At 58.3% G+C, this 45,438-nt stretch carries 48 protein-coding genes, 1 tRNA gene and 3 pseudogenes; 25 read left to right on the forward strand and 27 right to left on the reverse strand.

Features of this window, described 5'->3' with window-relative positions:
- The coding region (locus ACIOVB_RS11345) for a phosphoenolpyruvate carboxykinase (ATP) (RefSeq protein ID WP_401267668.1) at positions 1-428 on the forward strand (428 nt) is incomplete at its 5' end.
- A gap of 178 nt (positions 429-606) precedes the next feature.
- On the opposite strand, the gene ACIOVB_RS11350 is transcribed toward ACIOVB_RS11345, so the two are convergent.
- The 5 genes from ACIOVB_RS11350 to ACIOVB_RS11370 all read right to left on the reverse strand — a co-directional run bounded on the left by ACIOVB_RS11350 (position 607) and on the right by ACIOVB_RS11370 (position 2,676).
- A complete protein-coding gene (locus ACIOVB_RS11350; protein ID WP_123449450.1) occupies positions 607-879 on the reverse strand; it encodes a type II toxin-antitoxin system RelE/ParE family toxin in 273 nt (90 codons plus the stop codon).
- Positions 879-1,322, reverse strand: coding sequence for a hypothetical protein (locus ACIOVB_RS11355; protein ID WP_213028728.1), 444 nt, complete (start codon positions 1,320-1,322; stop codon positions 879-881). The genes ACIOVB_RS11350 and ACIOVB_RS11355 overlap by 1 nt, the downstream gene beginning before the upstream one ends.
- A 157-nt stretch (positions 1,323-1,479) precedes the next feature.
- Entirely contained in the window at positions 1,480-1,779 is a 300-nt protein-coding gene (locus ACIOVB_RS11360; RefSeq protein ID WP_401267671.1) for a hypothetical protein, read from the reverse strand.
- Positions 1,780-2,143: 364 nt separating this feature from the next.
- On the reverse strand, positions 2,144-2,314 hold the full coding sequence (locus tag ACIOVB_RS11365) for a hypothetical protein (RefSeq protein WP_401267673.1): 171 nt from the start codon (positions 2,312-2,314) through the stop codon (positions 2,144-2,146).
- Between the two features lie 65 nt (positions 2,315-2,379).
- Positions 2,380-2,676 carry a hypothetical protein gene (locus ACIOVB_RS11370; RefSeq protein ID WP_187679413.1) on the reverse strand — a complete coding sequence of 99 codons (297 nt, stop codon included), beginning with the start codon at positions 2,674-2,676 and terminating at the stop codon, positions 2,380-2,382.
- 292 nt (positions 2,677-2,968) lie between these two features.
- Between ACIOVB_RS11370 and ACIOVB_RS11375 the strand changes: the two genes are divergently transcribed.
- The 4 genes from ACIOVB_RS11375 (at position 2,969) to ACIOVB_RS11390 (ending at position 7,636) form a co-directional block, all read left to right on the forward strand.
- Positions 2,969-3,472: a polysaccharide deacetylase gene (locus tag ACIOVB_RS11375; RefSeq protein WP_401267675.1), complete on the forward strand. Its 504-nt coding sequence runs from the start codon at positions 2,969-2,971 to the stop codon at positions 3,470-3,472.
- A gap of 380 nt (positions 3,473-3,852) precedes the next feature.
- Positions 3,853-5,781: an ATP-dependent DNA helicase RecQ gene (locus ACIOVB_RS11380; RefSeq protein WP_401267677.1), complete on the forward strand. Its 1,929-nt coding sequence runs from the start codon at positions 3,853-3,855 to the stop codon at positions 5,779-5,781.
- Positions 5,782-5,888: 107 nt separating this feature from the next.
- Positions 5,889-7,112, forward strand: coding sequence for a 3-hydroxyacyl-CoA dehydrogenase NAD-binding domain-containing protein (locus ACIOVB_RS11385; protein ID WP_401267679.1), 1,224 nt, complete (start codon positions 5,889-5,891; stop codon positions 7,110-7,112).
- Positions 7,113-7,216: 104 nt separating this feature from the next.
- Entirely contained in the window at positions 7,217-7,636 is a 420-nt protein-coding gene (locus ACIOVB_RS11390) for a thioesterase family protein (RefSeq protein ID WP_231990980.1), read from the forward strand.
- Positions 7,637-7,704: 68 nt separating this feature from the next.
- Here ACIOVB_RS11390 and ACIOVB_RS11395 read toward each other — a convergent pair whose 3' ends face one another.
- The 4 genes from ACIOVB_RS11395 to ACIOVB_RS11410 all read right to left on the reverse strand — a co-directional run bounded on the left by ACIOVB_RS11395 (position 7,705) and on the right by ACIOVB_RS11410 (position 12,639).
- A complete protein-coding gene (locus ACIOVB_RS11395) occupies positions 7,705-8,181 on the reverse strand; it encodes a glycine zipper domain-containing protein (protein WP_095190584.1) in 477 nt (158 codons plus the stop codon).
- A 293-nt stretch (positions 8,182-8,474) separates the two neighbouring features.
- Positions 8,475-10,823 (reverse strand): FdhF/YdeP family oxidoreductase, encoded by a 2,349-nt coding sequence (locus ACIOVB_RS11400; protein ID WP_401267682.1) that lies wholly within the window; start codon positions 10,821-10,823, stop codon positions 8,475-8,477.
- Positions 10,820-11,659, reverse strand: a complete 840-nt coding sequence (fdhD, locus tag ACIOVB_RS11405; protein ID WP_187679419.1) for a formate dehydrogenase accessory sulfurtransferase FdhD — start codon at positions 11,657-11,659, stop codon at positions 10,820-10,822. The genes ACIOVB_RS11400 and fdhD overlap by 4 nt, the downstream gene beginning before the upstream one ends.
- Positions 11,660-11,751: 92 nt before the next feature.
- Positions 11,752-12,639, reverse strand: coding sequence for a LysR family transcriptional regulator (locus tag ACIOVB_RS11410; protein ID WP_187679420.1), 888 nt, complete (start codon positions 12,637-12,639; stop codon positions 11,752-11,754).
- A 140-nt stretch (positions 12,640-12,779) separates the two neighbouring features.
- On the opposite strand from ACIOVB_RS11410, the gene lysM reads away from it, so the two are divergent.
- Complete coding sequence (gene lysM, locus ACIOVB_RS11415) at positions 12,780-13,229, forward strand: peptidoglycan-binding protein LysM (protein WP_123529759.1); 450 nt, start codon at positions 12,780-12,782, stop codon at positions 13,227-13,229.
- Positions 13,230-13,344: 115 nt separating this feature from the next.
- On the opposite strand, the gene yrfG is transcribed toward lysM, so the two are convergent.
- Positions 13,345-14,007 carry a GMP/IMP nucleotidase gene (gene yrfG, locus ACIOVB_RS11420; RefSeq protein ID WP_401267686.1) on the reverse strand — a complete coding sequence of 221 codons (663 nt, stop codon included), beginning with the start codon at positions 14,005-14,007 and terminating at the stop codon, positions 13,345-13,347.
- 88 nt (positions 14,008-14,095) lie between these two features.
- Here yrfG and nudE point away from each other — a divergent pair, with 88 nt between their 5' ends.
- Both nudE and cysQ read left to right on the forward strand, forming a co-directional pair.
- Positions 14,096-14,665 carry an ADP compounds hydrolase NudE gene (nudE, locus tag ACIOVB_RS11425; RefSeq protein WP_095190590.1) on the forward strand — a complete coding sequence of 190 codons (570 nt, stop codon included), beginning with the start codon at positions 14,096-14,098 and terminating at the stop codon, positions 14,663-14,665.
- Between the two features lie 7 nt (positions 14,666-14,672).
- Positions 14,673-15,500 (forward strand): 3'(2'),5'-bisphosphate nucleotidase CysQ, encoded by an 828-nt coding sequence (gene cysQ, locus ACIOVB_RS11430; protein WP_401267811.1) that lies wholly within the window; start codon positions 14,673-14,675, stop codon positions 15,498-15,500.
- A gap of 73 nt (positions 15,501-15,573) precedes the next feature.
- Here the strand turns inward: cysQ and ACIOVB_RS11435 are convergent, their stop codons facing one another.
- Genes ACIOVB_RS11435 through rfbC form a run of 4 tightly spaced genes read right to left on the reverse strand, consistent with a single transcriptional unit; the run spans position 15,574 to position 19,804 of the window.
- Positions 15,574-16,029 carry a YiiD C-terminal domain-containing protein gene (locus tag ACIOVB_RS11435; protein WP_401267690.1) on the reverse strand — a complete coding sequence of 152 codons (456 nt, stop codon included), beginning with the start codon at positions 16,027-16,029 and terminating at the stop codon, positions 15,574-15,576.
- Positions 16,026-17,411, reverse strand: a complete 1,386-nt coding sequence (locus tag ACIOVB_RS11440) for a sigma-54-dependent transcriptional regulator (protein WP_401267692.1) — start codon at positions 17,409-17,411, stop codon at positions 16,026-16,028. The genes ACIOVB_RS11435 and ACIOVB_RS11440 overlap by 4 nt, the downstream gene beginning before the upstream one ends.
- Complete coding sequence (locus ACIOVB_RS11445; protein ID WP_187678917.1) at positions 17,408-19,216, reverse strand: ATP-binding protein; 1,809 nt, start codon at positions 19,214-19,216, stop codon at positions 17,408-17,410. Before ACIOVB_RS11445 ends, ACIOVB_RS11440 begins: the two co-directional genes overlap by 4 nt.
- Before the next feature lie 42 nt (positions 19,217-19,258).
- A complete protein-coding gene (rfbC, locus tag ACIOVB_RS11450) occupies positions 19,259-19,804 on the reverse strand; it encodes a dTDP-4-dehydrorhamnose 3,5-epimerase (RefSeq protein WP_047299314.1) in 546 nt (181 codons plus the stop codon).
- Between the two features lie 147 nt (positions 19,805-19,951).
- Between rfbC and ACIOVB_RS11455 the strand changes: the two genes are divergently transcribed.
- The 4 genes from ACIOVB_RS11455 to ACIOVB_RS11470 all read left to right on the forward strand — a co-directional run bounded on the left by ACIOVB_RS11455 (position 19,952) and on the right by ACIOVB_RS11470 (position 25,526).
- The gene (locus ACIOVB_RS11455; protein WP_401267696.1) at positions 19,952-22,864 is read left to right on the forward strand and encodes an aminotransferase; all 2,913 of its coding nucleotides are present in this window, start codon (positions 19,952-19,954) and stop codon (positions 22,862-22,864) included.
- Positions 22,865-23,077: 213 nt separating this feature from the next.
- Complete coding sequence (gene aguB, locus ACIOVB_RS11460; RefSeq protein WP_401267699.1) at positions 23,078-23,956, forward strand: N-carbamoylputrescine amidase; 879 nt, start codon at positions 23,078-23,080, stop codon at positions 23,954-23,956.
- 5 nt (positions 23,957-23,961) lie between these two features.
- Complete coding sequence (gene aguA, locus ACIOVB_RS11465; RefSeq protein WP_401267702.1) at positions 23,962-25,068, forward strand: agmatine deiminase; 1,107 nt, start codon at positions 23,962-23,964, stop codon at positions 25,066-25,068.
- A 245-nt stretch (positions 25,069-25,313) separates the two neighbouring features.
- Positions 25,314-25,526, forward strand: a complete 213-nt coding sequence (locus ACIOVB_RS11470) for a hypothetical protein (RefSeq protein WP_187678913.1) — start codon at positions 25,314-25,316, stop codon at positions 25,524-25,526.
- 186 nt (positions 25,527-25,712) lie between these two features.
- On the opposite strand, the gene ACIOVB_RS11475 is transcribed toward ACIOVB_RS11470, so the two are convergent.
- The gene (locus ACIOVB_RS11475) at positions 25,713-27,806 is read right to left on the reverse strand and encodes a TonB-dependent siderophore receptor (RefSeq protein WP_187678912.1); all 2,094 of its coding nucleotides are present in this window, start codon (positions 27,804-27,806) and stop codon (positions 25,713-25,715) included.
- Between the two features lie 256 nt (positions 27,807-28,062).
- Here ACIOVB_RS11475 and ACIOVB_RS11480 point away from each other — a divergent pair, with 256 nt between their 5' ends.
- The 6 genes from ACIOVB_RS11480 to ACIOVB_RS11505 all read left to right on the forward strand — a co-directional run bounded on the left by ACIOVB_RS11480 (position 28,063) and on the right by ACIOVB_RS11505 (position 32,777).
- Entirely contained in the window at positions 28,063-28,731 is a 669-nt protein-coding gene (locus tag ACIOVB_RS11480) for a DsbA family protein (RefSeq protein ID WP_401267706.1), read from the forward strand.
- Positions 28,732-29,028: 297 nt separating this feature from the next.
- Positions 29,029-30,333 (forward strand): OprD family porin, encoded by a 1,305-nt coding sequence (locus tag ACIOVB_RS11485; protein WP_401267709.1) that lies wholly within the window; start codon positions 29,029-29,031, stop codon positions 30,331-30,333.
- Between the two features lie 231 nt (positions 30,334-30,564).
- Positions 30,565-31,311 carry a 2OG-Fe dioxygenase family protein gene (locus ACIOVB_RS11490; protein ID WP_166218415.1) on the forward strand — a complete coding sequence of 249 codons (747 nt, stop codon included), beginning with the start codon at positions 30,565-30,567 and terminating at the stop codon, positions 31,309-31,311.
- Between the two features lie 79 nt (positions 31,312-31,390).
- Positions 31,391-31,768 (forward strand): GNAT family N-acetyltransferase, encoded by a 378-nt coding sequence (locus ACIOVB_RS11495; protein WP_016986309.1) that lies wholly within the window; start codon positions 31,391-31,393, stop codon positions 31,766-31,768.
- A complete protein-coding gene (locus ACIOVB_RS11500) occupies positions 31,765-32,481 on the forward strand; it encodes an AzlC family ABC transporter permease (RefSeq protein WP_123529786.1) in 717 nt (238 codons plus the stop codon). The genes ACIOVB_RS11495 and ACIOVB_RS11500 overlap by 4 nt, the downstream gene beginning before the upstream one ends.
- Positions 32,460-32,777: an AzlD domain-containing protein gene (locus ACIOVB_RS11505; protein ID WP_007909127.1), complete on the forward strand. Its 318-nt coding sequence runs from the start codon at positions 32,460-32,462 to the stop codon at positions 32,775-32,777. Before ACIOVB_RS11500 ends, ACIOVB_RS11505 begins: the two co-directional genes overlap by 22 nt.
- Here ACIOVB_RS11505 and ACIOVB_RS11510 read toward each other — a convergent pair.
- Positions 32,694-33,620 carry a LysR family transcriptional regulator gene (locus ACIOVB_RS11510; protein WP_187678908.1) on the reverse strand — a complete coding sequence of 309 codons (927 nt, stop codon included), beginning with the start codon at positions 33,618-33,620 and terminating at the stop codon, positions 32,694-32,696. The two genes, ACIOVB_RS11505 and ACIOVB_RS11510, sit on opposite strands and share 84 nt — an antisense overlap.
- 333 nt (positions 33,621-33,953) lie before the next feature.
- Between ACIOVB_RS11510 and ACIOVB_RS11515 the strand changes: the two genes are divergently transcribed.
- The 6 genes and pseudogenes from ACIOVB_RS11515 to ACIOVB_RS11540 form a co-directional block, all read left to right on the forward strand.
- Positions 33,954-34,364, forward strand: coding sequence for an MbcA/ParS/Xre antitoxin family protein (locus ACIOVB_RS11515; protein WP_187678907.1), 411 nt, complete (start codon positions 33,954-33,956; stop codon positions 34,362-34,364).
- Positions 34,361-35,041: an RES family NAD+ phosphorylase gene (locus tag ACIOVB_RS11520; protein WP_401267714.1), complete on the forward strand. Its 681-nt coding sequence runs from the start codon at positions 34,361-34,363 to the stop codon at positions 35,039-35,041. Before ACIOVB_RS11515 ends, ACIOVB_RS11520 begins: the two co-directional genes overlap by 4 nt.
- Positions 35,042-35,140: 99 nt before the next feature.
- Positions 35,141-35,221 (forward strand): annotated as a pseudogene (locus ACIOVB_RS11525) (mRNA interferase); the annotation flags it as partial.
- Between the two features lie 31 nt (positions 35,222-35,252).
- On the forward strand, positions 35,253-35,678 hold the full coding sequence (locus tag ACIOVB_RS11530) for a type II toxin-antitoxin system HicB family antitoxin (protein ID WP_401267716.1): 426 nt from the start codon (positions 35,253-35,255) through the stop codon (positions 35,676-35,678).
- Positions 35,679-36,003, forward strand: a pseudogene (locus tag ACIOVB_RS11535) (terminase); the annotation flags it as partial.
- Positions 35,999-36,552: pseudogene (locus tag ACIOVB_RS11540) on the forward strand (phage portal protein); the annotation flags it as partial. The pseudogenes ACIOVB_RS11535 and ACIOVB_RS11540, both read left to right, overlap by 5 nt.
- A gap of 22 nt (positions 36,553-36,574) precedes the next feature.
- Here ACIOVB_RS11540 and ACIOVB_RS11545 read toward each other — a convergent pair.
- The gene (locus ACIOVB_RS11545) at positions 36,575-36,895 is read right to left on the reverse strand and encodes a thioredoxin family protein (protein ID WP_401267719.1); all 321 of its coding nucleotides are present in this window, start codon (positions 36,893-36,895) and stop codon (positions 36,575-36,577) included.
- Positions 36,896-37,123: 228 nt separating this feature from the next.
- On the opposite strand from ACIOVB_RS11545, the gene ACIOVB_RS11550 reads away from it, so the two are divergent.
- Positions 37,124-37,378, forward strand: coding sequence for an ogr/Delta-like zinc finger family protein (locus ACIOVB_RS11550; protein WP_401267722.1), 255 nt, complete (start codon positions 37,124-37,126; stop codon positions 37,376-37,378).
- A 33-nt stretch (positions 37,379-37,411) separates the two neighbouring features.
- Here ACIOVB_RS11550 and ACIOVB_RS11555 read toward each other — a convergent pair whose 3' ends face one another.
- The 10 genes from ACIOVB_RS11555 to ACIOVB_RS11600 all read right to left on the reverse strand — a co-directional run.
- A complete protein-coding gene (locus tag ACIOVB_RS11555) occupies positions 37,412-37,795 on the reverse strand; it encodes a DUF6124 family protein (protein ID WP_401267724.1) in 384 nt (127 codons plus the stop codon).
- Positions 37,796-38,239: 444 nt separating this feature from the next.
- Positions 38,240-38,476 carry a hypothetical protein gene (locus tag ACIOVB_RS11560; protein WP_401267727.1) on the reverse strand — a complete coding sequence of 79 codons (237 nt, stop codon included), beginning with the start codon at positions 38,474-38,476 and terminating at the stop codon, positions 38,240-38,242.
- Positions 38,477-38,603: 127 nt separating this feature from the next.
- A complete protein-coding gene (locus ACIOVB_RS11565; RefSeq protein ID WP_401267730.1) occupies positions 38,604-39,761 on the reverse strand; it encodes an AAA family ATPase in 1,158 nt (385 codons plus the stop codon).
- A 237-nt stretch (positions 39,762-39,998) separates the two neighbouring features.
- Positions 39,999-40,074 (reverse strand) — tRNA-Thr (locus ACIOVB_RS11570).
- 76 nt (positions 40,075-40,150) lie between these two features.
- Positions 40,151-40,966 (reverse strand): FkbM family methyltransferase, encoded by an 816-nt coding sequence (locus ACIOVB_RS11575; RefSeq protein ID WP_401267733.1) that lies wholly within the window; start codon positions 40,964-40,966, stop codon positions 40,151-40,153.
- Positions 40,967-41,311: 345 nt separating this feature from the next.
- Positions 41,312-42,547: a methyltransferase gene (locus ACIOVB_RS11580; RefSeq protein ID WP_401267735.1), complete on the reverse strand. Its 1,236-nt coding sequence runs from the start codon at positions 42,545-42,547 to the stop codon at positions 41,312-41,314.
- The gene (locus tag ACIOVB_RS11585) at positions 42,528-43,217 is read right to left on the reverse strand and encodes an ABC transporter permease (protein WP_187678898.1); all 690 of its coding nucleotides are present in this window, start codon (positions 43,215-43,217) and stop codon (positions 42,528-42,530) included. Before ACIOVB_RS11585 ends, ACIOVB_RS11580 begins: the two co-directional genes overlap by 20 nt.
- A complete protein-coding gene (locus ACIOVB_RS11590; protein WP_187678897.1) occupies positions 43,214-43,909 on the reverse strand; it encodes an ABC transporter permease in 696 nt (231 codons plus the stop codon). The genes ACIOVB_RS11585 and ACIOVB_RS11590 overlap by 4 nt, the downstream gene beginning before the upstream one ends.
- Positions 43,910-43,987: 78 nt before the next feature.
- The gene (locus tag ACIOVB_RS11595) at positions 43,988-44,734 is read right to left on the reverse strand and encodes an ABC transporter substrate-binding protein (RefSeq protein WP_401267738.1); all 747 of its coding nucleotides are present in this window, start codon (positions 44,732-44,734) and stop codon (positions 43,988-43,990) included.
- Positions 44,735-44,747: 13 nt separating this feature from the next.
- Positions 44,748-45,438 (reverse strand): ABC transporter ATP-binding protein (locus tag ACIOVB_RS11600; RefSeq protein WP_401267741.1); only part of this gene is annotated, 691 nt, incomplete at its 5' end.

A 45,438-nucleotide genomic window follows, 5' to 3' on the forward strand; every position in this document is an offset into this window, starting at 1 on the left:
GCATCAAGTCGACCGTCGCCACCTGCGTCGGCGCACCGGTCTTCCCGCGTCCGGCTGGCGAATACGCAGAACTGCTGATCAAGCGCATCCGCGGCTTCGGCTCCAAGGTCTACCTGGTCAACACCGGCTGGACCGGCGGCGGCTACGGCGTCGGCAAACGCTTCAACATCCCGACCACCCGCGCAGTGATCGCAGCCATCCAGAGCGGCGCACTGATCGGTACCGCCACCGAGCACCTCGACACCATCAACCTCGACGTGCCACTGGCCGTACCGGGCGTTGAAACCAACCTGCTCAACCCACGCAACACCTGGGCTGACAAGGCTGCATACGACGAGGCTGCCAAGGCACTGGCCGGTCTGTTCATCGAGAACTTCAAGAAGTTCGAAGTGAGCGACGCGATCAAGGCTGCTGGGCCGAAGTTGTAAGACTTAGTTCTGGTGAGTGAAAAAGCCGCCTCTTGAGGGCGGCTTTTTTGTGGGTGATGGGTTGGGTGTCATTATCAGATCAACTGCCATTATTCCCGCAGCGTTCGCGTTAAACAGCCAGAATAATGCCACTTAAGTAGCCGCGAACTCTATACGCCGTTCTTCTTCTCTTCAGCCTTCATAGCCATTGCCGCCTGGTATGCAGTACTCGCAGCATCTCCACAGCATCAACTTTGATTGTGTAGATGATGTAGTAGTTTGGGGTGACAACCATTTCGCGGGTGCCTTGCGCGATACCTCTTTTGTATAAAGCTGGCTGCTGGCGGACGCTTTCTCCCTTCGATTCGAAAAGCTCATCGAGCTTAATCGCTGCAGCGGGATTTTCCTGGCCGATACGCTCCATGATGTTTTCTCGGTCATCCAGCGCCTCTTGGCGCCAGACCAACCTCATCAACGTACTCGCTGACGCAGAGCATCCCGCTTGGCGGCAAATATCCTGCGAGCGTCTTCATCGCTGACGCTGGGTCTTGGGTCATCAATGCTGATTTGTACCTGTTGCTTGACCCATTCTTCATATGCCGCAGCTTCATGAGCTTGTTTCATCGCTTCGGCGCGATCAGGGCGGGCATAGGTTTTTATCTGCAGAGGGTCATAGCTGGAGGCGTCCACATCGAAGTGATTGATACCTACTCCTTGCAGGTAGGTCACCAGTGTTTCGAACCGCTTGAACAGTCGCACCTGACCACTGCGTTGTGCTGCCAGTGAATATTCCTTGTTTCCTTGCTGAATCTGAATTGACCAGCCACCGGGTTTGGCGACGATATGTGCGCTACTGATCGAACCATTCTCAAACAATCGCGCGAGAGTACTGTGATCAATGGTTTCAGTGGTCATGAAGGCGAGCTCTTGGTTGAACAATGGCTCCCATCGTACGCAATCAATAATAGTTTGCAAAATTCAACTCCTGTGCTGGACGCCGGGTGTGCAGCATCCATGTTCTTTGGTCAGGCAGGCGCTAGTTATTTGAGCGCGCATCTGCCTGAGATTGTTTTCAGGCGGGTGCTTTCCAATTGAGCATCTGCTGCTGCGCGACTTGCAGCAGGTCACAGCCATCCTGCGTCAGCAGATAGAGGGCGTGGGTGATGTGGGGGATGTCTTCGACGTCGGCTTGTTTGAAGCTGAGGCAGTAGAGGGTTTTTAGCAGGTCGCTTGACGCGCGCAGGCGTTGGACGGCGCATTCGAGGATGTCTTGCGGGTTGGCCGCTGTGTCGATGATCAGGGGCTTGGTGTCGGTGAGGTTGGATTCGAGTGGGCGGTAGCGATCGGTGGTGAACTGGGTCCATTTTTTCATTTTTCTTCTCTCTATAGGCGTTCCAATAGCCGCCGCCATCATGACCAAACGATGGGAGGCGACTGTGTTCGGGTTGGTCAACCAGAGAGAGAGAACTCCGTGTACGCCGAAGCGTCCCAAACACAGCCGCCATAAAGCATGCCGCACAATAGATGGCGGCAAGCATACAAGGGCATGCGCAGTTTCTCTCTCTCAATTTCAGGTGACCAAACCCGAGTCGCTGATTTGGCAGCGACAGTCACGACTATAGATTTGACTTACCAAGCCGCGATAGACGGCAAGGGAGTCTGTGTTTGTAGGAACGGGACGAATACCGGATAGGGCATTGCTGTAGGTTTTTTCGCCGGCTCACCGATCCTCGCCATCAACGAACATGCCGACTCGTCGCCACATCCAGCACGGTGGTGTTCAGCCCGGTTGCGGGGGTGTAAATCGTGCCTTTCACCGCTGAGAACTGGACGTCTCTGCCGCCCAGGGACACACGGCGTTCGCCCTGGTCCATTTCGGTGAAGTAGGTGTACGAACACTCTTCCATGGCCCGGTACTGCTCCTGGGCGTTGACGATGGCATCGGCGAGTTGGTTGTTTCCAGGTTTGTTGTTTAAGGAGTCTGCTGGCGGTGTGCGGCTTTCAGTTTTGCAACTTCTAATAGTTCGCAGCCGTCTTGAGTCAATAAATAAAGCGCAGTGATGATGTTTGGAATGTCTTTAACGTCCGCTTGTTTGAAACACATGCAGTAAAGAGTCTCCAGTAGATTGCCGGCGGCGCACAGACGTTGTTGAGCCGCATCCAGCAAGTCCTCATGGCAGGCGTCGGTGTCGATAACCAGCACCGGATTTTCGCCGTAGCTGGTTTTCAAACGGCGGTAGCGGTTGCTGGGTGGGTGCAGTGAGGTCATGGATTAAGGCTGTCCTTTTAGAAGTCGCTACAGTGCGATTCAGTCGCGCCGGTCACTATAGGAGGGCGTCGCGCGGTGGAACAAGACAGCCGGGATGGACAGAGTTCGTAGGGGTTTTTCCTGGGTTCGGGCATTTGCCCTACGTGTTTTCATGGCGTTTTCAAGGCAAAACCCTTAGGCGGGAAGTTTCCTACGGGTTTGTCAGGCGCTTCCGACCAAACCTCTGTATCTTGCGCGCCAGAATCTGTGCGACGTTTCCAAACGTCCGATACGCGCTTAAAGGGAATTAGGTATGCAGTGGCTACGAATGGCCTCGATTGTATTGCTATGGGTCAGCGGTTGCCGTTTGACGATGGCCGCAGAACCCGGCAATTCGCTGGTGTTGAATTATCTGGATCGAACCGGTTGGCCGGAGGCGCTTAACAGCCAGGCGAATGTCGACACGGCTTCGCGCGCCGAAGTGCTGATGTTCGGCAAAGCCTTGCTCGCCAGTGAATCGCTCGACGAATCGGGTCTGAAGCAACGTTTGGGTGTGCCGCAAGTGCAGCTCAAATCGATCAGGCAGGTGCGCGATGGTCTGTGGGATCATTTGCTGAGCACTTATCGCAACGCCAGTCAGGACTGTGCCGAACAGCCGTTTTGTCCGCAGGTGCGCAGCGTCGCCGACCTGCGTCAGTTGGCGGCGGCGTTCACGGGCGATATCAGCCCGGCCCATGCGCTGTGGGCGAGCAAGAGCCTGAGCGTGCATGAGCAGGTATTGAACGAGCAGTTGCGCGTGGCGGTGCTGCTGCCCTGAGTGAAGGTCAGGTTTCGGTGAGGACTTGCGGTGTCGCTGAAATGGCGAACTGCGGAAGGTCTTCGGGTCCCCGCATGCATCCGCCCAACATCAGGGCGGTGAAGGTGAGGACGAGGGCTAACTTCAATCTGTAGTGCATGGTCACTCCTTTGAAATGTTTGCGCGCATCAGCCGTCCGGGCGTGATACGGAGGTGGAGCGGGCACGCTATCGCGATGTCGGCAAACACCGCGATAAACAAATCGTGGCGTTTGTTTCAGCCAGTGGCCAGGCCTCTGGGGCTGTATCATCTCGTATCGATTTGCCCCCCGACCTTTTCTCGACTCGCTGCGATCGCCCGCTAGGCTGTTGGCATGGCAGCGGTCAAAGGAGTGACAGCCAATGCACAACACCCTGGAACAGGTTTTTGGTTATCCACAGTTTCGCCCCGGACAAGAGACCGCGATCAGCGCGGTGCTGGCCGGGCGCTCGGCAGCGGCGATTTTCCCCACGGGTTCTGGCAAGTCTCTTTGCTATCAGTTACCGGCGCTGATGCTGCCGAATCTGACGCTGGTGGTCTCGCCGTTGCTCGCATTGATGCAGGATCAACTGGCGTTTCTGCAACGCCACGGCATTTCGGCGGGCAGCATCGATTCGGCGCAGAGCCGCGATGACGCCAATGACGTGATGGCCCGCGCCCGTTCGGGCGAATTGAAGATTCTGATGATCTCCGTGGAGCGCCTGAAAAACGAGCGCTTCCGCAACTTTTTGCAGCAGGTGCCGATCTCGTTGCTGGTGGTGGACGAGGCGCACTGCATCTCGGAGTGGGGGCACAATTTCCGCCCCGATTACCTCAAGCTGCCGGACTACCAAAAGCAGTTCAACATCCCGCAAACCCTGCTGTTGACGGCTACGGCAACGCCAAAAGTCATCGCCGACATGCAGGCCAAATTTGCCATTGCCGCCGAGGATGTGGTGACGACCGGTTTCTATCGGCCCAATCTCAATCTGCTGGTGGAACCGGTGCGCGGGCAGGACAAGCGGCGGCGTCTGGTGGACTGGATGGCCGAGCGTCCGGGCCAGCCAAGCATCGTCTATGTGACCTTGCAGAAAACCGCCGAGCACATCGCCGAACACCTTGAGCGCAACGGTATTCAGGCCGAGGCCTATCACGCCGGTTTGCCCCACGATAAACGCGAAGCCATCCAGAAACGCTTCATGGCCGGTCAGTCCAATTGCATCGTTGCAACCATCGCTTTTGGCATGGGCATCGACAAGAGCGACATACGCAATGTGGTGCATTTCGACCTACCCAAATCCATCGAAAACTACAGTCAGGAAATCGGCCGCGCCGGGCGTGACGGGCAGCCGTCGGACTGCCTGGTGCTGGCCAACCGTGACAGTCTCAATGTGCTGGAAAACTTCGTTTACGGCGACACCCCGGAGCGCGACGGCATTCGCTATGTGCTCGATGAACTGAAGGCCTCGGAACCGGAAGGGCAGTGGGAGTTTCTGCTCGGACCGCTGGCGGATCAGAGCAACATCCGCGCGTTGCCGCTGAAGACCTTGCTGGTGCAATTGGAACTGCGTGGCTTGATTGCCCCGCGCTACGCGTATTACGCCGAATACCGCTTCAAATACTTGCTCGAGCCTGAGGCGCTGCTTGAGCGTTTCGAGGGCGAACGTCGGGAGTTTGTCGCGGCGCTTATCCAGACGTCGACCCGTGCGCGTACCTGGGCCACGGTGAATTTCGAGGCGATGTATTCGCAGTATTCGGCTGAGCGTAATCGGGTGGTGAAGGCGCTGGATTATTTCCAGGAGAAGGGCTGGGTCGAGCTTGAGAGCAAGCAGATGACCGAGGTCTACAGCCTGCTGCAAAGCGATTTTGACAGCGACGTGTTGAGCGGTGAGTTACACGATTACTTCACCCGCCATGAGCAGACGGAAGTCGCGCGGATTCACGCGATACTCGATGTGTTCGCCACTGAACGCTGTTTGGGTTATCGGCTGGCGGAGTACTTCGGTGATCACGATGCGCCTGAGCGCTGCGGGCATTGTTCGGTGTGTCATGGGCATGTCGCTCGACTGCCAGCGCCATCGGAGTTGCCAGCGCTTGTGGATAAAAATTTTGCCGCGCTGTGCAGTGACTTTATCCACAGGCATGAGCAGCACACGGGCAATGCACCGACGTCGGAACGGCTGACGCGGTTTTTGTGCGGGATCAGTGTGCCGCTGTTTACCAAGCTCAAGGCGCGAGCGATTTCCGGTTATGCGGCGTTGGAGGAGTATCCGTATGCCGAAGTGCGGGGTTGGGTTCAAGCACATCTCTGAGGCTGCATCCATCCGCTGAATGTCGATCATCACGGTAATAAACTTCAAAAACCGTCGTTGGCTGACTATGGTGAGACCAGTCTTTGGATCGCCAACAAGAGAACAACATGAGCCAGACATTCGATATTCAGCAGGCGGCGGTGATCGGTGCGGGCACCATGGGGCGTGGCATTGTCATGTGCCTGGCCAATGCCGGCGTGACGGTGCAATGGGTGGATAACAATCCACAGATGCTTGAGCAGGCGCTCGCAACCGTTGCCGATACTTATGCACATAACGTGCGTCAGGGGCGGATCGATCAGGCCGAGGCTGATGCACGTCTCGCGCGGGTCAGCGCGGCGGCCGATTACGCGTCGATCCGCAATGTCGATCTGGTGATCGAGGCGGTCTACGAAAACCTTGAGCTCAAGCAGAAGATCTTTCGCGAACTGGATGGCTTGCTCAAGCCTGAGGCTCTATTGGCGAGTAATACGTCGGCGCTGGATATCGATGCGATTGCTGCCGCAACCAAACGACCTGAGCAAGTGCTGGGCCTGCATTTTTTCAGCCCGGCGCACATCATGAAGCTGCTGGAAATCGTTCGCGGCGCGCAGACTTCGCCCGTAGCACTGGAAGCTGCGTTGGCGCTGGGCAAGCGTATGGGCAAGGTCAGTGTGGTCTCCGGCAACTGTCACGGTTTTATCGGCAACCGCATGCTGCATCCGTATGTGCTGGAGGCGCGCAAGATGCTGCTTGAAGGCGCTTATCCACAGCAGGTTGATGCGGCGTTGCAGGGCTTCGGTTTTGCGATGGGACCGTTCCGCATGTACGACGTGGTCGGTATCGATCTGGAGTGGCGTGCGCGTGAGCTGGCCGGCAAAGGCCAGGACGCGCCTGAGGTTCAGGTGGATAACCGCTTGTGCGAGATGGGTCGGTTTGGGCAGAAGTCCGGCAATGGTTACTACCACTATGAGCCGGGCAGTCGTCAGGCTGAGCATGATCCTGAGGTTGATGCGCTGGTATTGCAGGTCAGCGAAAGTCTGGGCTTTCAGCGTCGTGAGATCGGCCCGGAAGAGATTCTTGAGCGTTGTCTGCTGGCGCTGGTCAACGAGGGCGCGAAGATTCTGCAGGAAGGCATTGCCGAGTCGGCCCATGACATCGATCTGGTGTATCTGAATGGCTATGGCTTCCCGGCGGACCAGGGCGGGCCGATGGCCTGGGCGGATCAGCAGGGGCTCGCGGATATTCATCAGCGCTTGTTGGCGCTGGAGACGCGGCAGGGCGATCAGTGGAAACCGACGCGGTTGATTGGTGAGTTGGCGGCGCATGGGAAGGGGTTTGCTGACCGGTGAATGATGTGGCGCCTGTGCCGGCGCCTTCGCGGGCAAGCCCGCTCCCACAGGTATAGTGGGCGTTCTCACGGTCAGCGTGAGAACGCCCAATACGAGAACTACGCATGAACCAACGCTCTGACTACCCGCATTTCCAGCCAATCACCACGCGCTGGCACGACAACGACGCCTACGGTCACGTCAACAACGTCACTTATTACAGCTTCTTCGACACGGCCGTTAATACCTACCTGATTCAGGTTGGAGGGCTGGATATCCATGACGGTGAGGTGGTGGGTTTTGTGGTCAGTTCGGCGTGCGATTACTTCGCCTCGATCGCTTTCCCTGATCTGATCGAGATCGGTTTGCGGGTCGGCAAGTTGGGCAACAGTTCGGTGCAGTATGAACTGGCGGTATTCAAGGTCGGCGAAAGCGAAGCGTGTGCCGCCGGGCGTTTCGTGCACGTGTTTGTCGATCGGGCGAGCAATCAGCCAGTGCCTATTCCTGCTGGGTTACGCGGGGCGCTGGAAAGATTGGTGGTGTGAAAAAAGTAAAAAAATCGCAGCCCTAGGGCTGCGATTTTTGCTTTACCGGCCAACGAGGTGTTTAGGCCTCAGTCGCGATACTTGTGATGTTTGCGGTGGCCATAAGCGTGGCCGCGGCCCGGGTGACGGTCGCGATAGTAGCGACGGTCATCGTGACGGCGATCATAGCGACGATCATCGTCATCGCTTTTGTTGCCCATGTAGTTACCCAGGGCGCCACCGGCGCCGCCACCTGCTGCGGAGCCGATCAGGCTGCCGGTGGTGCCGCCCATGCTGCGGCCAACCACGTTACCGCCGGCCGCGCCCAACGCACCGCCAATGGCGGCTTCGCCACGGCTGCGTTTGTCTGCGCCTACCGCACTACCACCCGCGCCGCCCAGGGCTGCGCCGATGGTGGAACCTGTATTGCCGCCTAACGACTGACCGACGACCGAGCCAAGAACCCCGCCCAATGCGCCGCCCACACCTGCTTCGGTGGTGCCGCCGGCGGAAGCAAAACCACTGACCAGGCCAAGGGACAACAAGAGAATCGAGGAGAACTTCATAGATGAGCCTCAAAGGGATGACGGCGCCGATCCTGAGGCTGTGTAACAAGCGTGACAATCGAAATCCGACGAATAGCACGACTTGTATACAAAAGCGTAAGTTACTGTTTTATGGGCGGAACTTAAGCGATTTTCGCCGGTCTTTAGCTACTTCGGACAGGCCGCTTTTGTGAAAAAGCGGCCTTTTTTGTGGGCGATGGAAACGCAAAAAACAAGCGTTGATCGTAACCATGCTCTGCGTGGTTACGCATCCCTGGACGCTCCGCGTTGCAAAAGAAAAAAGATCGCAGCCTTTAAGCGGACTTGGCCATGATCAACCCGGTCTCGCTCGCCGCTTCCAACCGGATCGCAATGAACTTGGATGTCGGCGTATGGCTACCATCCCCAGTGCTTTCCAGCGGCACCAGCGGGTTCACTTCCGGATAATAAGCAGCAGCTTGTCCAGCCGGAATATCAAACGCCAACAGCGTGAAGCCCTTCACCCGACGCTCGCGACCATCGTCCCAGATCGAAACGATGTCAGCCTTCTGCCCCGGCCGGAAGCCCAGGCGAATAATGTCGGCTTCGTTGACGAACAACACATCACGCTGACCCTTCACCCCGCGATAACGGTCGTCGAGGCCGTAGATCGTGGTGTTGTACTGATCGTGGGAGCGCATCGATTGCAGGATCAGATCCGGCAGTTGCCCGGTCGCGCGGGTGCGTTCGTGTACCAGATCCTTCGGCAAAAGGTTCGGGCGGAAATTGGCGCGGCCCGATGGCGTGTTCCACTTACGTGCGCCGGCGCTGTTGCCGAGGTAGAAGCCGCCCGGATTTTTGACCTTCTCGTTGAACTCCTTGAAGCCGGGAATGGTGTCGGCGATCAGCTCGCGGATACGCCCGTAATCGGCCACCAACCAGTTCCAGTCCACCGGTTTGCTGCCCAGGGTCGCGGCGGCGATGCCGGCGATGATCGACGGTTCCGAGCGCATCTGATTCGACAGCGGCTGCAACTGGCCGTTGGAGGCGTGGACCATGCTGAACGAGTCTTCCACGGTGACGGCTTGCGGGCCTTCAGTCTGGATGTCGATGTCGGTACGGCCGAGGCACGGCAGGATCAACGCGTCTTTACCGTGAGCCAGATGGCTGCGGTTGAGCTTGGTGCTGATCTGCACGGTCAGGTCGCAATTGCTCAGCGCCGCGAACGTGCGCGGGCTGTCTGGCGTGGCCTGGGCGAAGTTACCGCCCAGCCCGATGAAGACTTTGGCGCGGCCCTCGGCCATCGCATGGATTGCCTCGACCACGTTGTGGCCGTTTTCACGCGGCACCTTGAACTGGAAGCGACGCTCAAGCGAATCAAGAAACGCCACTGGCGGACGTTCATTGATGCCCATCGTGCGGTCGCCCTGCACGTTACTGTGGCCGCGCACCGGGCACAGGCCCGCACCCGGCTTGCCGATGTTGCCGCGCAGCAACATCAGGTTGGCGATTTCCTGAATGGTCGGCACCGAATGGCGATGCTGGGTGATGCCCATGGCCCAGCACATGATCACGTTCTTGCCTTTGGCGTACATGCGCGCCGCTTGCTCGATTTCCACCAGGGTCAGGCCGGATTGCTCGACGATCTGCTCCCATGACGTGTCGTCGACAACGCCGAGGTACTCCAGCACATTGGCGCTGTGGGCGTTGAGGAAGTCGTGGTCGAAAACGGCCGGGGCGCCAGCCTTTTGCGCATCGCGTTCCCATTGCAGCAGGAACTTGGCCATGCCGCGCAGCACTGCCATGTCGCCGCCCAGTGCCGGGCGGAAATACGCGGTGTTGGTCGGCTTGTCGCCGTTGGTGAGCATTTCGATCGGGTGTTGCGGGTGCTGGAAGCGTTCCAGACCGCGTTCTTTCAGCGGGTTGATGCACACCACCTGAGCGCCACGTTTCACTGCTTCGCGCAGCGGTTCGAGCATTCGCGGGTGGTTGGTGCCCGGGTTCTGGCCCCAGACGAAAATTGCGTCGGCGTGTTCGAAATCGTCGAAAGTCACGGTGCCTTTGCCGACGCCGACACTTTGCGCCAACGCCACACCGCTGGCTTCGTGGCACATGTTCGAGCAGTCAGGGAAATTGTTGGTGCCGAAGGCGCGCACGAACAGCTGATACAGATACGCCGCTTCGTTGCTGGCGCGACCCGAGGTGTAGAACTCGGCCAGATCCGGGCTCGGCAGATTTTGCAGATGTTTGGCGATCAGGGCGTACGCGTCGTCCCAAGCGATCGGTTTGTAACGATCGGTCTCGGCGTCGTAGACCATCGGCTCGGTCAGGCGGCCCTGATACTCAAGCCAGTAATCGCTCTGTTCCAGCAGCGAAGTCACGCTGTGTTTGGCGAAGAATTTGGCATCCACCCGGCGCTTGGTCGCTTCCCAGTTCACCGCTTTGGCGCCGTTCTCGCAGAATTTGACCATGCCGCTTTCCGGCGAATCGCCCCAGGCGCAACCCGGGCAATCGAAGCCGCCGTTCTGGTTGGTCTTGAGCATCATGCGCAGGTTTTTCAGCGCGTTGTCGCTGGTCAACCAGGCCTGGGCCACACTGATCAGGGCACCCCAGCCGCCGGCTGCACCTTTGTAAGGCTTGTAGCGCGGGACAGGTTTCTGGTCGGCTTGATGATGTTGGCTCACGCTTGATTCTCCATCGCGGGGCTATACACCCGCGGCGCACTTTTCTGCGGCAGGTGGATGAGATTGAGGTTGTGTCGACGGGCCCATTGCACGGCAAGGCCTGTGGGGGCGGACAGGCTGACCAGGGTCTGGATGCCGGCGCGCAAAACTTTCTGGATCAATTCGAGGCTGCAACGGCTGGTGACAATCGCCAGCCCGCCTTCTGTGGATATCTTCTGGCGGATCAGCCCGCCGATCAGCTTGTCGAGGGCGTTGTGCCGGCCGATGTCTTCGCGACCGAGCAGCAGTTCACCGCTGGCGTTCATAAACACCGCTGCGTGTACCGCACCGCAATGCTGACCGAGCGGCTGGAACGCACCGATGCGCTGGCGCAAACCGTCGAGCCATGCAAGCGGTGGCAACGGCGCGCCGGCCAACACTTTGAGATCGGGCAGCGCTTGTTCCACCGCTTCGACGCCGCACAAGCCGCAACCACTGGTGCCGGCCAACTGGCGACGTTGTTGTTTGAGGTTCCAGAAGGCACGGTTGGCGATGGTCACTTGCGCGTATTGCGCCGAGCCTGCGCCAGTCAGTTGCAGGTCATAGATATCGGTAGCGTCTTCGATGATGCCGCTGCCGAGGCTGAAGCCGACGATGAAGTCTTCAAGGTCGGTCGGCGTCACCAGCATGACCGCCTGGCTGATGCCGTTGTAGGCGATCGCCAACGCGACTTCCTCGGCCAGCGCGGTGCTGGCCGATTCCTCGAGGGGCAAATCGCTGTAACTGTAGGTCTGACTGGCGGCGGGCGCGGGCGTTTCAAGTGCAGGCGCCGCGCAGGCTGGGCGCTTGGCGTTCATGGCATCACCGACGGATTGATCAACGCTAAGACTAGGCGCGGCAAGATGTCGCGTCTAATCGCTAATGTCGATCTTCCGATAGATGCCGTCGATCAAGACTCGCCTGGTGATTTTTGATACAGCGCGAAACAGGCTTCGGCCAGCGCCGAACGCGGGGCACCACGGCGCATGATCAGGCCCAGCGACGCGAGGGTTTGAGCGTTTTCGATCGGTTGCAGGCGCAGGTGATCGGTAAGCTTTTCGAGGCCTCCGTCGAGCGGCATGATCGCGCAGCAAAAGCCGTTGTGTACGGCTTGTAACAATTGATGCACAGCGTCGGTTTGCAGCAACGGCTGCGGCGTCAGGTTACGGCTGTGGAAGTTGTGGTCGATGGACTGGCGAAAATGCATGCCGCTGGTCAGCATGCCCAACGGCAGTTCGATCAACGATTCCCAGCTTAACGGCGCCTCGCCAAAAGTGAACGAACGCTGGTCGTAGAGCAGGCCCATGCGGGTTTCGCTTAAAGCCAGGGCTTCGAAGCGTTCGTTATCCAGACGATCCAGATAAGACACGCCAAGGTCGATGCGATTGTTCGCCAGATGCTCGAGGATCTGCTCGGAACTGAGCGCCGACAGTTCGAAACGCAGATCCGGGTGCGCGGCGTGCAGGCGTTGCATCAGCGGCAACGGATCGAAGCTCGACAGCGGCACCACGCCCAAGCGCAGCGTGCCGATCAGGTTGCCGCGACACGCCGCCGCTTCCGCCTGCAAACCGTCATAAGCCGCCAACACCGTGCGCGCCCACGCCAGCACCCGTTCGCCCGGCGCGGTGAAGCCTTCGAAACGCTGGCCACGGTTGACCAGCGGCAGATCGAGCTCTTCTTCAAGGCTGCGCAGGCGCATCGACAGGGTCGGCTGGGTGATATGGCAGCGCGCGGCGGCTTGGCCGAAGTGGCGGGTTTCGTCGAGGGCGATGAGGAATTTCAGCTGCTTGATGTCCATCTTCGCTCCGAAGGGTGGCGGCGGGGGTGGGTGATTCTACCGCTTGGGGGGCGGCAGGGTCATTGGTCGGCTTGGAACCGGGTTTGTCCGCGGTGGTCTAGTCTTGGTCGACGACCCTTTTATTCCATGGAGTGAACACGATGAGCTTATTCAGTTTTATCAAAGAAGCCGGTGAGAAAATTCTCGATGCGCTGACGCCGGACAAGGCCGAGGCCAACGGTGATGCGCTGACCAAGCATGTGCAGGACGCGTTGTCGGGAATTGATACTTCCAAGATCCAGGTCAAAGTCGAGGGCGAGAAGGTGATCGCCACCGGTGAAGCTTCAAGTCAGGAAGAAAAGGAAAAGATTCTGTTGGCATTGGGTAACGTCGCCGGCGTCAGCGGTGTTGACGATCAGATCACGGTAACCGGGCCAGTGGTGGCTGCCGCCCGGTTTGTCGTGGTGAAAAAAGGCGACACCCTCAGCGCGATTTCTCTCGCGGTGTATGGCAACGCCAACCAGTACAACAAGATTTTCGAGGCCAACAAACCGCAGCTCAAACATCCGGACAAAATCTATCCGGGGCAGACACTGCGCATCCCTGAGTAATCTGCAAGATCCTGTGGTGAGGGGATTTATCCCCGACCGGCTGCGCAACAGGCGCAAAAAAACCAGGGCCGCTGCGCTGCCCATCGGGGATGAATCCCCTCGCCACAATGGATCTTCATAAACCGGAAATGAGGTCGCGGTAATCCTCGACCGCTGCAAACTCCGCAGTATCTTTCGGCCCTTTGCGGCTGTCCGGTTCTTTGACCGCCAACAAGTGCGCCACACCGAAATCCCGCGCACTGCGCAGAATCGGCAAGGTGTCGTCGATGAACAGACTGCGCGCCGGATCAAAACCGATATCCGTCTGCAAGGCATCCCAGAACTGCGGGTTCTCCTTGGGGTAACCGTAATCGTGCGAACTGATCAACCGCTCGAAGTACGGCGCCAGTTCAATCCGCTCCAGCTTCAACGACAGCGAATCACGGTGCGCGTTGGTGATCATGATCACCCGTTTGCCGGCCCGTTTTATTGCCGCCAGAAAGGTATCGGCATCCGGGCGCAGGGCGATCAGGTGCGCGGTTTCCTGCTTCAATTCACGCACTGACAACTTCAGCTCCGCGCTCCAGAAATCCAGGCAATACCACTGCAATTGACCGGCATGTCGCTCGAACAGCGGTTGCAATTCCATCTCGGCCATGGCCCGGCTGATCCCGTGGAGATCGGCGTAACGTTGGGGCAGATGTTCCAGCCAGAAATGGTTATCGAAGTGCAGATCCAGCAACGTGCCGTCCATGTCCAGCAGAACGGTATCGATGTCGGACCACGGTAATGAAGGCATGGCAACGTCTCGAACGGTGAAAAGATATCCGACGTAAACAATCGGGAAAGCCGCGTTATAGTAGCGCGTTCACGCCAAGGAGCTTTGCATGCGCCAGAAACCCACTGTACTTGCCCGCGAAATCGTCGCCACCAGCCGCCTGTTTTGCGTCGAAGAACTGAAGCTGCGTTTTTCCAACGGCGTGGAGCGCACTTACGAGCGGCTGGTCGGCAAGGGTGCGGGATACGGCGCGGTGATGATCGTGGCGATGCTCGATGCCGAGCATGCGGTGCTGGTCGAGGAATACTGCGGCGGCACTGACGAATACGAGTTGTCCTTGCCTAAAGGTTTGATCGAGCCGGGCGAAGATGTGTTGGCGGCGGCCGAGCGTGAACTCAAGGAAGAGGCGGGTTTCGGCGCGCGGCAACTGGAACATCTGACCGAGCTGTCGCTGTCGCCCGGTTACATGAGCCAGAAGATTCAGGTGGTGCTGGCCACCGATCTGTACGAGGAACGTCTGGAGGGCGATGAGCCCGAGCCGATGCGGGTCGACAAGGTCAATCTTCGGGAGTTGTCGGCGCTGGCGCTGAATCCGCAGTTTTCCGAAGGGCGCGCCTTGGCGGCGCTTTATTTGACCCGCGACCTGCTGAGCCAGCGCGGTGTTTTCAGTTATGAGTGAGCGTTTGATGAATTTCCCGCACCCGTTGATGGCGCCAGTGATCGAGCTGGCATTGCAGGCAGGCGAAGCGATTTTGCCGTTCTGGCGCGCAGGCGTTGAAGTCACGGCCAAGTCCGATGACTCGCCGGTGACCGCTGCGGACCTGGCCGCGCATCACCTGATCGTTGCGGGTCTGACGGCGCTGGATCCAAGCATTCCGGTGCTGTCCGAAGAGGATGCCGATATCCCGCAAAGCGTGCGCGCCGGCTGGCAGCGCTGGTGGCTGGTGGATCCGCTGGACGGTACCAAGGAGTTCATCAGTGGCAGTGAGGAGTTCACCGTCAACATCGCCCTGATCGAAAACGGCCGAGTGGTGTTTGGTGTGGTGTCGATGCCGACCAACGGTCGTTATTACGTCGGTGGTAACGGGTTGGGCGCGTGGCGCTGTGACAAGGGCGGCACACTGGTTTCGATTCAGGTGCGCGACGTACCGGCGCCGGGCGAAGCGTTCACCGTGGTTGCCAGTCGTCGGCATTCCAGCCCCGAGCAGGAGCGCTTGCTCGCAGGACTCAGCGCCAGTCTGGGTGAGCTGCAATTGGCCAATATCGGCAGTTCGTTGAAGTTCTGCCTGCTGGCCGAGGGTGCGGCGGATTGTTATCCGCGCCTGGCACCGACTTCGCAGTGGGACACGGCGGCGGCGCAGGGTGTGCTGGAAGGCGCGGGCGGTGAGGTGCTGGATTTGCGCGGTGACGCGTTCTGCTATCCGGCGCGGGAATCGTTGCTGAATGAGTTCTTTCTGGCACTGCCGGCGAAGGCGGCTTGGCGGGCGAGCTTGTTGGAGTTGGCCCGCGGTTAAGATCAAAAGATCGCAGCCTGCGGCAGCTACATGGATAAACCTGTAGGAACTGCCGCAGGCTGCGATCTTTGCTTTAACGATGCAAAACGTACTGCCCGCTAAACGTCACGGCGTCCTCATCATTCCCGGAATTGACGATCCGCGTATTCAACGTCAACCGCGCCCGTCCATAACGCTGATACATCGCCAGAAACTTCTTCCACACCGCCGCCTCCGGCGCCGGGCAAATCGCCGTGGCATCCCCCGTCACCGGCAGGGGATAACTGATCTGCCCCTCCTGAATCACGATGTGCCCGTCCTCGATCCCTTCTTCCTTCAGGCGCAAATGCAGCCAGCCCCAACCGGCCAGCACTGCCCCGCAGTAGAGACTGCCGCCGAACATGGTGCTTTTGTGGTTGACGTTGGCATCCAGCGGCAAGTGCAGACTCAGCTGCTGCGCCTGCCAGTCGAGCACTTTGAGGCCCATCGCCTGAGTCAGGGGAATGTCGTGATGCAGGACCGATTCCAGATAGCGACTGTCGCTGTTCATTCGGCTTCATCTCCGTGGGCGCCGCTGTCGGCAAAGCTCAAGCCGTGCTTGCGCAGTTTGTCGTGCAGCGTCTTGCGCGGAATGCCCAGCGCTTCGGCAAGGCTGCGCACGGAGCTGTGGGAGCGCGACAGTTCGGCGGCGATCAGCGACTTCTCGAAGTTTTCCACTTGCTCGCTAAGGCCGCCGGCGATGACTTCCACGGTCGCGCCACCCCCTTCGGTGCCGGTGTTATCCAGCGCCAGTTCCAGGCCAAGGGCGAAACGTTCTGCCGCGTTCTGCAACTCGCGCACATTCCCCGGCCAGGTGTGACGCAGCAGCAGGGCACGTTGTGCCGGTTGCAGTTCGTGCGGCGGCAAGCCGTGGCGGGCGCTGGCTTCATCGGCGTAATGCTGGAAGAGCACCAGCGCATCTTCGCCACGTTCGCGCAGCGGGGGAATGCGTAATGGCGCGACGTTGAGACGGTAATACAAGTCGGCACGGAAGCGGCCCTGATCAGCGGCCTGGCGCAGGTCTTCCTTGGTCGCTGCGATCACGCGGATATCCAGCGGAATCAGCTGATTGCCGCCCAAACGTTCAACGACGCGCTCCTGCAGCATGCGCAGCAACTTCACCTGCACGTCCATGCTCATGCTTTCGATTTCATCGAGGAACAACGTACCGCCATTGGCGAATTCGAACTTGCCGATTCGGCGTTTTTGCGCGCCAGTGAACGCGCCCGGCTCATGACCGAACAGTTCACTTTCCACGACTGATTCAGCCAGCGCCCCGGCATTGATCGCCACGAACGGGCCGTTGCGGCGGCTCGATAGATCATGCAATGCCCGAGCGACGACTTCTTTGCCAGCCCCGGTTTCGCCAAGTATCAGCACGTCAGCCTTGGTCGCCGCCAACGCGCCGATCTGCTCGCGCAGGCGCAGCATCGGTGTCGAGTGGCCGACCAGACGCGCGCTCAGTTCATTGCGATCGCTCAGGGCCAGACGCAGACTGCGGTTGTCCAGCACCAGGCGGCGCACGGCCAGGGCGCGGCGCACGCTGTCGAGCAGAGCATCGCTGGCGAACGGTTTTTCGAGGAAGTCATAAGCCCCGGCACGCATCGCCTGCACGGCTAGCGGCACATCGCCGTGGCCGGTGATCAGCAGCACTGGCAGCTCGGGATCCTGGGCGTGCAACTCGCTCAGCAATTCGAGACCGTCCATGCCCGGCATGCGGATGTCGCTGACCACCACACCCGGCCAGTCGCGCTCCAGTTGCGCTGCCAGCCCCTTGGCTTCGGACAGCGGGAGGATTTTCAGCCCGGCCAGATCCAGGGTCTGGCCGAGGGCCTGACGCAGGTGCGGATCGTCGTCGATCAACACCACCTGAATGCGATTGTCGATGGTCATGCACTTCGATCCTCGGACGGTTGCAGGCTGACCCCGGGCGCGCCGGCGCGCAGCCGCAGGGTGATCAAGGCGCCACCTTGTTTGTGGTTGGAGAACGACAGTTCACCACCGAAGGCGCGCATCAGGGTTTCACAAATCGCCAAACCCAGACCAAGACCTTGAGTACGGGTCTTGGTGGTGTAGAAGGGCTCGCTGGCGCGACCGAGGGCTTCCATACAGAACCCCGGGCCGTTGTCGCGAATGTACAGATTGACGCCTTCGGCAGTGGATTCGGCACTCAGCCACAATTTGCGCGGCGGGCCCTTTTCGGTGAGGGCGTCGAGGGCGTTGGCCAGCAGATTGCCGAGTACCTGGCGCAGGCGGGTTTCCCCGGCTTCGACCCACAGGGTGGCGGCGGGCAGGTCACGGATCAGCTCGACTTCCATGCTGCGCCGACGCTTGGCCAGCAAGGCCAGAGCATCGTCCAGCGCCGGTTGCAGGGCGACGCTCTCCGGGGCGTGACGATCGCGGCGGGCGAACGCACGCAGGTGGGCGATGATCGACGCCATGCGCCCGGTCAGTTCGCTGATCAGTTTGAGGTTGCCGCGCGCGTCGTCAGTCCGCTCATGGTCGAGAAGCACTTCAGCGTTCTCCGCGTAGCTGCGGATCGCCGCCAGCGGCTGATTGAGTTCGTGGCTGATGCTTGCCGACATGGTCCCCAACGCTGACAACTTGCCGGCCTGTACCAGATCATCCTGAGCACGAACCAGTTCTTGTTGCGCCTGTTCGCGCTCCAGCACTTCCTGTTTCAAGCGGCGGTTGAGGCCTTCGAGGTCGCTGGTGCGTTCGGCGACGCGGCCTTCCAGTTCACGACGGGCCTTGGCTTCAAACGCGATGCGCTCCAGATAGTGGCGGCGGCGCTGCATCATCAGGCCGAGAAGCAGCATCATAACCAATAGCGTGGCGCCACCGATGGCGACCACCGTACGCACCGGGCGGTCGATCAGCGTGCGCGGCGCAAGAATGCTGACGCTCCAGCCGGTTTCGGCGATGTCGTGGGTTTGTGTCAGCCAGGCATCGGGGCTGAGGTTCAGCGGACGCGGTTCACGGGTCGGGTAGGGCTGGATTGCGGTGATCGCTGCGCGCTCGGTATCGCTCAAGACGCGGGTCGAGCGGAAGCGCCATTCAGGACGCGAGGTGAGGATGACCACACCGTTATGGTCGGTCACCAGCAGTTGTTCCGGGGTTTTGCCCCAGAGACTTTCGGTGTGGTCGAGATCGACTTTGATCACCAGCACGCCAGTGATCTTTTCACCATTACGCACCGCAGCGGCGAAGAAGTAGCCGCGCTTGGCCGATGTCGTTCCAAGACCGAAAAAGCGCCCGAGACGCCCGGCCATGGCTTCGCTGAAATACGGGCGGAAGGAGAAATTGCGGCCAACGAAGCTATCGTGTTTGTCCCAGTTCGACGCCGCGAGTGTTTTCCCGGTGGTGTCCATCAGGTACATGACTTCGGCGCCAGTCTGTGCGGCGATGTTTTTCAGCAGACGGTTGGCATTGCCTTGGGTAACACCATCGTCTGGCGCTCCAAGCACGGTACGCAGGGCCGGCAGGTCGCCGAGGATCTGCGGCAACACTTCATAGCGGTGCAGGGTGCCCAGCAGGTTGGCGACGTAGAGGTCGAGGGTCTGGCGATTCTGCCCGGCCAGTTCGCTGCGGTAATAGCGCTCGGCCAGATGCTCCAACGGCCACAGTAAAGGCGCCAGACACAGGGCCAGAAGGGCGAGGCTGCGCCAGCGGGGTCTGCGGGGAAGGGATGGTTTCATGAGCCGGATGCGCCTGAGGGAACAGGCGCATTATGCCCGGCCTCAGGAAAAGACGTCAGCGTCCTTGAGCAGCGCCGCTGCCTGATCCTTGGCCGACAGCTTCGGCGCTTCGTCCAATTGCCAGTCGATACCCAGAGCAGGGTCGTCCCAGCGAATGCTGCGCTCGGACGATGGGTCGTAGTAGTTGGTGGTCTTGTAGAGGAACTCGGCGAACTCGCTCAGCACTACGAAGCCATGGGCGAAACCTTCCGGTACCCACAGCTGACGATGGTTTTCAGCCGACAGGCGCACCGCCACCGACTTGCCGAAGTGCGGCGAGCTGCGGCGAATGTCCACAGCCACATCAAGCACTTCACCGACCGTGACGCGCACCAGTTTGCCCTGGGTGTTTTCCAACTGATAATGCAGGCCACGCAGCACGCCTTTTTGCGAGCGCGAATGGTTGTCCTGAACGAATTGGGTGTCCAGGCCGGTCGCGTCCTGGAACGCCTTGGCGTTGAAACTCTCGTAGAAGAAACCGCGCTCGTCACCGAACACCTTGGGTTCGATGATCAGAACACCGGGCAAATCGGTGGTGATTACATTCATTGGGATTTCCATAGGCAGGTGTGAATGGTCGACATTCTTGCGCAAAGTGCCGGCGGATGCGAGCGCTCGAATAACCACGATCAGGGGTTGCGTATCCTCCGAAGCAGTGGCGATATAAGCGCCTAATAAAATTTCAGGGGTCGTTTCATGCCGCTCGCCACGTTGATTCATCGCGCCAGTTTGCCCAGCCCGCAGGTTTCAGAGGCGCAGGCCTTGCAATGGCTCGCCGAACATTACGGGCTCGGCGGCACGTTACAGGCCCTCGGCAGTCAGCAAGATCTTAACTATCGCGTAGACAGTGAGCGCGGGCGGTTTGTGCTGAAAATCTGCCGTGGCGATTACGCCCTTGTCGAGTTGCAAGCCCAGCATGCCGGCCTAAAGTATCTGGCCGAACACTGCACAGTAAATGTGCCGCGGGTGATTGCTGCCAATAACGGTCAGGACCTGCTGACGCTGCAAGTCGATGGCGAGCCGGTACATGTGCGGGTACTCGATTACATCGAAGGTCAGCCGCTGACCCATCTCGATCACTTGGGCCATGACGTGGTGGCCGGGTTTGGCCGGCTCTGCGGTGAGATGGACCTGGCACTGGCCGGGTTTGACCACCCGGGCCTTGAGCGCACATTGCAATGGGACGCGCGCCATGCCAGCGCACTGATCAGTCATTTGCTGCCAGTGATCAAGGACGACCAGCAGCGCGCATTGATCGCCGACGCCGCCGAGCAGGCCGAGCGCCGCTTGCAGCCACTGGTGGACAAACTGCCGGTGCAGGCGATTCACATGGACATCACTGACGACAACGCCGTCTGGCAGCGCGACGCACAGCGCCATTGGCAATTGCAGGGTGTGATCGATTTCGGCGACCTGATCCGCACCTGGCGCATTACCGATCTGTCGGTGACATGCGCCGCATTGCTGCATCACGCCGACGGCGATCCGTTTGTGATTCTGCCGGCGGTTCAGGCTTATCACGCCGTCAATCCGCTGCAACACGAAGAACTGCAAGCCCTGTGGCCACTGATCGTCGCCCGGGCGGCGGTGTTGGTGCTCAGTGGCGAGCAGCAGGTCAGTATCGATCCGGGCAACGCTTACAGCCGCGACAACCTCACCCACGAGTGGGAAATCTTCCGCGTCGCGACATCGGTGCCGCTGGCGTTGATGGAAGCGGCGATCCTCAGCGCGGTCGGGCAACCCTTGGCGGCGATCAACGGCGAAGACTTTGCGCCGTTGCTGCCAAGTCTGGTCGGGCGTGAATTTGCTCTGATCGACCTCGGCGTTCTCAGTCCGCATTTCGAGGCGGGCAACTGGGAGCAGGAGGGCATCGACCAGCGATTGTTGAATGAAGCGGCTGCCGCGCATGGTCTGGCGGCGAGTCGTTATGGCCAATACCGTTTGTCGCGTACTCAACCGGACAGTGCCGCTGAGCCGGACACCTTCCCGCTGCACGTCGAATTACGCGTGCCCAATGGCACGCCTGTGGAATCGCCGTTTGCCGGTGTGGTTCATCAGCGCCCAGAGGGTTCGCTGCAACTGGACGGCCCACAGCTCAGCGTACGTTTGTGGGGCGTGACGCCATCGCTGCAAAGCGGGGCGGCGCTGGTCAAAGGTCAGGTGCTGGGTTCGGTCAGCGGGCCGTTGATCGTACAACTGAGTCGCGGTGCGCAATGGGATGCGCCGCTGTTCTGTACGCCGTCCCGTGCGGCCGCGTGGCAGGCGCTGTGTCCGTCACCGGCAGCTTTGCTTGGATTGGCCTGCGATGCCGAGCAGGAGCTGGATTCGAAGACCTTGCTTGAGCGCCGCGACGCCAGTTTTGCCCGCACGCAAAAACACTATTACGTGGATCCGCCGCGCATCGAGCGCGGCTGGCGCAATCACCTGATCGACATGCAGGGCCGTTCCTACCTCGACATGCTCAACAATGTGGCGGTGCTCGGTCATGGTCATCCGCGCATGGCGGCGGTCGCTGCCCGGCAGTGGTCGCTGCTCAACACCAACTCACGCTTCAACTATGCGGCGGTGGCCGAGTTCTCCGAGCGTTTGCTGAAGCTGGCGCCGGAAGGCATGGATCGGGTGTTTCTGGTCAACAGCGGCAGCGAGGCCAATGACCTGGCGATCCGTCTGGCGTGGGCCTACAGCGGCGGTCGCGACATGGTCAGCGTGTTGGAGGCTTATCACGGCTGGACGATCGGTGCCGATGCGGTGTCGACCTCGATCGCCGACAACCCGAAAGCCCTCGAAAGCCGTCCGGACTGGGTGCATCCGGTGATCGCGCCGAACATTTATCGTGGCGAATTCCGTGGCCTCGATTCGGCGCCGGACTATGTGCGCAGCGTCGAGCATCATCTGGCGAAAATCGCTGAGCAGAAGCGTCAACTGGCCGGGTTTATCTGCGAACCGGTGTATGGCAATGCCGGTGGCATCTCGCTGCCACCCGGTTACTTGAAGCAGGTGTATGCGTTGGTCCGCGCGCAGGGCGGTGTGTGCATCGCCGATGAAGTGCAGGTCGGTTACGGGCGCATGGGCCATTTCTTCTGGGGCTTCGAAGAACAAGGCGTGGTGCCGGACATCATTGTCATGGCCAAAGGCATGGGCAACGGCCAGCCACTCGGTGCGGTCATTACTCGCCGGGAAATCGCCGAAGCGCTGGAGGCTGAGGGTTACTTCTTTTCGTCGGCCGGCGGCAGTCCTGTGAGCTGTCAGATCGGCATGGCCGTGCTGGATGTGATGGAAGAAGAAAAACTCTGGGAGAACGCCCAAGTGGTCGGCGGCCACTTCAAGGCGCGGCTCGAAGCGTTGATCGATAAACATCCGCTGGTGGGCGCGGTGCACGGCTCCGGTTTTTATCTCGGTGTGGAACTGATCCGCAACCGCGACACACTGGAACCGGCGACTGAAGAGACCACATCGCTGTGCGATCGCCTGCGCGAGCTGGGGATTTTCATGCAACCGACCGGCGATGACCTGAACATCCTCAAGATCAAACCGCCGATGGTGACCTCGCGGCGCAGTGTGGATTTCTTTGTCGACATGCTGGATCGGGTGCTTACCGAAGGCCTGTAAGCCACGGATTCCCAACCGCGCCTACAAAAAGCAGATTTATATCGGCTATTTGTGATTATTTTTAGATGAAAGGTTGGTATGTAGCTTTTAAGGCCGATATTTATCGGTTATAAAGTCGCCGTTGCTCCGGCATGGCGATTTTTTGTCCGGTGCGCGCGTTTTTTCCCTTCGGTCGAATCCTCGACCGTCAAAGCACTTGCCCGGAGATGATTCATGAGCCGTATCGTTACCGTCGCCGCCACGCAGATGGCCTGTTCGTGGGATCTGGAAGCCAACCTCGAAACCGCCGAAAGACTGGTGCGCGAAGCTGCCGCAAAAGGCGCGCAGATCATCCTGATCCAGGAGCTGTTCGAAGCGCCGTACTTTTGCCAGAAGCCGAACCCGGACTATCTGCAACTGGCCACTACGGTGGAAGAAAACGTCGCGATCAAACATTTCCAGAAAATCGCCAAAGAGCTGCAAGTGGTGCTGCCGATCAGCTTCTACGAGCTGGCCGGTCGTGCGCGTTTCAACAGCATCGCGATCATCGATGCCGACGGCAGCAACCTCGGGATTTATCGTAAAAGCCACATCCCGGATGGTCCGGGTTACCACGAAAAGTATTACTTCAACCCGGGCGATACCGGCTTCAAGGTCTGGAATACCCGTTACGCAAAAATCGGCGTGGGCATCTGCTGGGATCAGTGGTTCCCGGAAGCGGCGCGTGCGATGGCGCTGCAAGGTGCGGAAATCCTGTTCTACCCGACCGCCATCGGCAGCGAGCCGCACGACAAGAGCATTTCGTCCCGCGATCACTGGCAGCGCGTGCAGCAGGGTCATGCCGGCGCCAACCTGATGCCGCTGATCGCCAGCAACCGCATCGGTAACGAAGAACAGGACGGCTACGACATCACGTTCTACGGCTCATCGTTCATCGCCAACCAGTTCGGCGAAAAAGTGCAGGAGCTGAATAAAACCGAAGAAGGTATTCTTGTGCACACTTTCAACCTCGACGAGCTGGAACATATTCGCAGCGCGTGGGGTTCATTCCGTGACCGCCGGCCGAATCTGTACGGCGCGTTGAAAACCCTCGACGGTTCCCTGGAGTCCTGATCCCGATGACCACATTGAAAAGCACCCCGCGCGCCGACGGCTTCCACATGCCGGCCGAGTGGGCACCCCAAACGCAAACCTGGATGATCTGGCCCGAGCGCCCGGACAACTGGCGCCTGGGCGGCAAACCTGCACAAGCTGCCCACGTGGCGGTGGCCAAGGCCATCGCCCGTTTTGAACCGGTGACTGTTGCGGTGTCCGCCGGCCAATACGAAAACGCCCGCGCCCGTCTCGACGTGCCGAATATCCGCGTGGTCGAGATGTCCAGCGATGACGCCTGGGTTCGCGACAGCGGTCCGACCTTCGTTATCAATAACAGTGGCGAAGTGCGCGGTGTGAACTGGGACTTCAACGCCTGGGGCGGCTTTGACGGCGGCTTGTACTCGCCGTGGAACCGCGATTCACAGGTCGGCGGCAAGATCCTCGAGATCGAGCGCAGCCCGCGTTATCGCACCGAAGGTTTTGTGCTGGAGGGTGGTTCGATTCACGTCGACGGCGAAGGCACGCTGATCACCACTGAAGAATGCCTGCTCAACCGCAATCGCAACCCGCACCTGAGTCGCGAAGAAATCGAAGCAGTGCTGAGCGCCAATCTGGCTGTGGATAAAATCATCTGGCTGCCGGACGGTTTGTTCAACGACGAAACCGATGGCCATGTGGATAACTTCTGCTGCTACGTGCGTCCGGGCGAAGTGCTGTTGGCGTGGACCGATGATCCACAGGATCCGAACTACCCGCGCTGTCAGGCCGCGATGAAGGTGCTGGAAAGCAGCACCGATGCCAAGGGCCGCCCGTTCACGGTGCACAAAATGCCGATTCCGGGGCCGTTGTTCGCGACCGAAGAAGAGTGCGCCGGGGTCGATCCGGTGGATGGCACTCAGGAGCGCAATCCGAGCGTGCGTCTGGCCGGTTCCTACGTGAATTTCCTGATCGTCAACGGCGGCATCATCGCACCGAGCTTCGACGATCCGATGGACGCCCCGGCTCGGGAAATCCTGCAGAACCTGTTCCCGCAACACGAAGTGGTGATGGTGCCGGGCCGCGAACTGTTACTGGGTGGCGGTAATATTCACTGCCTTACCCAGCAGCAACCCGCGCCGCACAAAGAGTGAGTTGAGTCGTAACAGCCTGAGTTGATTAATAAATCAGCCGGGCGACGATTAGCGCGCGATGTACCTGAAGAAGCCCGCAGCCCGGTTGGACTGCGGGCTTCTTTGTATCCGCTTGTCGACAAATCGGAAACCTTGGCATAGCTCTTGTATCGGACAAAGGGCACTAGGGAGGGAGGCGAACTTCAACAGTTCTGTCATAAACCTTGGATAACGTAGCCGCTCATGACCGGGGAGAGAGCGCTGAAATGAACGCCGAAGTGAACGTAGTCAGCGAGCGGACGTTGCATCCCATGGCCGTAAAAGGCGAATCGCTCCAGATTGTCGCGCACTTTTTGAAGTCCAATGGAACGCGTCAGATCAGGGAACCTGATCCGCGCCGGATGATGATCGAGCGCTACCCCGCTGACCTGTTCAGCGAGGCCGAACTGGAAGCGTTGTGGGCTGTGATGCAGGGATAAGAAAAACAACAGGGATTGGTAAAAGCGCTGCCGGGATGGCGGCGCTTTTTTATGCTCGGTTATTTTGTACACACCCATTCAATGTGGGAGCGAGCCTGCTCGCGAATGCGGTAGGTCAGTTAACGACGATGCCGACTGACCCGACGCTTTCGCGAGCAGGCTCGCTCCCACAGGGTTTGTGTGAAATCAGAAGCTGTAGGTGCCCGTCATCACGACGCTACGCGGCGCGCCCGGCTGGATTTGATACTGGCTCGTCGCCGATTCGTAATACTCGCGATCGCTGATGTTGTTCAGCGCTGCGCGCAAATCCCAGTCCTTGAAGCGATAACCGACCAGCGCATCCCAACGGCCATAACCCGGCAGCACGGTGGTGTTGGCGTTATCGGCATAACGCTGGCCAACCAGAGTCAGGCCGGTTTCGCCGTACCAGCCCATTTCCGGTTTCCAGGTCAGGAACAGGCTGCCGTTGCGTTTGGCAACGTTGTTGATGCGTTTGCCTTCCAGACCGTTGTTGTCCTTCTCGATCTTCGCATCCTGCACACCGACGCCACCGCGCACGTACCAGTTGCCGACGATGTTGCCGGTGGCGGTCAGCTCGATCCCGCGTGAGCGCTGTACGCCGGTCATGATGGTCAGGGTCGGATCATTCGGATCGGTGGTGCGGCGGTTGTAGAGTTCAAGATCATAGATCGCCAGGGTGGTGCTCAAACGGTCATCGAGCCAGTCACTCTTGACGCCGATTTCTTTCTGCTTGGTCAGCTCGGGGCTCAGATCGTTGGTGTTGCCGGCCGCGCCCGGTGTGATGCCGATCAGGCCTCCGCCCACCGGCGAGAAAGTTTTCGACCACGAGGCGTAGAAGGAGTGATTCTGCAGCGGCGTCCAGACCAGACCCACGCGCGGGCTGGTGCTGTGGCTGTCGCGATCTTCGGAAAGGTTCCTGAGCTTGTTGGTCGACTCGATATCAAAGGTGTCGTAGCGCAACCCGGCGAGCAGTTGCCATTGATCGTTCAGGCGCAGTTGATCCTGAACATAGACCGCGCGGCTTTCGACCTCGGTGTGGCTGCTGCTGTTGAGCTGCATGCTGCCGGTGTGGCGCAGGTCGCGGTTGGGGTTGAACAGGTCCAGCGACGGCACAGGTTGCGCACCCGGTGTTCTGCCGGTGGCGGCGTTATACAGTTTTGGATCGCGGCGCTGACTGCCGATCTCGACACCGGTCAGCAGGCGATGCTCAAGGCCGAACGTATCGAAACCGCCTTCAAGTTCGAGGTTGTTGTAGACGTTGCGGGTGTTCAGATCCTGCTGCCAGTGCTGACGCGTGACCTTGTTGGTCGCAGGCGTGTAACCGGTGAGGTAGGTGTTGTCGAAATCACTGTCGAGCTTGAACACGCCGAGGGTCTGACGCAGTTGCCAGTTGTCGTTGATCTCGTAGGTGAGTTTCGAGCGCAGGGATTGCGACTTGTCGTCGATGAAATCGTGATCATTGCCGTAGGTTGTGTCGCGGCCGACATCCGCCGGGCGCCCGTTTACCCCAGGAATGCCGCGATCCGGTGTGCGGTTGTAACGGCTGTATTCGTACTGCACCAGCCAGTTCAGGTCGGGCGTCAGTTGCCAGCTCATCGACGGCGCGAACAGTTGGCGGTTGCCGCTGACGCCGTCGCGGAAGCTGTTTTCATCCATATTGCCCATGTTCAGGCGCAGGCTGATGTTCTCGCTCGGGTCGGTGCTGAGGTCGGCGTACAGGCTGCGTAGATCTTCGCTGCCGGCCTGGGCTTCTATGGTTGAGCGACGTCCGGCCTCAGGCGCTTTGCTCACCCGATTGACGATCCCGCCCTGACTGCCACGGCCATACAGCACGGCGGCCGGACCTTTGAGCACTTCGACGCGCTCGATGTTGTGCAGGTCGCGCTTGTATTGGCTGTCGTCGCGGATGCCGTCCAGATAAAAGTCGTTGCTGGCGTCGAAGCCACGAATGCGCAAGCTGTCGAAGCGGGTGTCGGCGCTGCTGCTGACGTTGGGCATGCCACTCAGGGCATCGCCGATATCATTGGTGCCGTAGTCGGCGACGTTCGACGTCTTGATCGAATCAATGGCCTGCGGCACATAACGCACCGGGGTCGAGGTGCGGGTCGCGGTATTACTGACTTTGACGCGCGGGTCATCGGCTTGCGCTTCGGCGCTGATGGCGGTGGCGGGCAACTCAGTGGCCGACCAGGCAAAACCGCTGGACAGGAAAGCAGAAAGCCCAAGGGTGACGGGCGTAAGACGGAACGGGGCAGGCATTGAAAAGCGCATCCGAAAGGGTGGAAGAATTCGAGCGTGCGAATGGTAATGCTTTGCATTTGCTCCCGTTAATTATTCCTTAAAAGTTCCCTTGTCTGATTGTTTCAATTTGTGTCGATCTGGACACAATCTGACCATTCAGACAATTCGACCGATTCACGAAACAGTCTGAAAGCCATTCCAGCGTTTTTCCCCCACGCCCCGAGGACTAGTTTGCCGGCATTGATTTTTCCCACTTTCAGGCCGGAGTTTTCCGATGATCCTTCATTACATCTATGACCCGCTGTGCGGCTGGTGTTATGGCGCCAAACCGCTGGTACAGGCCGCGCAGCAAGTGCTGCCGGTAATCGCTCATGCCGGCGGGATGATGAGCGGTGCCAACCGTCAGCGTGTTTCCCCGCAATTACGCAATTACGTCTTGCCCCACGACCGGCGCATCGCTGAATACACCGGGCAGCCGTTTGGCGAGGCCTATTTCGAAGGCTTGCTGCGCGATCACACGGCTGTGTTCGACTCGACGCCACCCATTGCTGCCGTCATGGCGGCCGAGGCAATCGATGACCGTGGTCTGCAGATGCTCGGGCGGTTGCAGACCGCACACTACGCAGAAGGGCGGCGGATCGCCGATGAATCCGTACTTTTGCTGTTGGCGGATCAGATGGGCTACGCCGAGGAAACTTTCCGGGCCGCGTTTAAATCCGTTGATACCGAGCTGCATGTAAAAACCAGTCGCGCATTGTTGGCGCGCCTTGGCGGTCAGGGGTTTCCGACGTTCGCCTTGGAGCAGGACGGCCAGTTCACCTTGATCGACATCAGCGCCTGGCTGGGCAAACCGCAGGCCTTTGCCGATTGGTTGAGACAGGCCTTGGAGATTAATGAGAAGGGTGAATCGTCAGCGCTCTGCGGCCTCGACGGCTGCTTTTGATAGACGCTGGATTCACTAGCTGCCGGCATTTACGTGCAAGGAGTCAGCGCAAAATTTACGTTTCTTAGACGATTTTTGCCTATTTAAAGACGATTCTTGAAATTGACACAATGTTCAAGGCGCAGCTACGATTCGGCCCAACGCCTGTGGCCAACCGCCATGACTCAAAAATAATAAGAAGGCCCGCCACGACTTTGTCGTGGGCGGGCCTTTTTGTTTCGGGGTGAAAAAAGAGTGCATCAGCGCCGTTTCAGCCGTTCGACACAGCGCGTTTCAACCCGTAATAAGGAAAATAAAATGTTGAACAAGCGTATCAGCCTGATCGCTCTGGGGATGTTGAGCGCCACACAGGCCATGGCTAACGACCAGGCCGAATCCAAGGGTTTTGTAGAAGACAGCAGCCTGAAAGTGCTGCTGCGCAACGCCTACATCAATCGTGATTACAAAGACGGAAACGACGACAAGGCCGAATGGGGCCAAGCGGCCATCGGTACGTTCTCCTCCGGTTTCACCCAAGGCACCGTCGGTGTTGGCGTTGACGCTTTCGGTCTGTACGCACTGCGTCTGGACGGCGGCAAGGGCCGCAGCGGCGCCGGTGGTATCGATTTCTTCAAGCAAGAAAATGACGGTCGCGCGAACCACGATCTGGCCAAGGGCGGCGCGGCGGTCAAGTTCCGCTTCTCCAATACTGTGCTGACCTACGGTGACCAGATGCCGGCCTTGCCGGTACTGAGCTACGACAACGTGCGTCTGCTGCCGGAAAGCTACACCGGCACTTTGATCACTTCCAAAGAGATCAAAGGTCTGGAACTGAACGCCGGTCGTTTCACCGCCGAATCGCGCAAAAGCGATGAAGGTCGTGACAGCGGTGGTCTGAAGTCAATCAACGTGATCGGCGGTAGCTACCAGTTCACCGAACAGTTCAAGGCTGCGCTGTACGCTTCCGACGTCGAAGACGTCCTGAAGAAGCAATACGTCAACGCCAACTACGTGTTCCCGATTGACAAGGATCAGTCCCTGACCCTGGACTTCAACGGCTACCGCACCAAGCTCGACAGCGCCTACGTTCGCGAAAACACCATTCCGGGCGAAAGCATCGTGACCGGTCGCGACAATAAGATCTGGAGTCTGGCAGCCACCTTCGCCACTGGCCCGCACTCGTTCACCGTGGCGCATCAGCGCTCCACCGGCGACAGCAACCTGGGCTACGCCTACGGCGGTTATCAGAAAGATCAACACCGTTTCGGCGACGGTGGCAACAGCATCTACCTGGCCAACTCCTACTGGTCGGACTTCAACGCTGAAGACGAACGCAGCTGGCAGCTGGGCTACGGCCTGGACTTCAGCACATTCGGCGTACCGGGTCTGAGCTACAACTTCGCTTACGTGCGTGGCGACAACATCACCACCTCCACCAGCGAAGGCGGCACCGAGCGCGAAATCTTCAACCAGTTCAAGTACGTCGTGCAAAGCGGCCCGGCCAAAGATCTGAGCGTGAAACTGCGCAGCTCGATCCTGCGTGTTTCGCAGAAATCCAGCGAATACAACGTCAGCGGCAACGAGCTGCGCGTGTTTGTGGATTACCCGATCAACATCTTCTGATGCTCGATCAGGTGTAACAGATATGAGAAAAATCCCGACTGGTTCGGGATTTTTTTCGTCGATTTTTCAGTGAAAACCCGAAAAAACCCGTGTTTTTGTCATGTAAAAGTTGTTTTTAAGTCGCTTCAAACGCCGTTTCAAACAGGCCTTTAAATGCCTGAAATTCTTTCTCATGGACGCAAATTCTCCACCTAATAGATTAGGCCGCTCAACGCAGCGGAGAATTTGGTAATGATCGTTTTGAACAGAGAAGTGGGCGAATCGCTACGGCGCGACAAATATGTCAACGTCCAGGGTGGTGACTTCAATCTCTACGGTCATTTTGCCGACTTCGTCAGACTGACCAAAAGTTGGGAAAACATGGAGCCTGATAGCTACTACGGTCAGGCCGAAGCCGGCATGCGTTACCGTCGTTACAGCGACTTTGAGTACAACCCGAAGACACGCGAACTGAAGCAACTCGAACATCGCGCCTACGTGCAGTCCAAGGAAAACAACGCCTATGTGGGCGGCCTTGTGCGGCACTTCCAGGACTTCTCCGATGAAGTCATCGAGTCGCCGGTGATGCGCAGCCTCATCGACACCGATTTTGAAGTGTACAAAAGCGTGTTGCCGGAAGAACTGCACGATGAAATCTGGCAGTGCCAGATCCATCAGATCCGCATCGAGATCAAACCGGGCAAACAGCTTGAAATCACACCTGAAGGGATTCACTGCGACGGCTACCCGTTCAGCGGTGTGCACTTCTGGGGCCGAAACAATGTCGAGGGTGCCGAGAGTCGTTTGTACGATATCCACGAGCATCAATTGGCGTCGACCACCTACCAGGAGATTCTCGACACCACCTACTTCCTCGATCGTGACATGCGTCACTACGTGACCCCGGCGCGCAATACGCACACCCATGCCATGGCGTACCGGCAGATTCTGGCGATTTCCTTCTCGCGGCCCGGGACCGCTTTCGACATTGTTCGCTAATCAGATCACCCCAATCGACGGCGTCGAGTGCTCGACGCCGGTGGTGCTGCGCCGCGCCACGGCCAAGGATGCGCAGCGCATGGAACGCTTCTTCCGTCAGTTCGACGAAGTGTCGTTCTGCGAATGGCAGGATGCCAAATGCCTGCGCGGCGTATTGATCCAGAAAACCACCACGGCCTATCTGGCCTTCGACGTGGCGGGTGAAATCGTCGGAGCGGTGTTGGGCGGCATGCTCGGCAGTCGTGGCACGATCAATCATCTGGCGGTCAGCCCGCGTTATCGCAGCCAGGGCGTTGGTCAACGTCTTGTTGAAGCGGCGTCGTCCGACATGAAGCGGGTCGGTGTGCTGCGGATGTTTCTGTTCGTCGACGATGCTAACCTCGCGGGCAAGCGATTCTGGGCTGCCCAGGGTTTTTGCGAGCCTCATGGCGAACGGACATTTGAGAGGGATCTATGAATGAAACGTCCGGCAGCGCGCCGCTGATGGTCAACCATCAGCCGTCGCGTACATTTGCCGAAGCCAGCCCGGTGGTGGCCGGTTACTTCACGGTGGCGTTTGTGTTCGGCTTGATGGCCGTCAACGCCGGGCTGCCATTGTGGCTGCCGGTAGCGATGTGTTTATTCGTGTATGCCGGCGCTTCACAATTCGCCGCGCTGGCGCTGATCTCCAGCGGCGCGTCGCTGACCACCATTGTGCTGACCACTTTCCTGATCAACGCACGCCACATGCTGATGTCGGTGTACATGGCCAAGGCCCTGCGCGCGTTGGGGCTCAGCCGCATGGAGCGCTGGTGCTACGCCGGTGGGCTGACTGACGAATCCTTCGCCTTCCACAGCGTGAAACTCGGCACTGGCGCGCCGGTAAACGTACGCTACCTGATTGGCTTCAACCTGTTCTGCCACACAGCGTGGGTACTCGGCGGTTTGCTGGGCGCGGTGTGCGCGCAATACGCAGCACACTTGATCAAATATCAGCTCGACTACGCGCTGACCGCGATGATGCTCTACGTGCTGGTGTCGCTGTGCAATACCCGCAACAAGTTGATTGCCGCAGCAGCGGCCGTCATCTGCATGGGCGCACTGAGCCTGGTCGGCAACTCGCCGTTTAATGTGTTTATCGCCACGTTTGTGGGCTGCGGAGTGGGTGTATGCCTGACCAAACGTTCCTGATTCTGGTGGTCGCGCTGATGATGGCGGTGACTTTCCTGCCACGTGCCTTGCCACTGCAAGTGAATACCGAGCACTGGCCGCCGTTCATCGCGCGCGCGCTGGAATACTTGCCGGTGGCGATCGTCGCTGCGATCAGCCTGACACCCTTGTTGATCAAGGATCAGCACATACAGCTCGATCGCCCGGAATTCTACGCGGCGATTCCGACGCTGTTATGTGCGTATTTCAGCAAAAACCTCTTTCTCAGTGTGGCGGTTGGGACGGCTGCGTACATTGCGCTCGGCTCGTTCATGTAACGGCAGATCGACGACGTCGCTCAACGCCTGATTGGACAACTCCGGATTGTTCACCGCCAGGCGTACTTCGAGGAAATCCTCGAACCCGGGGAAAATCGTCAGGCCGTTTTTCTGCGCGGCCTCGCGCGAGACCATGCCGACCGCATCCATCTGTGTGATCAGCGACAGGGTCAGGGTCTCGCTGCACGAGTAGACCATGCGCTGGCCGTTCTCGTGATTGCCCAGCCCGGCGTCGAGAAAACGCAAAAAGCTGTGGGAATACGGACAATCTTCCGCAGGACGCACCTGAAATTTGTTGCCCAGCAACGTCAACGGATCGTTTTCCTGCCCGCAATGCGCGCCAACCACCTGCACCTGCACATCCGGCAGGACGATGCTCGGCAAACCCGGACGCTGCGGGCCGATCAGCACCGCCAGATCAAAGTCTTCATTCTTCAGCTTGCTGAGGTTTTCCATCGACTCGGCGTAGCTGAACTCCATCTGATAATCGGGAAACACCTCGATCAGGCGTCCGATCATTCGCCGGTTGAAGTCAGGCGCCAAGGTGTTATTCAACGCGACCTTCAACGTGCGCTGCCCGGGCACTTTCAGCGCCTCGACTTTTTCTTCCATCTGTCGCGTGGCAATCAGCACTTTGTCGATATACGGCGTCAGCTCAGTGCCTTGCGGCGTCAGCGTCAGCCCTTTGTTGGAACGACGAAACAAGCGGAAACCGAACTGCTCTTCGACCTTGTTCAACTGCGCGGCCAACGCCTGCACAGTCAGGCACGAATGCTCGGCTGCGGCCGACAACGAGCCGGTCTGCACGATGCGCATGAGGTTGCGTAAGGTTCTGCTATCCATGGGTAATGCCCTCTGAAGTGGGCTGGGTATTGTTGTTTACGAGACTGCCGATCCGGCGCCATATGCCGGCTATATTCCTGCACCTGAGCATAGTTGTCGCGGGTTTAGTAGCGAATTGATGTCCCTGCCGATGGCTGGAAGCTGACACAGGATCGAGGTTTTTGATGACTTGAGGGTGATTGGGGTCAAAAAATACTCACGTGAAATAACAAATCACGGCGTTTTTAACATTCATATTGGGTTAACGAGCTGATTCGTTAGCGGATTAAAAGAAAACAAATATCCGTATCTGTACTAGGCTTGAAGTCATGTCAGCTAACAATGGAGGCGGTCATGCCCACCTCAACCCCAGCCCTCACCCCACGCGAACAACTCGACGCCCCCGAAGCCGGTCGCGTCGCACTGAAGTTTTTCTTCAACCTCATGGAGCGATGGGGCTGCAATGCCGATCAGCAACGCACGTTGCTCGGTGGAGTCGGCAACACCACGTTCTACAAGTACAAACACCTGCCGCCGAACGTGCGCCTGCCCCACGACACCCTCGAGCGCATCTCCTATCTGATGGGGATTCACAAGGCGTTGAGCATCATCTTCAGCAACAGCCGTGAGCGCGCTTATACATGGGTCAGTAGTCCAAACACCGCCGCGCCTTTCAATGGTCGAACCGCGCTGGATTACATGCTGGCCGGGCGCGTTGTGGACATTGCCGATGTACGGCGCTACCTCGACGGAGTGCGCGGTTGAACGCGCCAGCGCTGGCCGATCCGCAGTGGCCGCGGGCTTACCGGATCGTCAACAGCAGCTTCCCGCCGATTGCGTTGTTCGAAGACGTACTCGACCCCGAAGACCTGGAAATCGCCTACGCCATCGAGGCACTGACCAATGATCGCCTGATCGAACAGGCCGGCGTGCTTGCCCGAGTGCGCCCGGAAGATCGACTTTCCGGCCCCGGCTCGACCCCGGTCATGGCTGCGTTCACCCACATCGGCAAAAGCAGCCGTTTCTGTGACGGCACCTTCGGCGTGTACTACGCTGCCAGCAGCCAGGCAGCCGCCATCGCCGAAACCTGTTATCACCAGGAGCGTTTTCTCGCCGCGACGCAGGAAGCGGATCTTGAGTTGACCATGCGTACTTACGTCAATCGGGTGGTTAAACCGCTGCACGATATCCGCCACGATTTCCCCGATTTGCATCAACCCGATCCAGACGCCTATGACCCGTCACAGACTTTTGCCCGACAACTGCGCGAGTCTGAATCCTGGGGCCTGCTATACAAAAGCGTCCGCCTGCCGGGCCACGAATGCGTCGCGGCATTCCGCCCGCCGGCGGTGTCGATACCGAAGCAGGGCAAGCATCTGCGTTATGTGTGGAGCGCGAGCCAGCGCAGAATTTCGTTTGTGTTTGAGGTCAGTCAGGTGTGAAACGCAAAAAGCCCTCGCAGTAATGCGAGGGCTTAGTATCGGCGATTTTCGTCAGTGGCTTTTTGATAGCGCATCCATCATTTTCACCACCTCGGCTAGGTGTTTCCCGGCCACGGAGCCAAGGAAATGGGCGAAGGGTTGAGAAAATCGATAATCAAACAGCTGGGCCTCAAGGATTGAGGCTCGGCTGTACCCCATGAGAGGAACTGTGATGTTCGAATATGCGTTGGAAGTTCACGAAGAGCCGGGCAGCGTCTGGCTATCCTGCGCAGAAATTCCCGAGATGCACGCCGTCGGCGACACCCTCGGGGAGGCGTTGGACACCGCTATTGATGCGATCGAGACAGCACTGTCGATTTACGTTGATGATCGTCGGTTGATTCCGACCGGGCAGGCAGGAGAACAGGAAAGTGACGTCTTATTACGTCTGCCTGCGCTAACTGCCGCGAAGGTTGCGCTGTGGAATACGCTTCTGGAGTCCGGTGTGAGCAAGGCCGAACTGGCGCGTCGTCTCGCTGTGCAACGGCCTCAGGTAGATCGCCTGGTCGATTTCCTACACCACTCCAGGATCGAGAATTTCGAGCGTGCGTTGCAACAGCTTGGGCGGCGGATTTCGATTTCGGTTGAAGCTGCATAGGTTGGATACGATCCTAACCGCCTCCTAGGCGATGCCACTTGCGTGGTGGTCGCACCGCCGCTGTATCCGGGTGGTAAGTACCGAATTCTGGAGAAGCACTCCTGGCGTGAGCATTCGTCCACTTACCTGGCCGCACAATTAAAAAGATCTGCGAACACTTCAACGTTCAGCACATTGATATCGCCGGCGTCGGCTATGGGTGTTTGCTTTAGTGTGCGATTTAAATCCGCGTGCTGCGCCGATCAACTTCAGCCGTGAGACCGAAAACACGCTGGTACTCAAGGCTCAGGACAAGATTCAGGGCCGCCGCATCGAGTTGGGGGCAGCAATTGCACTTCGAAGTGGATGACGTGGAACAGAATATCTACGGGGTGCCTGACTATTTGGGGGGATGCATGCGCTGTTGCTCAACGAGTCGGCCACGCTGTTTCGTCGTCGCTACTTCAACAACGGCGCGCACGCCGGTTTCGTGTTTTACACCAATGACCCGAACCTTTCGGAAGAGGACGAAAAAGCGCTCCAGGCGAAAATTGCGGGAAGCAAGGACGTGGGTGATTTCCGCTCGTTGTTCGTCAATATTCCCGGCGGGGGTGACAAGGCGATTCAGATTATCCCGGTGGGCGACATCGCAACGAAGGACGAGTTTGAGCGGATCAAGAACATCACGCGCAATGACGTGATTGCTGCGTGGCGGATGAATCCGGCGCTGGCCGGGGTGATGCCGGAGAATGCGGCGGGGTTTGGGGATATTGAGAAGATTGATCGGGTGTATACCAATAACGAAATACGCCCGATCAGTCAGTTGTTTTTACAGGTTAATCAAAGGCTGAGCGCGGACAAAAGGTTAGATTGGAAAGCAGAGAAATATAATTGATGTTCTGCGGTGTGTTTTAATATTAGATGTGGGGGTTGATTAAATTTAGTATGGCGGATTTGCTCTTTGCGCCTCTCGAATGTTCTGTTATTTTTCCATCCTTAAATAATACAAATGTGGGTGTGCCATTAACACCATATCGTAAGGCAACGACGGAACTTTGTTCGATGTCAGCAATTCCAACTATTAGTCTCCCCTCCTTTTCTTCTGCAATTTCCGGCATGATCTTGGTTGGGAAATCGTTCGCTGGGCCCCAGTTTGCATTGAAGCAAACCAGAACAGGAACATTTGCTCTCAAGACATTTTCATCGAAGTTTTGGTCGGTTAAAGTTATGGTGGCCATTTTTGATACTCCATGCTGATACTTGGGGTGGCTGCGGGAGGTAGTTTTTAGCTAGCATCCATTGGAGAGGATTGTCGTTTTGAAATTGATAAGTCGCCACTGTCAGAGTTGACAGGTTTTAAGGTTGGTTCGTTATAGAAGTGGTTTTAAAAGGTAATAAATAGTGAGGGGCGCACTTTTGAACGTTAACGATAAAGTTAGCGAAAAAAGCAGTTGGCGGGAAGTTTTATGCGGGTGAATTGCAATTCATGTGGGGAAAAAGGAAGGATCGTATCGCGTGACGAACTGTCACCGGAGTTCGCCCGGCTTTACTGCCAATGTGGCTCCTTAACGTGTGGGCACACCTGGGTGGCCAATCTTACATTTTCACACACACTCAGTCCTTCAGCCCAAGCGGTTGATCGACTCTTGTTCAACCGTTTGCGAACGCTTTCCCCTGATAAGCAGCGTGATCTTTTTGAACAGCTGGGCTCATTGAAGTAGCGGCGAGAGATGAGCTCTCGCCGCTACGCTTTGCTACTCAGTCGGTACTAACTTATCCAGCACCTGATTGACCGCCAGTTCTGCCAGCATCACGATTTGGGCGATGCCCTGCAGCGTTTTACGATGGTGGCCCTCTAGTACACCGGCGAAGTCGCCGAGCATCACGCTGGCGGATCCCAGGGTTTCAGTCGCATCCACTAACAAGGATTCGGCGCCGGATTCTGGGTTGGCCATGTAGAGGCGGTTGGGTCGATACGGCGTGGCCATGATCTGGGCCGTGGGTGGGAGTAAATAATGATCCAGCGCGCGGTTGGCCGCGTCGTTGAGTTTTTTCGAATCGGGAGATTCGTAGGGGGATGTTGGATCTGCGATGGCTGCCGGATCAGTGCCCGGCGGGTTTGGCGTTATCTTGAACATACTCTGGGTCCTAAAGTAGGAGCCAACACCGCTTCTCTACTAAAAGGAGAGGTGGCAGCTGTGCGCAGGTTAGTAGACCGGGGACCCAGGGAGCCGGCGCGCTCGAAAGCGCCCTACGCACAGCTACCATAAAGTGCAGGTGAATAAATGCCTGACTGTCTGATGCGCTATGCGCCCTGGGTGGACCACGAGCTACTAAACCCGATCACTGATGGGCAGTGACAGGCTCAAGGTACCGGTGGGTTCCAAGGCGCACAAGCCGGCGGATTCTGGCGTACGCGTAGGCAGCGGCGCAAGGTTTTGTGGGCCTTTGGGCGTAACCCAGAGTGTTTTTAAACGCGTGCGCCAATCTATGTGTAACGCCGGATGATGTGTGAGGGAGTGTCTGTCAGATAAAGGCGTGACGCCGCGTCTGGTGACGAGAGCGCCTGGGGCGAGCGTATTTTAAGCGGTGCGCCGCAAGGGCTGGGGCGCATCGGTTTGCGCTTCGTATTTGCTGCGAAGCAGGTTTTCAGCGACTTCAAACGCCTCCATGCAGTTTTTTCCGTATTCTGACAAGGCCAGTTTGCTGCGTTGATTGAGTTGTACATCGGCGGTGCAAAGTTCGATGAACAATGAAAGTGAGTGTCCACACTCCTCAATTTTTTCGCGTAATTCAATGGTGTTCTTGTGGTGTGACATCACTTGACTCCTCGATCTTTCGCCGCGCTCAGGCGCGCGTCGATTTGGTTTACGAGTCAGTGTGGACTCACATGATGCTCCCGAGCTGCCTCGCAGATGTCTTAACTGATCAAGATCAGCCTGCGGCCTAACTTCCTTCAATCAAAGCCCGTTCTTCCAGCCAAATCTCTTGAACAAACTGATCTGTAATCGCGTAAATCCCATGCCCGCGTCGCATGATGATGTTCTCGGCAACCAGCGCAATCACTACCGGTTGAATCTCTTCGACCCGCACCTCTCGCCCGACTGACTTTGAATATTCAGCCGCTGCGTCTGTGGAAAAAATTCCGCGCGCATCGCCTTTCGTAGACGCGATTCTGTTGAATATGGCTTGAGCCAGGCTGCCCAGTTGCTCGACTTTTTCCAGCTCGATACTCGCCGCCGCCGAACGCAATGTGCTGGCTATTACGGGTAGAAACAGATCGGGTTCACCCTCTTGCTGCAGAAGTTGACGTAGAGCCTTCAGCATTTCTTCAGGTCGATTTCCCAAAGTGTTGAACGCTTCGACAGCGGCTTCGAGGGACGGCAACTTGTCCTTCTTCACTGTCATTGCGAGTCGGTTGAGCAGGAATTCAACGTAATCGCCTTTCAGCAATGGATAGGCTGCTGACGTGGCCCCGGAAAAGGCGTGGTTGCGTTTGGCGGTCAGTTCGCTGACTTGCGCTCTGTGGGAGCCGGTTCCGATGAACAGAAAGTAGCCGGGAGTATTGGGGCGGGGGTTGATTGCATCGCGGGCGGCTTTGAGTGCCAGCAGCAGTTGATTACCGTCGTCTGAGGAAATGGCGTGCTGCACTTCGTCAATGATCAACACCAGATCAGTCTTGGCTTGATCTACTACTTCGGTGAGTGCTTGGGCCAGTGTCGGGCCGTCGGCGCTGCCAATGCTGTCGAGTTTGAAGCCGAACTTAAATCCAGCAGCGCCGATTTCAACATTGCTGACGCGCTTGAAGGTTTCCAAGGCAGAGGAACCCGGCGTTTGCAGGTCTTTCAGGGTTTTCTGGATGGCGTTGTGCACGAGCGTTGCCGGGTTGGCCAGAGTGTCGCTCCATAAGTCGACATAGATGACTAAAGCACCTGCATCTTCCAGTGCTGGGATGAGGTCGTTTCTCAGAAAAGTCGTTTTGCCTGTGCGGCGCAGGCCAGATAGAAATAGGCCTGAGCGCAGACCTTCGTCGAGTACGCCTGGATTGAGAAGCTGGTTTGCCATTGACTCAGCCAGTTCAGGACGCTGAAAAATGCTGCTCATACGATTACACCTTTTTATGTGTACACCATAATTATTGCTATTTCATAATTTAGCATAAAGACGGAAATGTGAACTGTCGGTTCAGAGTCCGCGCTTTCGAAGTGTGTAAGAGGAAGTGTGGCTAATCGCGCGAAGTGCGAGGGGAGAAGCTATTTTCACTGAGGGTGAAACTGCCAGGAATATAAACACACCAGAAACAACAAAGCCCCTGCATTTCTGCAGGGGCTTCGTTTTGTATGGTGCCGGCACCAGGAGTCGAACCCGGGACCTACTGATTACAAGTCAGTTGCTCTACCAACTGAGCTATACCGGCGTGTGGGCGACGATTATAGCGATTGGGAAGATCCTGTAAACCCCTGAATTCAGACTATTTTTGCGCAGGCTTCGAATCAGGCTCTGCGCAGGACGTTGCGCAGTTTCTGAACGGTGCGCCAGGCGCGACTGTTTTGCATGGCGCGTAGCTGTGCTTCGGCGTGTTCGGCCCGTTGCAAGGCGGTTTCGAGGTCGGGATTGACGGGGTGGGCGAGGGCGTGGCCCTTGCAGAGCTGGAAGTTGTCGAGGTTGCAGGGCGGGAGGTCGAAAGCGGGTTTGAGGTTGAGGTGTTCGTCTGCAAGGAAAAAGCTGTTGAGGCCGTCGAACAGTACATTCTGATAGCCCGCGTCGGTGACCAGATGTTCCCAGGTATGGTCGCGCTCCCACGGGGTTTCGATGAGAATGATCCATGGGCGGAAGCGGCTGAAGTCCATGCCGCGCAGGACTGTTTCTTCGTGGCCCTCAACGTCGATTTTCAAAAAGTGTATGGGACGGTCGGCCGCATGCTCTTCGCAGATAGAGCTGAGGGTGCGGGCCTTGACGGTGAGACTGTGCACATCCATGCCGAGATTCTTGCGTTCTTGTGCAACGGCGGGGTCGGCAGTGGAGAGTCCGGTATCCGGGATGCTGTAGAACGTTACTTCGCCGGGCTGATCACTGGCAATGCATTGCAAGGTCTCGTCCCGTGGACGCTGTTGACGTAAGGCGTCGTGGTAGTTCTGCACTGGCTCGACATTGATCCCGTGCCAGCCGCGATCATAGAAGGCTTTGGTGACCGAATCGTGGGTCGGATCGTTGGCGCCGACATCGATATAGAAGCCATTTTCAAAGTATCTGAGGGCGCGCCACAGGCGGATGTCTTCGAAATTCTGTGCGTAAGAAATGAACGTCACGGTCGCTTCCTGTCGGTCTGATTTTTTCTTGTTCGTGCATGCGCTGGTGGCACGTTGTGATCCTGTATAGCAAGGGTCTCAGGCGGCTGCAATTATTCACTTTACCGACCTACTAATAGGCGGTTATGCCGTTTTGGTTGGCTGCTTATGCACAACACGCACGGCATCAAACGTGCTTGGCGACGATTTTGTGGACATGTTTTCAATTTGTTCGCAAATCACTGTTTTACAGGTTTTTTATCTATGTGAACAAAAAATGACCAACAGTGATAATGCCTCGAAACAGGCAGAGATATTGGATCCACAAGAATTCTATCAACAGAGTTATCCACAGGCGCTGCGTGTTTAAGCGCGTTCGGCCAGCAGCAGGAAATTGCGGGGGGTAAGCGCGGTTTCACAGAAGACGCCGAGGCGTACGAAGTATCCCTGCTCGACGAGGAAAAGTGCGCGATCCAGATTCAGCCAAAGCTCCAGTGGCCGTCGAAATAATCCTCGCAGTAATTCCAGGTTGCGAACTTCGGCTAACCGCTGCCAACCAGCAGCTTCAAACGCTGGCCAGTCTTGCGTCCCGATTGTGGATAACTCTTTTAGCGCAGCCAGATCGCGGCAGTAGTCAGCAAACGGTTTGTCCAGCCACGCGCTCGGTAGCGAGGGGGTTGGCAGGTATTCATCAATGCCGCGCGACTGCCGTTGTAACAGGTCGAAGGCCAGGCGTCGGGCCATCGACGTGTCGCGCTGGCGCCTGACGCGTGCGCCGGCGGTGACGGTTTCGCTCATTGGCAGTGCCAGATCGTCCCGCGACAGCTGTAGGGCGGACTTCAAACCTGCACAGGACAATGCTTGATACGTAGTGCGATTGATCCGGTTGAAGCAGCACGGGGCGATGGCCAGTTGGCGGCAGCCGCTGGCGGAGGCGAGTTGCATCAGGCGCACATGCAGATCGCCGCAGGCGTGCAAGGCGATCGGTGTGTGTTCAGCGTTCAATAAAGACGCGGCGTCCGACGCTGTCACGTCCTGTTCGATGTGCAAGGCATGCAGATGATGGCGCTGACTCAATGCCTGACCGCTGGCGACCAACGAAGGATCGTATTCAACGCAGGTCAGTTGTTGACCGTCACCCAAAAGACGTCGACCCAAGTGCCCCTTGCCGGAACACCAATCGAGCCAGTGGGTCGGTTGCGACGCGAAGGACAGTCGACTGGCAAACGCTTCAATCTGCTGCCATTTGCGCCCCGGCACATCGACATTCAAGCGATGGCCCGCAGCTTCCAGCGCATATCCGGGCAACTCACCGACCGCACCCAACTCAGCCGACAGCGCTGCCAATGAAGCGAACGGCTCAGGTGCATCGGCAAGATCAGCAGGTTGGTTATGAGCGTTTTCCGCATCCTCCAGCGACCGCCCGCGTAGCCACAAGGCCAACTCCGGGTAGGACGCTTCCCATGGAAGCTGCAAGTAAGTGAACGGTCGAGGTTTCCACAACGCCTGATGCGTCGTGAGAAATGAGTCCAGTGCCGTGAAGCGGGCGAGTAAGTCCTCGCCCGTCAGCACGTGGGACGTTTCAGCGCCCTTGGCAGGCATCGACGCGCAGCCAGCGCTCCAGCAGCTTGAAGCCGCGCACCAGCACGTAGGACATCAGCAGATAGAACACGCCCGCCGCGAAGAAAATCTCCACCGGCAGATAGGTGCGGGCAATGATCGTGCGCGCCATGCCGGTCAGTTCCAGCAGGGTCACGGTGCTGGCCAGCGCGCTGGCCTTGAGCATCAGGATCACTTCATTGCTATAGGCCGGCAGGCCGATGCGCGCCGCACGCGGCAGGATGATGTAGAACATCGCTTTGGGTTTGGACATGCCCAGGGCGCGTGCTGCTTCGATCTCGCCCGGTGGAATCGCCTGGATTGCGCCGCGCAGGATTTCGGCGATGTACGCCGCCGTATGCAGGGTCATGGTCGCGGTGGCGCACCAGAACGGATCGCGCAGGTACGGCCACATTGAGCTGTTGCGCACAGCGTCGAACTGCGCGAGGCCGTAGTAGACCAGGAACAACTGAACCAGTAACGGCGTGCCACGGAAAAAGAAGATGTAGGCGTAAGGCAAAGCGCGCACGTACCACAGCTTTGAAGAGCGGGCGATGCCTAGCGGAATCGCCAGCAGCAACCCGGCGATCACGGCGATGGCCACCAGTTCCAGGGTCAGGGTCGCGCCCTGCGCCAGTTTCGGCAGCCACTTGATGATGACTTCCCAGTTCATTGGGTGCTCCTCGCGAAGCCGCGAGCGGCGCGTTTTTCCAGGAAATGCATGCCGGTCATCGCCAGCACGGTCAGGCCGAGGTACATCAGCGCGGCGACCATATAGAAGGTGAACGGCTGTTTCGATACGGTCACGCCGATCTGCGCGTGACGCATGATTTCTTCCAGGCCGATTACCGACACCAGTGCGGTGTCTTTCATCAGGATCATGAACAGATTGCCAAGGCCCGGCAGGGCAATGCGCCACATCTGCGGCATGATCAGTTTGGTGAATATCCGCCATTTCGACAGGCCCAGGGCCACGCCGGCCTCACGGTGACCTTTGGGAATGGCGAGGATCGCGCCACGAAACACTTCCGTGGCATAGGCGCCGAAGCACAGGCCCAGCGCAATGACGCCGGCAGCGAAGGCGCTGAGTTCCAGATCGGGATTGCCGAAAAACTCACCGAGCGCGCGCATCAAGTTGACCGTACCGAAGTAGATCAACAGCACCCAGAGCAATTCCGGGATGCCGCGCACCAGCGTTGAATAAAAGCCGCCAAGCCATTGCAGCGGCTTGTACGGGGAAGTTTTGGCCAAGGCGCCGAGCAGACCGAGCACCAGCCCCAGGCACAGGGCCGAGAGTGCCAGTTTGACGGTCATCAGCGCGCCAGCGGCGAGCGCCGGGCCGAATCCGTAGAGGTCGATAATCATGGATTTCTGTTCAAATCGCGGCAGGCAGGGCCGGGAGCCTGCACCGTCAGATAACGGCGCAGGTCCCGCAGGTCAGGATCAGTAGATGCTGAACGGGAAGTACTTGTCGTTGATCTTCTTGTAGGTACCGTCAGCGACGATTTCCTTAAGCGCAGCGTTCAGCTTCTCGCGGATCGGGTCGTCTTTGCGTACAGCGATACCGATCTTGTCGCTTTCTTCTACCGGGTCGCCCTTGAATTCGTAGGCTTTGCCGGCGTCGCTTTTCAGCCACTCGTAGTTGACGTATTTGTCAGCGAGGATGCCGTCCAGACGACCGGAAGTCAGGTCGAGATAGGCGTTTTCCTGGGTGTCGTAGAGTTTCACTTCGACGTCCGGCATGTTGTCTTCCAGGAAGGTGCCGGCCAGGGTCGCGCGCTGGGCGCCGATCACTTTGCCTTTGAGGGAGTCCTTGTCAGTCTTGAACTCTTTGTCCTTCAGCGCGATGAATTGCAGCTTGTTGGAGTAGTACGGCTCGGTGAAGTCCACCGCGCCCTTGCGCTCTTCGGTGATCGACATCGAAGAGATCAGGAAGTCGAATTTCTTGGCGTTCAGGGCCGGGATGATCCCGTCCCAGTCGGAAGTGACCACGGTGCATTCGACTTTCATCTTGGCGCACAGGGCGTCGCCGATGTCTTTGTCGAAGCCGACCACGTTGCCGCTGGCGTCTTTATTGTTGAACGGCGGGTAGGCCGCTTCGATGCCCATCTTCAAGGTTTCGGCCATGGCAGCGGCGCTGAACGCCAGGGTAACGGCGGCGGCCAGGAAGACCTTTTTAAAATTCTGCATGCATGTTGCTCCGTTAGCGGTTGCTGGACATGAATTGTTTGCAGCGCGCCGAAAGCGGGTTTTCGAACACCTGCTGTGGCGATCCTTGCTCTTCTACCAAGCCCTGATGAAGGAACACCACTTCGCTGGAGACCTGACGGGCGAAGCCCATTTCGTGGGTCACGAGCAGCATGGTGCGGCCTTCTTCGGCCAATGCGCGGATGACACTAAGTACTTCCTGAACCATTTCCGGGTCAAGGGCGGAGGTGGGCTCGTCGAACAGAATCACTTTCGGTTGCATCGCCAGCGTGCGGGCGATGGCCGCACGCTGCTGCTGACCGCCGGACAATTGCGCCGGGTAAGCATGGCGCTTGTCAGCGATGCCGACCTTGGCCAGCAGCGCTTCGGCGACTTCGATGGCCTCGGCTTTGCTCTGGCCGAGCACGCGGCGCGGGGCTTCGATGATGTTGTCGAGCACGCTCATATGCGGCCACAGATTAAAGTTTTGAAATACAAAACCAATCTCGGAGCGCAGGCGATTGATCTGCTTGCCGTCGGCAGCAACCAGTTCGCCATTCTTGGTGGCTTTGAGCTTGAGTTCTTCACCGGCGACCAGAATCTGGCCCTGATGCGGGTTTTCCAAGAGGTTGATGCAACGCAGGAACGTGGACTTGCCGGAACCGGAGGAACCGAGGATCGAGATCACATCGCCGTCGCGGGCGGTC

Source organism: Pseudomonas sp. NPDC087639, from assembly GCF_044743385.1.
Taxonomy (GTDB): domain Bacteria; phylum Pseudomonadota; class Gammaproteobacteria; order Pseudomonadales; family Pseudomonadaceae; genus Aquipseudomonas.

Bases quoted from the DNA above. Each gene is read 5' to 3' on its own strand.
- ACIOVB_RS11350 (WP_123449450.1), bottom strand. From the start codon at position 879: ATGAGGTTGGTCTGGCGCCAAGAGGCGCTGGATGACCGAGAAAACATC.
- ACIOVB_RS11355 (WP_213028728.1), bottom strand. From the start codon at position 1,322: ATGACCACTGAAACCATTGATCACAGTACTCTCGCGCGATTGTTTGAG.
- ACIOVB_RS11360 (WP_401267671.1), bottom strand. From the start codon at position 1,779: ATGAAAAAATGGACCCAGTTCACCACCGATCGCTACCGCCCACTCGAA.
- ACIOVB_RS11365 (WP_401267673.1), bottom strand. From the start codon at position 2,314: ATGGAAGAGTGTTCGTACACCTACTTCACCGAAATGGACCAGGGCGAA.
- ACIOVB_RS11370 (WP_187679413.1), bottom strand. From the start codon at position 2,676: ATGACCTCACTGCACCCACCCAGCAACCGCTACCGCCGTTTGAAAACC.
- ACIOVB_RS11375 (WP_401267675.1), top strand. From the start codon at position 2,969: ATGCAGTGGCTACGAATGGCCTCGATTGTATTGCTATGGGTCAGCGGT.
- ACIOVB_RS11380 (WP_401267677.1), top strand. From the start codon at position 3,853: ATGCACAACACCCTGGAACAGGTTTTTGGTTATCCACAGTTTCGCCCC.
- ACIOVB_RS11385 (WP_401267679.1), top strand. From the start codon at position 5,889: ATGAGCCAGACATTCGATATTCAGCAGGCGGCGGTGATCGGTGCGGGC.
- ACIOVB_RS11390 (WP_231990980.1), top strand. From the start codon at position 7,217: ATGAACCAACGCTCTGACTACCCGCATTTCCAGCCAATCACCACGCGC.
- ACIOVB_RS11395 (WP_095190584.1), bottom strand. From the start codon at position 8,181: ATGAAGTTCTCCTCGATTCTCTTGTTGTCCCTTGGCCTGGTCAGTGGT.
- fdhD (WP_187679419.1), bottom strand. From the start codon at position 11,659: ATGAACGCCAAGCGCCCAGCCTGCGCGGCGCCTGCACTTGAAACGCCC.
- ACIOVB_RS11410 (WP_187679420.1), bottom strand. From the start codon at position 12,639: ATGGACATCAAGCAGCTGAAATTCCTCATCGCCCTCGACGAAACCCGC.
- lysM (WP_123529759.1), top strand. From the start codon at position 12,780: ATGAGCTTATTCAGTTTTATCAAAGAAGCCGGTGAGAAAATTCTCGAT.
- yrfG (WP_401267686.1), bottom strand. From the start codon at position 14,007: ATGCCTTCATTACCGTGGTCCGACATCGATACCGTTCTGCTGGACATG.
- nudE (WP_095190590.1), top strand. From the start codon at position 14,096: ATGCGCCAGAAACCCACTGTACTTGCCCGCGAAATCGTCGCCACCAGC.
- cysQ (WP_401267811.1), top strand. From the start codon at position 14,673: ATGAATTTCCCGCACCCGTTGATGGCGCCAGTGATCGAGCTGGCATTG.
- ACIOVB_RS11435 (WP_401267690.1), bottom strand. From the start codon at position 16,029: ATGAACAGCGACAGTCGCTATCTGGAATCGGTCCTGCATCACGACATT.
- ACIOVB_RS11440 (WP_401267692.1), bottom strand. From the start codon at position 17,411: ATGACCATCGACAATCGCATTCAGGTGGTGTTGATCGACGACGATCCG.
- ACIOVB_RS11445 (WP_187678917.1), bottom strand. From the start codon at position 19,216: ATGAAACCATCCCTTCCCCGCAGACCCCGCTGGCGCAGCCTCGCCCTT.
- rfbC (WP_047299314.1), bottom strand. From the start codon at position 19,804: ATGAATGTAATCACCACCGATTTGCCCGGTGTTCTGATCATCGAACCC.
- ACIOVB_RS11455 (WP_401267696.1), top strand. From the start codon at position 19,952: ATGCCGCTCGCCACGTTGATTCATCGCGCCAGTTTGCCCAGCCCGCAG.
- aguB (WP_401267699.1), top strand. From the start codon at position 23,078: ATGAGCCGTATCGTTACCGTCGCCGCCACGCAGATGGCCTGTTCGTGG.
- aguA (WP_401267702.1), top strand. From the start codon at position 23,962: ATGACCACATTGAAAAGCACCCCGCGCGCCGACGGCTTCCACATGCCG.
- ACIOVB_RS11470 (WP_187678913.1), top strand. From the start codon at position 25,314: ATGAACGCCGAAGTGAACGTAGTCAGCGAGCGGACGTTGCATCCCATG.
- ACIOVB_RS11475 (WP_187678912.1), bottom strand. From the start codon at position 27,806: ATGCCTGCCCCGTTCCGTCTTACGCCCGTCACCCTTGGGCTTTCTGCT.
- ACIOVB_RS11480 (WP_401267706.1), top strand. From the start codon at position 28,063: ATGATCCTTCATTACATCTATGACCCGCTGTGCGGCTGGTGTTATGGC.
- ACIOVB_RS11485 (WP_401267709.1), top strand. From the start codon at position 29,029: ATGTTGAACAAGCGTATCAGCCTGATCGCTCTGGGGATGTTGAGCGCC.
- ACIOVB_RS11490 (WP_166218415.1), top strand. From the start codon at position 30,565: ATGATCGTTTTGAACAGAGAAGTGGGCGAATCGCTACGGCGCGACAAA.
- ACIOVB_RS11495 (WP_016986309.1), top strand. From the start codon at position 31,391: ATGGAACGCTTCTTCCGTCAGTTCGACGAAGTGTCGTTCTGCGAATGG.
- ACIOVB_RS11500 (WP_123529786.1), top strand. From the start codon at position 31,765: ATGAATGAAACGTCCGGCAGCGCGCCGCTGATGGTCAACCATCAGCCG.
- ACIOVB_RS11505 (WP_007909127.1), top strand. From the start codon at position 32,460: ATGCCTGACCAAACGTTCCTGATTCTGGTGGTCGCGCTGATGATGGCG.
- ACIOVB_RS11510 (WP_187678908.1), bottom strand. From the start codon at position 33,620: ATGGATAGCAGAACCTTACGCAACCTCATGCGCATCGTGCAGACCGGC.
- ACIOVB_RS11515 (WP_187678907.1), top strand. From the start codon at position 33,954: ATGCCCACCTCAACCCCAGCCCTCACCCCACGCGAACAACTCGACGCC.
- ACIOVB_RS11530 (WP_401267716.1), top strand. From the start codon at position 35,253: ATGTTCGAATATGCGTTGGAAGTTCACGAAGAGCCGGGCAGCGTCTGG.
- ACIOVB_RS11545 (WP_401267719.1), bottom strand. From the start codon at position 36,895: ATGGCCACCATAACTTTAACCGACCAAAACTTCGATGAAAATGTCTTG.
- ACIOVB_RS11550 (WP_401267722.1), top strand. From the start codon at position 37,124: ATGCGGGTGAATTGCAATTCATGTGGGGAAAAAGGAAGGATCGTATCG.
- ACIOVB_RS11555 (WP_401267724.1), bottom strand. From the start codon at position 37,795: ATGTTCAAGATAACGCCAAACCCGCCGGGCACTGATCCGGCAGCCATC.
- ACIOVB_RS11560 (WP_401267727.1), bottom strand. From the start codon at position 38,476: ATGTCACACCACAAGAACACCATTGAATTACGCGAAAAAATTGAGGAG.
- ACIOVB_RS11565 (WP_401267730.1), bottom strand. From the start codon at position 39,761: ATGAGCAGCATTTTTCAGCGTCCTGAACTGGCTGAGTCAATGGCAAAC.
- ACIOVB_RS11580 (WP_401267735.1), bottom strand. From the start codon at position 42,547: ATGCCTGCCAAGGGCGCTGAAACGTCCCACGTGCTGACGGGCGAGGAC.
- ACIOVB_RS11585 (WP_187678898.1), bottom strand. From the start codon at position 43,217: ATGAACTGGGAAGTCATCATCAAGTGGCTGCCGAAACTGGCGCAGGGC.
- ACIOVB_RS11590 (WP_187678897.1), bottom strand. From the start codon at position 43,909: ATGATTATCGACCTCTACGGATTCGGCCCGGCGCTCGCCGCTGGCGCG.
- ACIOVB_RS11595 (WP_401267738.1), bottom strand. From the start codon at position 44,734: ATGCAGAATTTTAAAAAGGTCTTCCTGGCCGCCGCCGTTACCCTGGCG.